The organism is Bacillus sp. PK3_68, assembly GCF_003600835.1.
GTDB lineage: Bacteria > Bacillota > Bacilli > Bacillales > Domibacillaceae > Pseudobacillus.
The window spans coordinates 1,685,752-1,742,156 of sequence record NZ_NQYC01000001.1 but is presented as its reverse complement, the minus strand read 5'-3'; the positions used below and the strand labels follow the sequence as shown (position 1 = coordinate 1,742,156).

Sequence of the window (56,405 nt, the reverse complement as noted above, 5' to 3'; positions counted from 1 at the left end):
AAAGCACTTGGCATTAGTCAGTCATCTGCTACAAGAAAAGTAAGAAAGTACATTGGAGAAATAAAAGATTAATAAAGTAAGAGGAGGAGAAATAAATGAAAAACTGGAAAATTTACATTAATGGCGAATGGATGGAAACAGAAAAAACAATCGAAGTCATTAACCCAGCGACTAAAGAAGTAATTGCAACAATTCCGGATGGAGGGACAGTAGAAGCAGAGCGTGCGGCTGATGCTGCATACGGGGCATTGAAAGAGTGGTCAAAACTGACAGCTAACGAGCGTGCGGACTACTTAATGAAGTGGTACTACTTAATTGACCAAAATAAAGAAGAAATTGGCAAACTAATGACACAAGAACAAGGAAAGCCATTGGCGGAAGCCATTGGTGAGGTAGGCTATGCGAATAGCTTTATTTCCTGGTATGCGGAAGAAGGAAAACGTATCTATGGAGAAACAATTCCTGCTTCTCATCCAAACAAGCGTTTATTCGTCCAAAAAGAGCCAGTAGGAGTCATTGCGGCTATTACACCATGGAACTTCCCAGCAGCCATGATTACTAGAAAAGTCGGTCCTGCTTTGGCAGCGGGATGTACAGCCATGATCAAGCCAGCTACACAAACACCTTTAACAGCGATTCGTCTTGTAGAGTTGGCAGAAGAAGCTGGAATTCCTAAAGGAGTTATTAATATTGTAACTGGAAGCGCACGTCAAATCAGTGAAGCATGGATGAAAGACGGTCGTGTGCGTAAAGTTTCTTTCACAGGTTCTACAGAAGTCGGCAAGTTATTGATGCGCGGTGCAGCTGATACGGTGAAGAAGCTTTCCCTTGAGCTTGGCGGGCATGCTCCATTTATCGTAACGGCTAATGCCGATATTGAAAAAGCAGCAAAGAACTTGATTGCTTCTAAGTATCGTAATGCTGGCCAAACATGTGTATGTGCCAACAGAGTATACGTGCATGAATCTATTGAAGCCGAATTCGCAGAAGCATTTAAACAAGAAGTTGCGAAGTTAAAAGTAGGAAATGGATTAGATGAAGGCGTAACAATCGGTCCTTTAATTGATGAGCAGGCAGTAGATAAAGTGATCAGCCAGATTGAAGACGCTAAGCAAAAAGGTGCAAAAGTGCTCGCTGGTGGCCAAACAGCTGAAGGGGTAAATGGTTACTTCCTTGAGCCAACAGTTATCACAAACGTTACAGACGACATGCTGTGCATGAATGAAGAAACATTTGGACCGCTTGCTCCGATTGCTACGTTTAAAACAACGGATGAAGTGATTGAGCGTGCTAATAATTCACCATATGGCTTAGCTGCTTATGTATTCAGCGAGAATATTACAGAGGCCATCACAATTGCTGAAGGGCTTGAATACGGTATTGTTGGCTTAAACGACGGGCTTCCATCTGTGGCGCAAGCACCATTCGGCGGTTATAAAGAAAGCGGACTTGGCCGTGAAGGCAGCCACTACGGAATTGACGAATATTTAGAAATTAAATACATTTCTTTAGGCCTTTAATGGCAAGTTGAGACATCCAGGTTCTTCTGGATGTCTCTTTTATTCAGTAATGCCTGTATTGGTGATTTCTGTCTCCACTTTAATGTAGATAGGAATATCAGGATAACGGTCTTCCCAGGAACTTTTATCGAAGTGACGAAAGTGACTCCGTACTCTCTCTCCAATGCCGAGGGAGTCTGTGTTTAATTCTTGCAGCTTTTTAACTACTTTTTCTGCTCTTTTCTTCGTTTCTCTTTTCCACTCTTCTTCCACATTCTGTACTTTCTTCGCCGTATGCAGAGAAAGCCCGGAGGCATCCTGTACTTTTCCCTTTAATGAGACAGAGATAGTGACTACAGGACTTTTCTTTGATCCTGATATACTGTACTTGACTTTAGAGCGGAGATTTTCAATAGTAATGTAGGTCTCTTTATATTTTATTTCATACACCCCATGTCGAAAGCTTTCATGAAGCATTTTGAAAATATAGCTGTCTTTAAAAGGAAGCTCACCGACATATTTGTCATCCTTGAAAAGTGCCACACCCATATAACGGATATGCTCGTGTTCTTTCTTAATAATAGGCAGAAAAGGGTCTTGACCAAATCCCGCAAGCTGGGCGAGAAACGTGTGTAATTCAGTGGTAGGAGCCATTTTGATGATACTGTCTTCCAGTAAATCAGAAAGATAGCGAGATAAACTTTGTGCATTTGGATAGTCAGCGGTCAAGAGTTTTTCTGTACTGCCGTCCACAACTGCAAGTTTCATATCCCTTCCAATAAAGGTAGAACGGGAAAGAGGATCAATAATTTTTTTCACTCCATGCTCGGCTAATTCTTTGCTCATTAAAAAACTGCGCAGGCGGCCGGCAGCCAATTTCTTCTGAGCCTCTCTTTGATATTCCTGTCTGATATTGTAGACAGTGTGGCCAGTTGCTGTAAAGGAAACATTAATTGGCTGGACATTTTGGCCTTGTGGATAAAAAGGGGTGGCTACTGTTCCTTTTATTGTATCTTTGTCTACATAATCGTAGCCAGTAACGGTCATAATTTGAACATCTTCAAGTACATAGCTCTCCAAGTTATAGCTAGCTACCAAGATAATAATAAGAACAAAGTAGAATAAAAATGTTTTCATTGCTTTCGCCTCATTTTTTTACAGATCAACTGGAAAAAGTAAATAAAAGGAATGTAAGCGAAAATAAAATAAAAGCTGATCCAATCTACAAAGGTATTAAAATGCCGGATTTGCACCCCTGTTTGAATCAAAGATGAAGCACAGATAGCGAGAAAAAGCAGCGGAATTACACTCTTTTTTTGCTGGATAGAAAACAATTGTTTGATTCCACGCGTAACGGCCCACATATATAGGCACAGGTTTGGCAGCATAACGAATAGCCATATGGCGATACCCGCGTATTCAAATCTCTCCACAAAAGGAAAATCAGCAATCTTCCATAAAGTAAGCGTCGGCCAAATCGTTCTTTCTAACTGCCCTTCACTAAAGTAAAGAAGAGAAACGAGGGCGGCTAATAAGTAAATAAATGTAGAAAAGGCAGAACCGAGTTGAGCCCATTTTTGTGAACGGGCCGCTTGTTTTATGAAAGGATAACAAAACAAAATGATTTCGAATCCTGTAAAGATAATTGCCATTTGTTTGGCTCCCGCTAAAAGTTCAGCAGGGGAATGTTCCATCACAGGAAGGATATAAGAGAGATGAGCATGTCTTAATGGAAAAATTTTTAGTAATAACAGAGGAATAGTCATAAAAAATCCTATCACACACAGACCGACCATAACCCGAAACCCACCCACGAAGTAAAGGTAAACAAGGACAGATAAAATTAGACCCATATACCAAGTTTGAAGATGAGGAAACATCCATACTTGAATGACTTCTATGTAAGAACGCATAATAACGACAAAAATAAGTATCATGTAGGCAAGTACCAGCAGGGTGAGCAACCCTCCAAGCCATTTTCCGAACAGATCTCTGTGAATAACCGTTATATCATTTTCCCCTTTTATTACTATTTGATAAGTCATCCATAAGATAATGCCAATGGCAAAACCTGCGATCACCACAGAAATCCAAGCATCATGACCAGCTTCTTTGGCGATAAAGCGCTCGAAGCTGAGCGCCACTACTCCGAGCTGCATACTATTGACAATATAAAAAGCCAGGTAGGGAGAGACTTTTTTATCTTCAGACGGTAACGGCAGCATGCGACCACCTCCATGAAAAGTTATTCATCAATATCACGGTTATTCTTCTGCGAGGATGACGACTCAAATTTTATGGTATTTTCCGAACGCATCTGCAGAGGACGGGTCACTTGTTTATCAAAGGGAAGACGAATGAGCGCATCTTTCATGTCTTTTAAACGCAGGGGATAAACAGGTTCCAAAAAAGGGCGACCGATGGATCTTAATTTAAGCAAATGGGCGACTAGAATAGCTGTACAAACTGCAACCCCTACCAGCCCGAGAAGCTGGGCGAAGAATAGGAAAGGGAAGCGGATAAGGCGGATAGCATTACTTACTTGATAGACAGGTGTGGTAAAGGACGCTAACGCACTTAAAGCTACAACGATGAGGAGTACGTTGCTTGTTAAGCCGGCTTGCACAGCAGCCGTTCCAATGACAATCCCGCCTACGATACCAATCGTCTGACCGACTTTTGTCGGCAGACGGGCCCCAGCTTCCCTTAGCAATTCGATGGTTAGTTCTAAAATGATCGCTTCAAGAATAGGGGGAAAGGGAATGCCTGCCCGCGAAGAGACCAGCGTAGTCAGCAAGTCTTGCGGAATCATCTCATAATGATAGGTAAGTATAGCCACATATAAAGGCGTCGATAGCACGGAAAGAGTAACTGCGAAAATCCGAATCAATCGAAAAATTGAACCCAAATTCCATACGATTAAATAATCTTCATACGCTGAGAAAAATTCCAGAAGGGTAGTAGGTCCCGTTAAAGCACTTGCCGATCCATCTGCCAGGATGGCTATCTTTCCTTCCATAAGCACACTTGCTGTGCGATCAGGTCGCTCCGTATCGATCAGCTGAGGAAAGGGAGAATTGACGTTATCTGAAATCATTTGATTAATAAAGGCAGTATCAATTATTTGATCATAATTAATATCTCTAATGCGCTGAATGATTGTATCAACATTCTTTTCATCTGCAATTCCTTTAATATAAATGACGGCTACCCGAGTTTTTGTCAGCGTACCAACAGTGAATTCCTTTATTTGAATATCAGTTATAGGAATCCTCTTTCTAATAAGGTTAATATTCGTATCCAGAGATTCGACAAAGGATTCCTTTGGGCCGATAACAGAGTATTCAGTTTCAGGAATAGAAATTTGTCTTTTCTCTGCCTTGAAAGCAGGGATAAGCAGACAGGTTGGCTTGGCTTCCTGCTTATAGACAAGAATGTTTCCGTGCATGAGCTGCTTTCGAATGGAGGAAATATCATCTGTAAGTGTCATATCTTCTACAGGTACAACACTTTTCATCTCTTCCAAAGTAGCAAAGTGATGTTTTTTCAGCGTGCTAAGAACATCCTGGTGAAACACTTTTTTATCTACTATAGTTTGGAAGCAAGATATGAAAAAAGGAGAATCATCTTGCAATTGAAAGGTTAGAAAATCTGCTGATTCTTGACACTGAGCAATCAATTGGCCGAATTGGCTGCTGTTAAATGCAGATAGATCACGTTTGCTTCTTCTCATATCTTAGCCTTCCCCCTTTGTAAGCAGCAGATAGAGTTAGTATGTTCAAAAGGGGCAGAATTATACTAACAGAGGAATAAAAAGGGGACACAAAAAATGGCTGTTTTAAGTGTGTATCATACACTTAAAACAGCCATACAGTATTATCCGTTATGATAGCGATACATCCAGAGAACGCCTGATTTTAAGAAGCGGGCTACCCGGCCAGTAATGGCCCGGTCAGCTACAAAGCCGAAGCCTTGTTTTTTGCCGAGTGAACCAAGAATTCCTTTAAGCTTTATTTCCGGTAATTCTTCTGGAAGAGCCTCCCCTTTCCAGCGTTTCAAGAGAACTTGAACAATCTGTTCCGCTTGTTCTTCGGCCAATTGGGCACTTGGAGCGTGCGGAAGGCTTGCACAGTCACCGACTACATACACATGCTCATCCGTTGGCAAGTTGTGGTATTGAGAAAGTTTAACGCGTCCGGAACGGTCTTTCTCGACTGGCATTTCACGGACAACTTCGTTTGGTTGAATGCCAGCTGTCCATACAACAGCATTCATCGGATAGGCATCATCATGGTTATAAAGTGTATGTGGCTCAACTTTTGTAATGTTGGCATTGTTGACTACTTCCACTCCATGATCAACAAACCATTTATGAATATATTTACTCAATCGTTCTGGGAAATCTTTTAAAATACGATGTCCGCGGTCAAATAATATAATCTCAAGGTCTGGCCGGCTTTCACGAAGCTCGCTCGCCAGCTCAATGCCGCTCAACCCTGCTCCAACAATTCCAACTTTTGATCCAGCTGGCATATTGGACAGCGTTTGGTAAGTCCGGCGCGACTTATCAATAGATTGAATACTATGTGTATATTCCTTGGCTCCCGGCACATTATGATAAGTATCTTCACAGCCAAGGCCAACCACAAGATCATCGTAAGCAACGGGCTCTTTATCTTTAATAAGAACTTGCTTATTTTCTAAATCAATGCTCGTTACTTCGCCAAATAGCAAGTTCAAACGGGGATGTTCAGGAAAATTAACCCGGACCTCCTGATCAGAGATCGTTCCAGCTGCAAGAGCATAGTATTCTGTTTTTAAAGAGTGATATGGAAACTTGTCTACTAATGTAATCGTCACATCTTCAGGCAATTGATTTGGAAGCAGCCTGAGTAACACACGCATGTTACCATAGCCGCCGCCAAGCAACACTAAATTCTTCATCGAGATTTTCCTTTCTATACAGTATGTATTGAAATTTTAGAGTTCTTAAAGTGATTGTGAAAAGACTCACATCTTTTTTGTCTGCCATCCTGAGTATATCTAAATACAGCGTTTTTCACAACAGAGATCATACATTTTCGCTTTAAAGTTTTCCGCTTTTCTCCGGACACAAAGGATAGTAAAATAAAAAGCAGAGGTGAACAAAAATGAAACCGATTATTGAATTTTGCATCAGCAATCTGGCGAACGGCGCGCAAGCAGCGCTTGAAATATTAGAGCGGGATTCTAATATTGATGTGATTGAATATGGCTGTCTCGGCTATTGTACAAGATGTGCGGAAGGCTTATATGCACTCGTAAATGGCGAGCCAGTTGACGGAGAAACACCGGAGGACCTAGTCAACAATATATACGAGTATTTAGAGGAAAATCCTATGTTTTAAATAAGAAAGGAAGAGGGACATGAGAGTGAGTTTCATTCCCCCTTCCTTTTTGTTGTCGCTGGAGGACAGCGAAATCTGTTTGTCAGCTTGCGCTTGCTTCATTCTTTTTCATCTCATCACGCAATTCATACCAGCGGTCCCGCGCCATTTCGATAAGCTGTTTTTCGTTTGATTCTCTTTGTTTCTCAATCACTTTGGAGAAGTACTTTACGGCCTCATTCCATTTCCCAATCCGTATATGCAACTCTCCTAACAGGTACATGACTTTTACGTCCGACATGGGGGTTAGCGTTAGGTCTTCATTTAAATAAGCTTCTTCATATTGTTCAGCCGCAAGTGCTAGAAACCGCTCTTCCTCTGATGAAGATAAATCTCTAGAAAGCCAGGCTATACGAAGGGCAAGACCGGCCATCGTTAAATGCTTTTCTTTTTTTAGAAAACCAGAATAGAAGGCGAGTTTATAGCTGTTAATAGCTTGGTAAACGGTTCTTTTGTTTCCGTAATCCTGAGAAACCCAGTTGCTCGAAATTTTATCCTTTAATATCTCCTTCGCACGGGGAGGAAAAGATTTTGAAAAATCATCTGTAAAGGAATAGCCGCAATGTGGACACACTTTCACGTTATAGAGCAGCGGATTCATTGCAGGGTCCTCATAAATGGGTTTTAAGTCTGTATCCTGTCCTGAGAGTTTGACAAATCGGTTTCTTAATTTCATAGATGAAAATGTACGCTCGCATAGATGACATGTTTCTTGTTTTTCGTAAAGAGGAGAAAGGTTTTCCATATCAACTGCCTCCTAATCCATTTTATAAGTCTATCTACTCATAATGTTGAATTAATTATAACTCTTTTATGCAAAAAGAACTACGTCTATTGATCTTTTTGATGAATTTTTAATGAATTTCGCGAGCTGATTGGTTGAGAAGGTTTTTTTTCGCGTATATACTAATAATAATGATGAAAGAATGGAGGGGTTCCATTGCAAGGTCAAGAAATAGTGAAGATCACAGAAGCTGCTGCTTTTCAGATAAAGGAAATGATGAAGCAAAATGAGGAAGAGGGAGCCACTTTGCGCGTAACCGTTCATGGCGGAGGGTGCAGCGGCTTATCCTATGGCATGGGATTTGACCGTGATATCAAAGACAAGGACATTAAGCTGCAACAACATGGAATTGATATAGCTGTTGATCCAGAAAGTGCACCCATTTTGAACGGAACAGTTATTGATTATAAACAATCTTTAATGGGTGGCGGGTTTACCATTGACAATCCGAACGCCATCGCGTCATGCGGGTGTGGCTCATCGTTCCGTACAGCGGCAAATGCCGGCAAGCCGGAGAACTGTTAATAGCAGTTTGAGGAAAAAGCTACTGGTTAAGCTCATACAAGATAGAAAATCACATAAATAGCCGCGATCCAGCGGTTTAGCGGTCTTTCTTAACAGTTGATAAAGAGAGTGTTAAGAGAGGCCGCTTTTTGTATATACAGGTATTCTTCAAGGGGACTATGGCGTGTCATATACTTAGTAGATTTAATGGCTAATAAAAGAAGGATATCCGTAGCTAATACAGAATTATTCCATGAAAGAGGTACATAAACGGAGGGAAGCGCTTTGGAGGCTCAGCTTAAAGAAAGTGCACAACAGGTTCAAGATAAACTAGAAGAAATCGGATATTCTAATAAAGTTGTGGAGCTGCCTGATAGCACGCGAACAGCACAGGAAGCTGCAGACGCGATAGGATGTGAAGTCGCTCATATTGCCAAGTCAATCATCTTCAGGCTGAAAGATTCAAATCGTCCATTGTTAGTTGTAGCTAGTGGAGTCAATCGCATTAATGAAAAATTGATTGGCGACTATTTAAATGAAGAATTAGGAAAAGCCGATGCGGATTATGTACGCAAACATACAGGTTTTGTTATCGGTGGGGTTCCGCCTCTCGGACATTCTGAGCCAGTTCTTACTCTTGTTGATGAGGATTTATTAAATTACAGAGAAATATGGGCAGCTGCAGGGCATCCTAAAGCAGTGTTCCGACTAACGCCAGCAGAGTTAGTGGAGATGACCAAAGGGCAGGTCACTTGTATAAAGTAAAACGGAGTTTCTTTTTTAATAAAGAAAGATCTAATCAATCGATCTTCCATGATGTGAGGTAAATGAATTTGAATAAATTCTTTATCGTCTTTTTTATGGTGTTATTGTTGAGTGCCCTGCTTTTTGCTTTTTTGTTTAGAAATGGGCTGATTTTCGATATGGCAGGTATCGATATCACTCATCCATTCATGAAGAAAGTAATCATAGAGGAGGAGTATGTAAGGATTGATCGAAATGCCAATGGTGTTGCCGATCCCATTGATATAGTCAATGCAGCTAGAAAAGAGGCAGAAGGACGGACACTGTACAAAAGTGCCTATTATGAAGGGGGATATCCACCGGATAGGGAAGGTGTATGTACCGATGTCATTTGGAGAGGATTAAAAGGAGTCAATATCAATCTAAAAGATCTGATGGACAAGGATATTCATGATCAACCTTATCTGTATCCACGAGTGAATGGAAAGCCAGATCCTAATATTGATTTTCGCAGAGTTCCTAATCAGCACGTTTTTTTCCAACGGTTTACGCAGCCTTTAACTACAAAATTGATGCCGGATAATCCGAAAAACTTAGCGGAATGGCAGCCAGGTGATATCGTGGTTTACTTAGAGGGAGTAGACCATATCGGTATCATTTCTGATAAGCGGGCAAAAGATGGGATTCCATATTTAATTCATAATACGCCGCCTTTTGCCTCAGAAATTAAATTATCTTCCTACACGTCGCCCATCGCTGGACACTTCCGCTGGAAATATGAAACAACCAGCTATTAAGCAAAAAAAAAGCGCCTGCTTTGTGGCGCTTTTTCTTGTTCATATTCTTGTCAACGCTGTTTTTATGGGGGTATAGCCGCTAATAATCTCAAATACTTTTCTTTCGGTTTCTTTAGTGGTCAATGCTTCCACTAATACTTGAGCTACATCTTCACGGGGAATGGTGCCGCCCAGCGGAGAAAAACGTGTAGACAGGTCGATCATTCCGGTTCCTGGGTCACTAGTTAACCCGCCAGGACGCACAATTGTAAAGTTTAATCCGCTTTTAATTAAATGTTCATCAGCCGCCTTTTTAGCTTTCAAGTAAGGTGTCAAGGAGGCAGGGGCTTCCTCGGGATCAGCTGTTCCCATAGAGCTAAGCATAATAAACCGCTCAATGCCTTTTTCTTTTGCAAAGTCTATCGTTTTCTTTGCCCCCTCCTGGTCGACGGCAATGGTTTTATCATAACCGGTTGATGAGCCGGAACCAGCTGCGAAGATAACTGCATTTACATCATTCAAAGCAAAGCTAAAGTCCTGTTCTAAATCAGCAAGAATGGCTTTTGCTCCTAGATTTTCCATTTCGTCTGTCTGTTCAGCTTTGCGGATCATCGCCCGGACAAGATGCTGGTTGCTTTGGGCTAGTTGCTTTACGATCTCTCTACCGGTTAGTCCTCCTGCACCAATAACGAGTACGTTCATGGAAATCACCCTTTTCTTAAGGAAATTTTATTAAATAGTTTACCCTTTTGATAGCAAAAAAAACGGGAGGAATAATAACGAAAAGCAATTCAATGAAATCAGTTAAATGTCTTGAAAAAGCAGTATAAAAAGCATATTATTGAACTAGATATAGCTTTGTTAAAACTTCATGACAATTTTTATTGTGTTTTTTTACAACTATTCGTGAAAAACATCACATTTTCAACGAATAAGTGGCAGACTATTAAATATTCAAGCGAGACATTCGCAAAATATGTGCAGAAGGTGGCAGGGAATATTATGAGAAAACCAAAAATTGTTGTTCTAGGTGCAGGTTATGGTGGATTGATGACGGTTACACGTCTTCAAAAAACTTTAGGACAAGAGGAAGCAGATATCGTTCTTGTAAATAAGAATGACTATCATTATGAAACAACTTGGCTGCATGAAGCATCTGCAGGCACGCTTCATCATGACCGTGTTCGTTATGATGTTGACAGTGTGATCAACCGCAGTAAAGTCGAATTTATTCGTGCAGAAGTAGAAGACATTAAAACAGATGAAAAGAAAGTCATCTTAAATACTGGTGAAGTGGATTATGATTACCTAGTATTTGCATTGGGTGGCGAGTCAGAAACATTTGGTATTCAAGGCTTGAAAGAATATGCTTTCACTATTTCTAATGTGAACGCAGCTCGTCAAATTCGTGAGCACATTGACTATCAATTTGCTACATATGCAACTGAAGTAGAGAAACAAGAAGAGCGCTTGGCAATCGTTGTTGGCGGCGCTGGATTCACTGGTATTGAGTTCCTTGGTGAGCTGGTAAACCGTGTACCAGAGCTTTGCCGTGAATATGACATTGACTATGCAAAAGTACGCATTTATTGTGTGGAAGCAGCGCCTATGGTTCTTCCTGGATTTGATCCTGAGCTTGTGCAATATGCCGTCGCTTTGCTTGAGAAAAAAGGTGTTGAATTTAAAATTGGTACAGCCATTAAAGAGGCTACACCGGATGGCATTAAAGTGGCTAAAGGCGAAAATGAGATGGAAGAGATCAAAGCTGGCACAGTTATCTGGGCGGCTGGTGTTCGTGGCAATAGCGTCATTGAAAAAGCAGGAATTGACAATATGCGTGCCCGCGTAAAAGTAAATCCTGACCTTCGTGCTCCAGGACATGAGAACATTTTTGTTCTGGGAGATTCTTCACTTATTATCAATGAAGAAACAAATCGTCCATACCCACCAACAGCTCAAATTGCGATGCAGCAAGGTGAAGTTTGTGCCCGCAACTTAGTGAAGCTTGTTAGAGGCGGAGAAGGCGAATTAGAAACGTTTAAACCAGATATTAAAGGAACAGTATGTTCTTTAGGTGATGACGATGCCATTGGTGTGGTGTTTGGTAAGAAATTAACAGGCACAAAAGCATCCTTTATGAAGAAAATGATCGACAACCGTGCTTTGCTCATGATTGGCGGCCCATCACTTGTACTGAAAAAAGGTAAATTTAACTTTATTTAATTGTGCTAAAAAAGGCCAGCTTCCAGCTGGCCTTTTTTTTATTTTGTTTTTGGCTGCTGCTTTCCTTTGCAACTTGGGCATGTTTCTGAACCGCCTAGCAGTAGTTGGAAATAGCCCTGGCCTCCACAGTAGCTGCATGTTTCTGTTTTTGTTTGGACTGACATATATCGTCCCCCTCTTCCGTTTAGAATTTTCTGATAATATATCATGTTCCTCAAAAACGATCAATCTCCTTTTTCGCTTAAACCCATATCAAAGAGAGATATCTATAGGGTCTGAAGACAGATCTCTGTTATTGCTAGTATAGTTGACGTTTTCAGTAGAATTGAGTACACTATTCAATAGTGATTTAGGGGGGAAACAGAATGCATGTAGCCGTTTTACTCGTTTCGGTTTTACTGTTTTTCGTGCTTTTTTTCGGTATTGGCTTTTTACTCAATATGCTCCTTCGAATGACTTGGATCATGGCGATTCTTTATCCGCTCGTAACGATTGCCATTGTGGATGGAATCAGTACATTTGACTATATCTTTAATGCGAGTGAAGCATTCAGTACTTTAGGAACAAGAGCAGTTTCTTTAAAACTGCCAGACATCATCATTTTAGGGAGCGGCTTTATCGGTGCACTGACATCGGGCGTAACAATGAGAGTTTTAAGGCAAAAAGGATATCAAATGTTTTAACGGCCCTATAACAGGCCGTTTTTTATTTGTCTATGTTTCTTTTTTATTATCTATCGTTCATATCTTCTCGGTTGTGCCCTTCATTTCTCATCTAATCGATGAACCAAACTGTCTTTTCCAAGAAATAAAGGATCTAATTCAATAGTTTGAAAGACTTCTGGATGAATCATTTTTGCTAATTTTTCGAGACCAATAATAAGGCGTGGCGATGGCCGGCAGAAAAAGCTTTCTTCCATAACAGCAATGCGCTGCTGCTTTACAGCGAAAAGTTCACTCCATCCTGGCCGTTTCAGCACAACGTCCGGGTTAATTTTTTCTGTGCGAACCCCTACCCAGGAAAGCAAAATAAAATCAGGATTCCGCTTTCTTACCTCTTCCCAGTCCGTTTGGAAATTAGCTGTATTTTTATCTGCAAATATATTCCGGGCGCCAGCCAGCTCGCTTATCTCTGTTAGCCAGTTCACATTTCCAGGGGTAAAAACTGGTTTTGGCCACCACTCCCAATATACAAAAGGGGGGCTTTAATGAGAGAGGCAGCATCACGAAACTGCTTCAGTTGCTCCCGATATCTTTTGGCGACCATCTTTCCCTCATCAGGAATGCCGCATGCTATTGCTATTTCTTCAATAGATTCTCCTATTTCAGAAAGTGACTGCGGGTTAGTCACAATATGTGGAATTCCTCGGGCTCTTAATCGTTCCACATTTTTCTCCATCCCCGGTACGCTCAGCGATGCTATAACTAAATCAGGTTGCAAGGCTTCTACTTTTTCCATATTAATATCAAGATCCGGGCCGAGCTGGGGAAGAGTATTTACTGCAGCAGGCCAGTCGGAATAATCATCCACACCGATAAGCTGGGACGTTAAACCGAGAAAGTCCATCACCTCTGTGTTGCTCGGACAAAGAGAAATAAGTCTCATTCAAACGCCTCCTTCCTTTAAATAGTAACAGATTCCCTTCGGTAAAGAAAAATCGCTATATAAAACTTTAAAAAAAGCCTGTTTGATGATACGTATCTTTTCGTTTATTCGGCAATCCTAGTGGAAAAGGAGAAAGGAAACCATTCAGCCATAAAAAAATAATTATCCTGTGGTGAAAACGGTAAATCGGATCTCTCTATCAACTGAATGAGAAAGGGTGTGGCAAATGAAAGTTGCTGAGTTATTTGTCAAATGTCTTGAAAATGAAGGGATAGAATATATTTTTGGAGTGCCAGGTGAAGAAAACCTTGATATTATGGATGCTTTGCTTGACTCACATATTGAATTTATCGTTACGAGGCATGAAACAAGTGCAGCATTTATGGCGGGGACGTATGGAAGGCTCACCGGCAAGCCTGGTGTCTGTTTATCCACATTAGGCCCGGGAGCAACCAATTTATTAACAGGTGTAGCTAATGCCAATATGGATCATTGTCCATTGGTTGCCATTACCGGCCAGGCAGATTTGAGTCGCCAGCATAAAGAGTCCCACCAATACTACGATTTAGTTTCTGTATTCAAGCCTGTTACCAAGTGGAACACTCAGGTCAAAGCAGGAGAAATTGTTCCGGAGGTAGTCAGGAAAGCATTCAGAGTTGCCACTCAAGAGAAATCAGGAGCTACACATATCGATCTTCCTGAAGATATTGCCGCTATGGAGGTCAGCGCATTCCCATTAAATTTAATGGATCATACTTTGTCAGAAGCCAGTGAACGGGTGATCCAGGATGCAGTTAGTTTAATAGAAAAATCAAAGCGTCCGCTTATTTTAGCCGGAAATGGAATTGCAAGAGGACATGCGGCAAACAGTCTGCGTTCATTTGTGAACAAAACATCTATTCCGGTCGTCCATACATTTATGGGAAAAGGGGCCTTGCCCTGGAACGATGATTTAAGCTTGCTGACAGCCGGATTAGTTGGGAAGGATTACATTACATGCGGCTTTACAAAAGCCGATCTAATCATTGCGATAGGCTTTGATATGGCTGAATATCCGCCGGAGAATTGGAATCCTAAAGGATCAGTGCCTATTTTGCATATTGATACCCAGGAGGCAGAAACAGATGCTCATTATCCTGTCAAATTGAATGTAATCGGAAACATTGATGAAAATTTAAAAGAACTAGGCACTGCTATCTCTTCTACAAGAAGAAACCATGAGTGGGTTGCAGATGTGCGCCAAAATGCATTGGCAGAGTTGGCAGAATATAAGGACAGCGAAAGCTTTCCAGTAAAGCCGCAAAAGATTATTTCAGATGTCCGTTCTGTTTTGGGAGAAGAGGACATTCTTGTTTCTGATGTTGGAGCACATAAAATGTGGATAGCGAGAATGTATCATACGTACCAGCCGAATACTTGCTTGATTTCAAATGGACTAGCCTCTATGGGCGTCTCTATTCCCGGGGCAATCGCTGCCAAAATGGTGCGTCCTGAGCGAAATGTTGTCGCTGTATGCGGAGACGGTTCCTTTCAGATGTCAAGCGCTGAATTAGAAACGGCAAAGAGATTAAATCTGCCTATTGTTATTTTGCTTTGGAGAGACGGAGGATACGGATTAATAGAGTGGAAGCAGCTTAGCAGATTTAACCGGTCATCCAATATTAAATTTGGCAATCCGGACTTTATTCAACTGGCTAAATCTTATGGGTTTGAAGCGATAGAAATAACGAGTGCAGGACAGCTTAAACCAGCTATCGAACAGGCGATTTCTCTTCATAAGCCAGTGCTGATCGATTGTCCAGTAGATTACAGTGAGAATATGAAGTTAACAGAAAAACTAGGAGATATTCTTTGCTAAGTGGTAACAGTAATTTAAGCCTTTCCTGTCTAGTTTTTTCAGGAAGGGCTTGGAAAGGGAAAAGCGGTGAGAAGAGGAACAAAAAGGAGGAGGCCAATGTCAACGTTGCATCGGTTGTTTTTTGAAATATCTGAATGTAATTGCCAGCTGCAAAGTGGGGTGGCGCCATTTGACCATTCGCTTTTAATTCTGTTAAAAAAGCTGCTAGACGAACAAAAAGAAACATTGGACAAGCTTTTGCCGCAATTAGGAAGTGAAGAAATTGAATTAGAAAAGGTAAAAGAATTCATCAGTATTGTTTATCATGACCATGAAGTAGCCTCTCCAATCTTTCATTCATGGAAGAGAGCGAATAAATGGATGAAGCTCCCTTCCGAAGAAGAAGCGGAAAGACTAACTCCAGTTATGGAGAAGATGAAACGTCATTTAGAAGAGGCGGCAATGGAGCTCGAAAAAATCTATGGATCTGAGAATATAAAGTATGTGATTCCATCTTTTTATATTCCCATAATTCGCTAGGGGGAACAAATATGCCTTGGGAAAAAGAACGGGTAGACATGAACATATACAGCCAGGGAGAAGTGGAGAAGTGGGTGTATAGCACCTGCAATATTTGCTCGGTAGGCTGCGGCTGTTATACAGCTGTAAAAGACGGAGAAATCGTTGGTATCAAAGGGAATAGTGAACATCCGATTAACAGAGGAAGACTTGGGCCAAAAGGAGAGAATCAATGGTATGCGAACAATAGCCCCGACCGGTTGCGGACTCCATTAATTCGCAACGAAACAGGAAATCTGGAGCCTGCTTCCTGGGATGAGGCAATGGATCTCTTTGTGAAGAAAGCGAAACAAACACTCAAAGAGAACGGCTCAAACAGCGTGGCTATTTATTCGACAGGACAGGGGTTTTTAGAAGATTACTATACAATCGCTAAGTTTGGCCGGACTGGATTACGGACCCACCTTCTTGATGCCAATACTCGCCTTTGTACAGCGACAACAGAATTTTGTTTGTTGCAGTCTTTCGGTGCAGATGGGACGCCGGCTTCCTTTGATGACATCGATGAAACAGATACGTTAATGCTGTTTGGTCATAATCTTGTGGAAACAGGTACGGTCTTATTTGAAAGGATTATGGAAAGAAAGCAAAAGACAGGGAAGCCTTATATAATTGTGGTGGATCCGAGAAAAACCTTAACAGCAAAAGAAGCAGATTTGCATCTGCAGCTATATCCTGGAACGAATGTGGCCCTATTAAATGGGGTCATTAACGAAATTGTCAAAAGAGGATATGTCGATCAAGCGTTTATTGATGCTTACACAATTGGCATTAATGGGATGACAGAATCTTTGAAGGAGTGGACACTCGAAAAAACAGCAGATACCACTGGAATATCGAAAGCAAAGTTAGAGAAAGCTATCGAGAAGTTAGGTACATCTGCATCACTTGTTACTACTACACTTCAGGGCACATACCAGAGCGCAGATGCTACTACGGCTTGTGTAGCTATTAATAATTTACATTTAATCCGCGGATTAATTGGCAAGCCGGGCTGCGGGCCACTACATATGGCCGGACAGCCAAGTTCATCGGCGAACCGAACAGCGGGAGGAGTAGGAACCTATCCAGCACACCGCAATCCTGCAAATCCTAAACATATAGAGGAAATGGCTCAATTATGGAATGTGGATAAAGCTACGCTCCCAGTTGGTCCAGAAAAAGGGATTGAAGAACAAATTTCCATGATTGAAAACGGAGAAATCGGCCTATTTTGGAATATAGGTACGAATTCACTTGTTTCCCTTCCAAACCGTCAGCGTGCGAAGAAAGCACTCGCGAGTACCTTTGTTGTCGTTCAGGATGCTTTCTTGACTGAAACAGCCACAGTCGCAGATGTTGTTTTGCCTGTGGCCTTGTGGGGAGAAAAGGAAGGAACGATGGAAAATGCGGACCGTACGATCAACCTTCTTCGGAAAGCAGTTGAACCGCCAGAAGGTGCAAAGTCAGACTTTGACATCTTTTTAGACTTTTCCAAGCGGATGGATTTTAAAGACAGAGACGGTCAGCCGTTGATTTCGTATACAACTCCTGAAGAGTGTTTTGAAGAGTTCAAGAAAATATCTAAAGGCAGACCATGTGATATGACAGGAATCACTTATGAAAGATTAGAGAAGGAAAACGGGCTGCGCTGGCCAGTGAAGGATGAAAACTCTCCTGGGACTGTGCGCCTTTATTCTGAATTTGTCTTCCATACGACTACAGATGACGCCCAAAGTTTTGGCAAGGATCAGCTCACCGGCCGGGTATTAACAAAAACAGAGTTTGAGAGAAAAGGAGCGGAAGGACGTGCCATCCTTCATCCGACTCACTATATACCGCCAGCCGAGCAGCCAACTTCAGACTATCCAACCTGGTTAACAACAGGACGGCTCGTCTGGCATTGGCATACAAGGACAAAAACAGCGCGCTCCCCGCACTTGCAAATGGCAGCCCAGCACGGGTATGTCGAAATTAATACAGAAGACGCGAAAAAGTGGGCAATTGTGCAAGGAGAAGTTGTTCGTGTTTCTTCTCCGCGAGGATGGATCGAAGTACCAGCACGGATAGGGGATGTTGTTCAGCAGGGATTAGTGTTTGTGCCTTTTCATTTTGGCAGCTGGGAGAAAAAAGAAGCTGCGAACGAATTAACAGCTGATTTTACAGATCCGCTCTCTAAGCAACCAACTTTCAAACAAGCTGCCTGTAGAGTAGAGAAAATTCGGAGAGAGCATCAAGTTGATTCAGGAGAGTCGCTTGAATACATTGCAGAACAATACGGTTTGTCAGTAGAAGATTTGAAAAGAGCCAATCAGCTAACTACTCCTTATGATATCCAAATGGGAGAGTCGCTTGAGATTCCACTATCCGTTATCAATACACCGCTTCCTCCATACATGCCTTACCGGAAAAAAGTATAATAGCTACATCATAAATACCAACAAGTGCAAAAAAAGGGAAGGCATTCGTTCCTTAAAAATCTTTCCTGTATAATGACAGTGGAGGTGGAAGAATGTTTAATGTGAAAACCGACTCATTTTATAGCCAAAAAGAAGAGCTCTTGCTTATCGGTCTGTATGACCGTCCCCTCAAGTTTGACGGCGAACTCGCTAGGCTTGATGAAGCGATGAATGGCGAATTAACAGAGCTTGTCAAAGAAGGGGACATTTCGGCGAAGCAAGGTGAAATCATCATCATTCCGACATTAGGAAGAATTTCTGCTAAAAGGCTGCTCTTCGTAGGGCTTGGCAAAGAAAAGCAAGCTGAGTTTCATACCATAAAAGAGACTATCGGTGCAGCTATACAAAAAATGAACAGAATCAAGTTAAGTTCTGCGGCTGTCGCTCTCGATAGCTTTGTATGTGAAACGATTGAACCAGATGAAGCGGCCCAAGCTTTTAGTGAAGCGTTCGGTCTGGCTTCCTATGAATTTAAAGGATACAAACAACCCTCTAATGAGCCTGAACAATTCATTGAACAAATGACCATCTATACAGGGGCGGACAGTGAAGAGGTAAAAGCTGCCCTGCATGTTGGCTATGTGCTCAGCCAGGGAACCAATTCTGCCCGCACACTTGTCAATACACCAGCCAATATGCTAACAGCTGCTGATTTAGCAGAACATGCTAAAAAACTGGCCGATAAATATGGATTTGAATTGGAAATTCTTGAAAAAGCAGATATGGAAAAGCTTGGAATGGGAGCGCTGCTTGCTGTGAACAAAGGATCGGTAGCGCCTCCAAAAATGATTACGCTAAAATATCAGCCCCAGGAAGAGTGGCAAAATGTATTGGGATTCGTTGGAAAAGGCATTACCTTTGATACCGGTGGCTATTCTTTGAAAACAAAGGACGGACTTGTTGGTATGAAAATGGATATGGGTGGTGCAGCTGCCGTATTAGGAGCGATGGAAATCATCGGTGAACTGAAGCCAGATCAAAATGTAGTAGCTGTCATTCCTTCAACAGACAATATGATCAATGGTGAGGCGCTGAAGCCTGATGATGTGATTACATCCATGAGCGGGAAGACGATTGAAGTGTTGAATACGGACGCAGAGGGACGGCTCGTGCTAGCAGATGCGATGACATATGCTAAGCATCACAAAGCTGATTATTTAGTCGACGTAGCCACTTTAACAGGAGGAGTCATTGTAGCACTTGGAACTGATAAGACAGGTGCGCTCACGAATAATAAGGATTTCCTGGAGGAAGTATTAGCTGCATCTAAGGAAGCAGGGGAGTTTATTTGGCAATTGCCGCTCACAGAAAACGATAAAAAGCGCATTCGCAGCAGTAAAATTGCCGATTTAAATAATTCACCAGGTCGCGAGGGCCATGCGATCATGGGAGGAGGTTTTATTGGAGAATTTGCTGAAGAGACGCCATGGGTCCATCTAGATATCGCTGGAACAGCTGATACAAATAAGGCAGGGGCTCTAGGTCCTGCTGGAGCTACAGGTGTCATGGCACGCACGCTTGCCTTATTGGCGGTAAGAAAAACAGAGGCATAATTAAATTAGAGAGGCGTGCTGAACGACGACATGTTCAGCTATGCCTCTCTTCTTTTTAATAAAGATAAAAAGCAATTTAATGTTTCCTGCCTTCCTTTAGAATATAATAGATTTTTGCTTTCGAAAGGGTAACGAACGCTATTATAAAAAAGCGCATAAAGAGATAATGGGTTTATCTGCGCCGGTTGCTCCGTTGCAGGACGACATTCTCTAATTGGACACTATGGTTGAAAAGCATCTATTTAGTGTCTACCATATTCTTAGTTTAAGGGGATTGCAGCGCAAGTTCGTTCGGATTCCGGCTGGAAGCCAGTGATCCTTGAATGAGGTCATTCTTCGATTCATACATATAAGAATGTTAAACAGGCAATGGAACAAATAAAGTAGTCAAGCTATCTGTCCCTATATAGTTACTTTAAAACCTTCAGCTGTTGAAGGTTTTTTCTTTTGAAAAGGCATTGACAATCATCTGTAAAGTTTGCTATCTTGTTTTTAGTTCTCTACCAATTTAGCAAACTAAAGCGAAAGGGGCATCTTAGATGAATGCTGTAGTAATAGCTGTTATCGCCATGCTCCTCCTCAGTCTACTTCGAGTGAACGTTGTGTTTTCATTAATTACGGGTGCACTGATCGGGGGAATAATTGGCGGTTTAGGAATAGAAGGAACGGTTGGTGCTTTTTCAGAGGGAGTTGGAGGCGGAGCAAACGTCGCTCTTAGTTATGCGGCACTTGGCGGCTTTGCAGTCGCTTTATCCAGCACAGGACTGCCGACAGCGCTTGTTGAATTTGTATTAAAGCGTATTGGAAATAAAGAAGAAGCACGCAAGAAAAAATTGCCTAAAGCTCTTATTGTCTTTTTTATTTTATTAGTCGCAATTTCTTCTCAAAATTTAATTCCTGTTCATATTGCTTTTATTCCGATATTAATTCCACCGCTTTTACAAATTTTAAACGAAATGCAAATAGACCGTCGCCTCATAGCGTCTGTACTGACATTCGGCCTTGTCACGCCTTACATGCTGCTTCCTGTCGGTTTTGGGCAAATTTTTCATGAAATTGTAGCTACAAACATCACGGAAAGTGGATTAAAGGTGGAAACAAATGAGATAGCAACGGCGATGATTTATCCGGCAATCGGAATGCTTTGCGGCCTGCTCATTGCTGTCTTCTTTTCTTACCGGAAGCCGAGAGTGTATGAACAAAAAGAAGTAATGGCTGCTGATGTAGAAACGGAAGGATATACAAAATCGGGAGTAATAATGGCTATTATTGCTATTGTAGCAGCGCTTGCCGCCCAGCTTTGGACAGATTCAATGGTGTTTGGAGCATTAGGAGGCATTATGGTCCTATACGTTACGGGAGCATTGCGATGGAATGAAGCCGACAGTGTGTTAACAGCTGGAATGCGAATGATGGCGTTCATTGGTTTTGTTATGATTGCCGCTTCCGGCTTTGCCAAAGTAATGAGTGCAACAGGGGATGTAGAGCGGCTTGTAGAACAGTCGGCCCACCTCATTGGAGGCAACCAGTCACTCGGGGCATTATTGATGCTGATCGTCGGCTTGCTCGTAACCATGGGAATTGGTTCATCGTTCTCGACTGTTCCAATTATTGCAACGATCTTCGTGCCGCTCGCACTTGAGCTTGGCTTTAGCCCTATGGCGACGATTGTACTTGTCGGAACAGCAGGAGCACTTGGAGACGCCGGATCTCCTGCTTCGGACAGCACGTTAGGACCGACAGCTGGCTTGAATGTAGACGGGCAGCATAACCATATTTGGGATACGTGTGTGCCAACTTTCTTGCACTATAATATCCCGGTTATCTTATTTGGCTGGCTGGCTGCTATGGTTTTATAACTGATGCATTGCAGGTATGGGAGGCTTGATTGTAAAGCCCGCCCATGCCTTTTTCTTTCTTTCTGCATAAAACATAGTAGGCAGAGAAAAAGGAGGCTTTTCATAATGTACAGAAACACTCGCTTTCCCCCTTTTTTTGGCGGCCCATTTGTCGGAGGGCTGCTCGGAGGGTTAATCGGCGGAGCGATTGCACGTCCGTTTTATGGTTATCGACCATACTATCCTCCATACCCTCCATATGCTCCTCCATTTGTAGGTCCCTTTGGCCCTTATGGATATTATTAGAAAAAAGAACCTCCGCGTATGTGTGGAGGTTCTTTTTATTCATAGAGATAAAAATAAAGCGTTTGCAGCCCTGCGAGTTTTTTAACTAACTTTGATAGCCTGTTCCTCTGCATCCAAGCGATCAATTTCTGCTTGGGAAAGTTTTTCTATTTTAAAACCGGTAAATCCATATAATATAGCAATGACTGGGCTAATAAGGCAAAGCAAAGCATACGGGGCATATTGGAAAGTAGAAACTCCCAGAGTAGCAGTCATGAAAGCTCCACATGTGTTCCAAGGGACAAGTGGAGAAGTCATTGTACCGGCATCTTCCAATGTTCTCGATAAATTCTTTGGATGAAGTCGGCGCTTTCTATATGCTTTAATGTACATACGCCCCGGAAGAAGGATGGATAAGTATTGATCACAAGCAATAACGTTTGCTGTAATACAAGTAACAACTGTAGTGGCGATCAGACTTCCGGTAGATTTAGCAAGCTTTAGCAAGCTGTTGACGAGTGTTTCAAGCACACCGCTCACTTCTAGAATTCCTCCGAAGCTCATAGCGATCATGACAAGCGATACCGTATACATCATGGCTTCTGTACCGCCATTATTTAGTAGATTATCAAGAACCTCATTGCCTGTTTCCATCTCAAATCCGTAGACCATGATACCCAAAATGTCCCCAATAGCTACGCCTTGTACAGTAATGGCTACGATTGCGCCTAAGATCGAGCCAATGACAAGTCCAGGAAGCGCTGGTGTTTTCATGGCGATCAGACCGAGTACAATAATAGGGACAAGTAAAAGCCATGGACTAATAATAAAAATGTCATTCAACTGATTTTGAAGAGCCGTAATCTCATCAATGCCGGCCCCTTTTCCTTTAAATGAGAGTCCCATAAAGAAATAGATAATAACAGAGAGAATTAAGGCAGGAATCGTTGTATATAGCATATGACGAATATGATCGAATAGCTCCACCCCGGTAATCCCTGGTGACATATTCGTTGTTTCGGAAAGCGGTGAAATTTTATCCCCAAAATAACAGCCGGAAATTACTGCTCCGGCCACCATCGCTAAGTTAACACCGAGACCTGCTCCGATTCCCATGATGGCGATGCCGATAGTACCGGCTGCTGTCCAAGCATTTCCTGAAGCAATGGCTACAATGCTGCAAATGACGGCAGCAGCCGGCAGGAAATAGGCAGGCGATAAAATATCAAGCCCATAATAAATCATCGTTGGAACGATTCCGCCGGCAAGCCATGTGCCGATGATCGTCCCGATAACCATTAAGATCAAAAGAGCCTGCATCGCTAGCGTCACTGCACTAATAATCCCTTTTTCTATTTCCTTCCACGTATGGCCGAGATAAATCGCTATGATAGCTGCTACGACTGCACTTAATAAAAGTGGAATATGAGCATCAGCTTCAAAAATAAAAATCCCGGCGAACAGGAATGTAACCATAGCAATAATAGGGATTAGCGCAATGGCGAGTGAAGGTGCTTTAGTTTTTTTCATTATCATCCCTCTTTCTTTCTAGTATTCTATCTAAATAGATTGCAAGAACCATGCCAATAGATCTAATTATCTGAAAAGTCGATCTTATGCTAAAAAGACTAAATCTATGCATAAAAACATAAGGATAAATGTCGGGTTTCATGTGATTTTGCATAAAATATACCATTTTGCATAAAAGGAGGGATTTTTCTAAAAAGACAGAATGTAATATAATGAAATGAATTATTGTTCATTTTATAGAGAGAAAGAGAGGAAATAAAAATGAAAGAAAATATCAACTTGTCTCATACGTTAGGAATGGAACTTGTAGAAATGAGTGAAGGAAAAGTTGTCATGACCATGCCGGTCGATGAGCGTACACGCCAACCGCTTGGGTACTTACACGGTGGCGCCTCCGTTGCTTTGGCTGAAACAGCTGCAAGCATTGGTACGGCTTATTTAATTGATCCAGACACACAAATATGCTTTGGTCTGGAGATCAATGCTAATCATATTAAAGCCAAAAGGGAAGGAATCGTTACCGCTACAGCGCAATCCGTACATCAGGGACGAACAACAATGGTCTGGCAGATTGATATTCGTGATGAGCAAGAGCAGCTTATTTGCCTCTCACGTTGTACAGTAGCGATAGTACCGAAGAAAGTGTAGAAGTTTTGAAGGGAAAAAATAGGGGAAGAAGAAGGGTAGTTGAATGACTAGGAGGAGAACCCATGCCCTGGAATGAAAATGATTATCCTGCTTCAATGAAAAACTTGCCCCAGCAGGTGCGTGAAAAAGCGATTGAAATTGCGAATGCACTGCTTGATGAGAATTATGATGAAGGAAGAGCCATTGCTATTGCTATTGATCGTGCCCGCAGCTCTGTTGGTAAAGGGCATGGAAACGATGAAGAACGCTCTGTCTATCATCTGCAGCCGAAAGAAGACGGTGAGGGCTGGCAGCTCGTCAAGAAAAAGGGAGAGCATAGTATCTTGTCAGACCACACGAAAGAAGGGTTATCAGATAAGGCAAAGGATTATGTAAAAGAGCATGATGGAATTCTGATTATTCACCGCGCTGATGGAAGCGAGGAAAAACGTCTCTATGAAAACTAAGCTTTCACAGAGCGCTATAATAAAAGAAAAGAGCATAATTTTAAGTGAAAAACCAGCCAACAAATCAAGCGTTGGCTGGTTTTAATTATTTTCTATCCTTTAAATCATCTCGGGAACTTTTATCCCACAATTTGACGCCTGAGTTGTAGGCAGCACGGCTAATTAAGTGACCGCCAACAGGAGCCGTTATAAAGATAAAGGCAATTCCGAGCAGGACACGCGAGCTAAAGTGTCCCTCGATTAAATAAAAATAGAGAAAACAAGCGAGCAGAATCAACATCACTCCAAGTGTGGCGCTTTTTGAAGCTGCATGGTTGCGCGTGTAGACATCAGGCAGCCGAATCACTCCAAAAGATGCAACAAGAGTAAGAAAGACACCAAGCAGTAAAAAGAGAATGATCATGATCTCAATGATTACGGTCATTTTCAATGATCTCTCCTTTCTCAAGGAACTTGGAGAAAGCAGTCGTACCGATGAAAGATAAAATGCCGAGCAACAAAATAACATCTAAAAACGCATAGGTCTTAAACAGCATAGAGAGAATGGCGATCATGGCGACCAAGTTAATGCCAATCGCATCTAAAGCGACAATCCGATCAGGGACGGTTGGACCTTTAACAAGCCGATAGATGAAGCCGAGCATTGCCAAGGTAATTAAAATGAGCGACAGCTTCATAACCATTACCAACATCAGCGGCTCACCTCCATAATCGCTTTTTCAAATGATTCTTTTATGCCGTTAATTGCATCTTGCACATCCGGTACGTCAATCGCATGGACGTATAATGTCTTTTGATCATCTGATACATCGATGACTAATGTGCCGGGAGTTAAGGTAATTAAATTAGCAAGCAAGGTAATTTCCCAGTCTGATTTCAGCTCAGTCGGCAAGGCGAAAATTCCTGGCTGGATATCAAGTTTAGGTTTTAAGATCACTTTCAATACGTCGATGTTCGCCATAATTAATTCCTTAAAGAATAGAAGGGTTAAGTAAACGATGGCAAACACACGGCGCACATACAGTTCTGTTTTAAAGAACCGGCGCATGCCATAAATTAAAATCAAGCCAATTAAGTATCCGATAATAAATGTTTTGCTGTTAAAGGATACTTGTAGAAACATCCACAGAAACGCTAAAAAGAAATTAAGTAAAATTTGAAAAGCCATAAGACATTACTCCTTTAACACTGCATCAATATAGATTGCCGGATGTACGAGTGCATCAGTGGCTTGAGAAATAATTGGATACATTATTTCCGCTCCTACCCCATAGAAAATTGAGGCAAGTACGAGAATCGCTCCTGGTGCCCATAGAGAGAGAACAGGCTGATTTTCTTCTCCTGGGTATTCTTTCGGAGCTCTCCAGAAACCGTTCATAAAAATTTTAATTACAGAGTAAAGCACGACAAGACTGGATAAAAGAACAATTAAGGAGCCTACATATTCTCCCTCCGCCAGCCCTCCGCGTACGATTAACAGCTTTCCGACAAATCCGCTGAGCGGTGGAATGCCGGCGAGTGCAAAAGAAGCAACAAGGAAGGTCCAGCCGAGCAATGGATATTTCTTCATCAAACCGCCCATCTTGCGTAAGTCGCTTGTCCCGGTAATCTTGATCATTACACCAATGAGCAAGAATAGAGCGGCTTTTATAATCATATCATGAATCGTGTAAAAGACCGTGCCTTTATAGGATTCTTCTGTAGCAACTGAGATTCCAAATACGAGCACACCTACTGCAATTACAATATTGTAAATGACAATTTTCTTTACATCCCAATAAGCAATCGCGCCAATGCAGCCGGCGATCACTGTAATAATAGCGAGAATGCCTAACAGTTCATGCGTGAAAGCCTGATCGTGGTAAAAGAATAGTGAGTAGCTTCGCAGGATAGAGTATACGCCTACTTTAGTCAACAGGGAACCAAACAGAGCAAGAATTGGTACAGGTGGTGCATAGTAAGAACCAGGAAGCCAGAAATACAGCGGAAAAATGGCTCCTTTTAAACCGAATACGATTAAAAATAATACAGCGATAACCGTTAGGATCGGCAGCTGGCCAATTTCTGCGATGCGCTGGGAAATATCCGCCATGTTCAGAGAGCCAACGACAGAATAAAGCATAGCCACGGCGATCACAAAAAGCGCCGATGAAATGACGTTCACAAGAATGTATTTAATTGATTCACGCAGTTGGACTTTTGTGCCGCCGATGACAATCAGGACATAAGAGGACATCAGCATCACTTCAAAAAACACAAACAGGTTAAAGATATCGCCCGTTGTGAAGGCGCCGTTTACACCAACAAGCAAAAATTGGACCACAGGATAGTAATAAAATCGTTCGCGTGCCGCACCAATCGAACGGAAAGAATAAAGAATGACACACAGCGTGATCAGTGACGATGTAGTGACAAGCAGCGCAGACAAGGTATCGGAAACAAGCGTAATGCCAAACGGGGCATCCCAGCTGCCGACATTGACCGTTTGAATCCCGTCTTTTTTAACGGTTATCAATAAAACAACAGCAGCGGTTAATGTACCAATGGCAGAGATGACTGAAATGGCTCGCTGGACTCCGACAGATTTAGACACAAAAATTAATAAAGCGGCAGTCAAGAGAGGAATAAGCAACGGCAAAACTAACAGGTTAATCATTTGCTTCATTACCTCTCATTTCATCCATATTATCTGTTCCCAGTTCCTGGTAAGCTCTGTAGGCGAGCACAAGAAACAAGGCGGTAACGCCAAAGCTAATAACGATGGCCGTTAAGATCAGTGCTTGCGGCAAGGGATCTACATAAGAGGCTGCCTTTTCACCGAGAAGAGGAGCCGCCCCTCTTTTTAAGCCGCCCATTGTAATAATTAACAAATGAGCTCCGTGACTTAATAGCCCGGTCCCGATAATAATACGGAGCAAGCTTTTTGAAAGCATTAAATAGATAGAACTTGCAAATAAAGCACCAATAATAATTGACATTAAAATCTCCATTATTCACTCTCTCCTATCGTTTGAATAATGGTCATGGTCACACCAATGACAACTAAATAAACACCTAAATCAAATAACATAGCAGTATGGAGAGACGTTTCTCCAAAGATCGGCAAATATACGTCGCCAAATACATGAGTAAAAAATGGAACATTGAAAATAAGTGAACCTGCCGCTGTTCCGATCGCGAACAGCAAGCCGATTCCGATCAAAATTTTATAATCGATAGGAAAACCTTTCGCTACAGTTTTAATATCAAAGGCAAGCAGAAGCAGTACGATCGCTCCCGATGTCATCAACCCGCCGACGAATCCACCGCCGGGATGATAATGCCCGGCAAAGAACAAATGGATGGCAAAGAGAATAATGATGAAAAACACAACCTTACTCGTTGTTTGCAAAATGACATCATTAGTTTTCATCTGCTTCTCCTCCTTTCTTTGCTAGCCGTAGTTTAATCAGGCCGAAAATGCCGAGACCGGCAATCGCCAGCACGCTGATTTCAAACAAGGTATCAAATCCACGGAAATCGACGAGGATGACATTGACCATATTTTTGCCCGCTGCTTCTTTATAAGTGTTCGCAACATAGTAGCTGGCGATTGATTCAAACATTTTGTTGCTGTGGGAGGAGATGGCCATTAAAGCGATAACGGTTCCAACTCCGAGAGAAATAATTAAGTTGCCAAGTTTAAAGCCCATTCGCTCTTCATGGCGATTAAGTTTTGGAAGATGGTAGAAACAAAGCAGAAATAAAGCAACCGACACGGTTTCAATAACCAATTGTGTAAGAGCTAGATCCGGTGCCCGAAAAATAACGAAAAAGAGGGAGACTGTATAGCCGACTGCTCCTAAAGCGATAATGGACGTCAGCCGGGACTTGGCGAATAAAATAGTGAAAATACCCGCTAAAATAATAATAACGAGGACAATTTCATATACACCGATCGGAGCTAAGTTGCTCTTATCAATCTTCAACGCGCCTTCTGTCCACATTGTGAAACCAAGAATACCGATAAAGAAAACAAAAATATAGACGAGATATGTACGGATAAATCCGTTCATATAAGCCTTTGTGAACGTGTAAGAACCGCGTTCAGCAGCATACAAGCTCGTATCATATAACGTATTAAGTGTTACTTTTCCAGGGAATAGCGTATATAGCTTGATCCATTTGCTTAAAGTCAAATACATTAGAATACCAACAGCTATCACACCAATCGTCATTAGCAACTCAGTCGTAACTCCATGCCAATGGACAATATGAACTGATAGCAGCTCACCAGGCTCAACTAGCGAAGGGACAATCGCAGCCGCTGCTGGCTGAATGAGGCTGTAAGACAGCAAATTTGGGAAAAGACCGAATAGGACGACAAGAACAGCAAGAATGATAGGTGAAATCAACATGCCAACAGGTGCTTCATGCGGTTTTTTGTCGAGCTTTTCGGGTTGATATTTCCCGGAAAATGTCTTAAATACAAACATCATGCTATAAATGAATGTGAAAATACTTCCAATCCAAGCGAGAATAGGGAATAACATGCCCCATGTTTGTAAGTTGAAAATGTTTAAGTCAACAAGCTGAATCATTCCAGTAAAGAACATTTCCTTACTTAAAAATCCGTTAAATGGAGGAAGACCAGCCATAGAGAAAGCTCCGATGACAGCTATCGAGAAAGTAATAGGCATAAAGCTGAGCAGTCCGCCAAGCTTGCGGATGTCTCTTGTGCCTGTTTCATGATCGACAATACCAACTACCATAAATAAGCTGCCTTTAAATGTTGCATGGTTGATTAAATGAAAGACAGCGGCAATAACAGCAGCAATGTAGATATTGTCATTTAATGCGTCAAAGTGAAGAGCGGCGGCTCCCGCTCCCAAAAGCGACATAATCAAACCGAGCTGGCTGACCGTTGAAAAAGCAAGAATCCCTTTTAAATCTGTTTGTTTGACTGCATTGAATGATCCCCAGAACATAGTGAAAATGCCAACTGCTCCAACAATCCAAAACCAATAGCTTGAGAAAGCAAAGATTGGACTGAGGCGGGCAACTAAATAAATTCCCGCTTTCACCATTGTAGCCGAGTGCAAGTATGCGCTCACAGGTGTAGGTGCTTCCATGGCATCAGGTAGCCAAATATAAAATGGAAATTGAGCTGATTTTGTAAAGGCTCCTAGTAGAATAAGGATCAGCGCAAACAGGAAGAGAGGATGACCATTTAGTTCACTGGCTTGAGAAATGAGCTCGCGTATGCTAAATGTATCGCCCATAATGGAAAGCAACAAGATGCCGCCCAGCATAGAAAGACCGCCAAATACCGTTAGAAGCATAGATTTGAGCGCTCCATAACGAGAGCGTTCACGGTCGTACCAGTAGGCGATCAACAGGAAAGAAGAAATGGATGTCAATTCCCAGAACATATACAAAGTGATCAAGTTGTCTGACAGCACAACGCCAAGCATGGCACCCATAAACAATAGTAAATAGACATAAAAGTTGTGCAGTCTTTCTTTTTCCTTTGATAAGTAAAAGATGGAATATAACACGACGAGTGAACCGATTCCAGTAATAAGCAGAGCGAATAACAGCCCTAATCCATCTACATAGGCAGTAAAGCGGATGCCAAGTGATGGGATCCAATCAAAAGATTTCTCGACTGTCCCGTTGTTCCGGGTAACCGGGAGAAATCCGATAAAATAAGTGAAAAGCAAAATCGGTAAAATTAGAACAAACCAGCCTGTATGTATACTCCGTAGCCCTTTATAAAAAAAAGGAACTAAAATAGCCATTAAAAAAGGAGAAAAGATGGCTAGATGTAGTAAAGACAAAAAAATCCCCCCTCATAAACTAAATCGATAATATGTACAAAAGAAAAAGGTGACTATTTGCATATAACGATCCCTTTTTCAACTATACTCATCGTTGATGATGCAAATTTTGATCTCCTAGAGCATTATAACGTAAAAAATTACTTCATGCATGGTCAAAAAGTGAAACTTGCTGAAAAGTCGGTCAATAATAATAAATATGTAGAAACATGGCATTATCACTCATTAAAAAATTTTTTTTCGTCCTTCTTGCCCGCAACTTTTTTGCCAAAAAATGTTTGGGACTTCCAAAAATTATTAAAAAAGAACTTGTCTTTGTTTGTCAGCTCTTGCATAATAAAATGGATTGAACGGAACAGGAGAGTATATTCTTTATGAAAAACACTTATTTAACAGGCTACTTGCCTCTCATAGCTATTCTATTATTTAGTTTGTCGTTTGCTTTGTTTGTCCAAGGAATTATTATCTCTTTATTTAAGAAAGTAGGCTTATACAACGAAATGCTTGAGCTATTTACAAAGACAGAGATCAATCTGGTGATTACCGTTTCATTAATGATTGCCTTCTTTTTTGTAATTGCCGGCTTAAAAGTGATCGCCAATACGGTGAATGAATTGTCTTTGTTGTTTTTCTCCAAAGATACAGAAGGAGAATTGTTAAAAGCTGTTCGTAACGGCTCGATTATCTTTTTTGTAGGTGGTCTGCTTTCCTTGATTAGTTTTTCCTCATTGATAGGGATTTTAGCAATCTTTCTATTAACAGCCGCTGGCTACTTGATCTTTTTTGTTTATAAAACTAGCTCTTCCCTTTCGATAGCTAATTTAATTGGAATAGTTACTTTCCAAATTGTTTCATGGTCAGCTTTAGGAGTTTCATTGGCTCTTCTAGGAATGAAAGTCTACAATGGCCTGCTTGGCAGTTTGCCGCTTTAAGAACCGCTTTGGCGGTTTTTTTGTAGTCAAGTATAAAGGGGAAAGGAAAAACCACGGGCTTGGCGGTTAACGAATGTTCGGATAGGTAGGACTATATAAAAAAGCTGCGGAATGATTCTCCGCAGCTTTTTTGCAGCTGTATTTACCGTTTTTATCGCACGATTCTGCGCCAGATCAATTGATTTGGTGCATAGCTTTCTAAATAGCGAATACTTTTCGGCGAGTCTTTTCCGACCCAGACACTTGCAGTATACTGATCTGTTAAACCAGCAAACCAGAGGTCCTTTGTACTGTTCGTTGTACCAGTCTTCCCACCTGCGTAGGCAGTGCCAGGATTCGCTTTTTTACCTGTTCCATTATGGATTACATCTGATAACAAGTACCGCATTTTATAGGTTGTTGATTTTGACCAAACTGTCTTCGTTTCCTCTTTCCATTCATAGAGCAGATTGCCTTGACGGTCTGTCACTTTTTCAATTGCATGAGGCTTTGTAAATGTCCCATCAATAAAAGAAGTGTAAGCTCCTGCAATTTCAAGAGTAGTCATTCCGTGTTGGAAACCTCCAAGAGCTTTCCCATCGGACGCTCGATCGGTCTCGGTCAATCGCTCAAAATCAAACTTTTCCAAGTAAGAATAGGCTTTTTCATTTCCCGTTTTCACAAATAAACGTAAAGCAGCTGTATTATACGACTTCGACAAAGCTGTTCTTAAGGTGACCATTCCGTATTCTTTACCACTATAGTTTTTTGGACACCAGCCGCGAATACAATATTTATCTGCGCTCACTAGGCTGTTAACATCGGCATGGGTCGTATCAATGTATGGTCCATAGTCGAGCAATGGTTTAATTGTCGATCCAGGCTGCCGGAACCCTTGGAAGCTCCGATTGAATTGTGTCCGGTCATAGTTTCTTCCGCCGACAAGCGCAACGATATTACGCGAATCATTTTTGATAACTGCGGCCGATGATTGCACCGATGATCCGCTAAGTACCGAGTTAACAGCGTTTTCTGCTCGCTGCTGCATGGAAGGATCTAAAGAGGTATGAACAACAATGCCCGAAGATTTTACTTTTTCAACACGGTCGTTCAATTTGTGTTCAATAGTGATTTTTTCGTCCCCTTTGGCATTTTGCAATTGCTGATCGAAGCCTTCTGTTTTGGCAATTAATTGCTTCAGCTCATCTTCCACATAAGTAGAGTAGCTAGCATATTTGTCTATACGGTCTCTCATTTGAAGCTTAATAGGTTCTTTTTTTATTTCCTCAGCTTCAGATGCCGTAATAAACTTTTCTCGCTGCATCATATCAATGAGCCGTTCTTGGCGTTTTTTCGTATTTTCGAAATGCCGGACGGGGTCATATAATGACGGATTGTTTGGAATAGCAGCGATAAAAGCCAGCTGTGCTTTCGTTAATTCATTGACGTGTTTCTGAAAATAAAATTGCGAAGCTGCTTCTACACCGTATACTTGATGATTGAAATAAATGGCATTTAAGTAAAGATTTAAAATTTCATCTTTCGACAGCCTTTTCTCAAGTTCGTATGCATATAATACTTCTGACACTTTTCGTACCAATGTCCGGTCGTGATTCAAATAAATGTTACGTGCAAGCTGCTGTGTGATTGTGCTTGCTCCCTGTTCGATCCCATCAGCTTTAGCATTAATGAGCACGGCGCGCATAACAGCCGCCGCATTAATACCGGCATGATCATAAAAGTGCTTGTCTTCAGACTGTAAAAACAATTCCTTTAAAAATGGGGGAATATTTTTTCCATCTGCTACAATCCGGTAAGGCTGATGAATCTCCAAATAGGGGTTCCCATCTTTATCGACAAATTTACTTGCCTGAGAAAGGTGGACATCTTTAATGACGATCTTTTCATCGACAACCTCATCAAAGCTCCTGACTTTATGTGCTTCTGCGTTTGCGAAGTAAAATAAAAACACAGCTACAGGGAGGAGCAAAACTATTAACATATAACCAAAAACTGTCCTCATTCCCTAAACCGCCTTCTTCTTTCTAGTTTGTTATACTTGTGGAAAAACAAGTAAAAAATAATCCTTTCATCATCATAATCGAAAGAGGGCAATTTAGAAAGAGGATATCATGAGAAAAATAGGAAAATCTGAGAGGCCCGGATGAACTGGTATAAATCTACTAACTTAAGAAATAAAAAGCAGCAAAGATTTTTTTTAAAAGGTAAGGGAAAAGCATGATAAGCGCATTTCTGTTCGTCTATTGGCGTTGCAAATTGTCAAAAGGAGCCGTATGATTCATTTTTATTTGTTTGCCGGGGCTTTTATAAAGAGTGGAAAGTAAGTACAATAGTCTTGTAGGCCTCCTGTCTAGCAGGAGAAACTTTAAGAATACGGAATCAAGCCATTATATACATCATGATTGGCTAGAGATTATAATAAAATAAATTAAGGTAAAATAAATAGCTATTTTGGTTGAAGGAGGAGGTTTTTGTGAGTAAGAAGTTCTTTTTCATTGATTTTGAATTTTCGATGCCGGATGCCGGGTTAACAGCAAAAGGGTTTTATCCAGAAATTATTGAAGCCGGCATAGTGATTGCTGAAGGAGAGAGAATTATTTATACCTTTTCTTCTTATATAAAACCCTCTGCTTTTCCTAAGTTAACTGAAAGATGCAAGCGTTTTCTCCATATTGAACAAAAGCAGGTGGACGAGGGGATGTCTCTTCAGGAGCTAGTTTGTTTACTCGCAGAATTAAGCGGAACCGACAGCCATTCCGTTATTACGTGGGGCAATATGGATATGAAGGTATTGAGAAGAAACTGTGAGGAAGCAGGACTTGTTTTTCCGCTAAGAGGACAATTTATTGACCTATCAATGGAGTACAAAACCTTTTTCGGTGACCGCAATCAGACTGGGCTATGGAAGGCGGTACAAGAATACGGCAAGGAAGGGACAGGCAAGCATCATCGAGCACTAGACGATGCTCTTACTACTTATCATATTTACAATCTCGTTGAAAAAGACAAGGCTTATATGAAAAAGTCAAAGCCGCCGACAATCGGCGACCTCGTTGACTTCTCACAATTGCTTAACCGCATGGCTTAAGTCCAAGCAATGTTATACATCAGCTCATACTCTCTCTGAACTGCTTGTAGCGACATAAGGCTCTTTTTGGAAAACTCGCTGTCTTCTTGTTCTAGCCTGCTTTTGAGCGCAGTGACGGCCTCCTTCAGTGATTCATTGTAATCGGGAATGCTTCCTTCATAATGCTTAACGGTTGATGCTGGAATGTTGGCTCGTTCTGTATAGGCAAGCGCCTTTCTTTCATGGAAAAAAGGCACATCTACTTGCTTGGGGTGATGAAGGTCTCCTTGGGCAGGATGACGCAGCACAGCCAGTATTTTAACTGTATAGCTGTCTGGGTGAGAATCGCTGACTTCCCCAATATATTTTCCTGTTTTATAAAAAGCAGTTACAATATCTCCTGTTTTTATCATAGTTTTTTACCCTCCTCTGCTCTCTTCACTCTATCAGAATCTTTGGATGAAAGAAATACGGGGGATAGCAGGTGATTTTTTTTTAGCAATCAGTTAAAGTAGAAAAGGCAGAGGTGAGAGGATGTATCGTTTGATTTTCATCACATTCGCAGCATTCCTTCTCTTGCTTGCTGGCTGTAACAAAGAATCGGAAAAGGCCTCTTCAGAACCTTTAAAGCCAGCAGCGAAGATTGGGAAAGAACAGGAAGGAGATAAGAAAATGAGTTATCCACAATTCACAGCAGAAGTAGCAGAGAATGAAAAGCTTGTTGAAATGAAAACAAATAAAGGAACAATTAAAATTAAATTGTTTCCTGAACAAGCTCCCAAAACGGTTGAAAACTTCGTTACTCATAGCCAAAATGGTTATTATGACGGACTGATCTTTCACCGTGTCATTCCTGATTTCATGATCCAGGGGGAGACCCGCAAGGAACAGGAACAGGGGGCGAAAGCATCTACGGTCAGGCCTTCGAAGATGAGTTCTCTCAGCAATTGTTCAATTTCAGGGGAGCTCTCTCAATGGCTAATGCTGGTCCCAATACGAATGGCAGCCAGTTCTTTATCGTGCAAAACAGCAAGATGGACCCAGGCTTTAAAGAGCAAATGGAAAAAGCAGGATATCCTCAGGAAGTGACAGACTTCTACATGCAAAATGGAGGAACACCATGGCTTGACTTCCGTCACACTGTGTTTGGACAAGTGGTGGAGGGCATGGATGTTGTCGATACAATTGCTAGCATACCAACTGGCGCACAGGACAAGCCGAAGGAAGATGTAGTGATTGAAAAGGTTACAGTAATTAACTAAATCAACACACAGAGTTTAGAGAGAGAAGGCGAATTGATGGCAATCAGTTCGTCTTATTTTGTGGGAGCGGTTGGTTTGGAAAAGAGAAATTGCTATAATGAAAGAAGGCACTGGATTGAAGAATTTGCTGTTTTTACAGTGAAAGGAGACGGAATCGTGCTGCAATCATTTATATTGGGAATGTTCTTTTTATATTTCCCGGAGGATAAGACGGAATATATTCCCGCAGTTATTTCAATGGCAATTTTTACGGCAGCCGCTGTAGCTGTCTTTCTGTATTTTCGGAGGATCTCCAAAAAAGAGGAAGAGAAAGTTAACAAAAAATATAGTGAAATGAAAAAATAACGAGGCACTTGCTGTATGTTTTTCATTTTGGCCAATGTGTGTTATAGTGTATCAGAATAAAAGGAAGAATTCTGCTTTAGGCAGGAGAGGTTCGCGAACTCCCTCTATAAAAAACTAAGAGAAAAGCCTGTCTATGTCTAGAAGGTTTTTTTCTATTGCCTGAAAAAAGGTTATTTAGAGTCACAGTTCTTGAATCTCTTTCTTCTTTCAAAGGAAAAGAAGAAAGGAAGAGGAAAGATGGGGAAAGAAAAAGCAGTAGTTGTATTCAGTGGCGGTCAGGACAGTACGACTTGTTTATTTTGGGCGAAAGAACGTTTTGACGAAGTCATTGCCGTTACATTTGATTATGGACAGCGTCACCGCCTGGAATTAGAATGTGCCGCTGACATTGCCAAGGATTTAAATATACCGCATCACATTTTAGATATGTCTTTATTAAACCAGCTTGCCCCTAATGCGTTGACCCGGGGGATATAGACATTACAGAAAAAGAGGGAGAGCCGCCTTCCACCTTCGTCGAAGGTCGCAACCTGTTGTTTTTATCCTTTGCTGCAGTACTTGCTAAGCAATACGATGCCCGTCATATTATCACAGGTGTGTGTGAAACGGATTTCAGCGGTTATCCAGACTGCCGGGATGTATTCATTAAGTCATTGAATGTGACATTAAACTTATCCATGGATTATTCATTCGTTATCCATACGCCGCTCATGTGGCTGGACAAAGCGGAAACATGGGAATTAGCTGATGAGCTTGGCGCGTTTGAGTATGTAAGAGAACGTACGCTCACTTGCTATAACGGGATAAAAGGGAGCGGTTGCGGCGAATGTCCGGCATGTAAACTCCGCCAAAATGGTTTAAATAAGTATTTGGCGAAAAAGGAGGCAGGGTCCAGATGATGCAGCAAATTTATCCGGCGCCTATGCACGCTTATCGTTATGAACTAAATAAAGACTTCCAATTTGCCGCGGCGCATTACGTGCCTCATGAAGAAGCAGGAGCATGCCGCCGTCTGCATGGCCATACGTATTTTGCCAATGTAACTGTTGTCGGCAATGATTTAAATGAATCCGGTTTTTTAGTCAATTTTCAGGCTATCAAGAATTTAATTCATAAACGCTTTGACCATACAGTTTTAAATGAAGATGCCTTATTCAACGAAATGGACCCGAACGATTTTCCAACGACCGAAGTAGTCGCAAGAAAGTTCTGGGAGGTTATTCAGGAATCGTTGAATAAATTGCCGAATAAACCGCGTTGTATCCAAGTATTTCTGAGAGAAACACCGACAAGTTACGTGGTATTCCGGCCGCAAAAAGAGGATTTCCAATGAGAAAGATTCCTGTATTAGAAATATTCGGGCCGACTGTGCAAGGCGAAGGAGCGGTAGTAGGCCGCAAGACGATGTTTGTGAGGACAGCTGGCTGCGACTATCGTTGTGCCTGGTGTGATTCTGCATTTACATGGGATGGTTCCGCCAAAGAACAAATTCAGCTATTAACCGCTGAGGAAGTTTGGGAAGAGCTTGTCAGAATAGGAGGAGATACGTTTGATCACGTCACGATCTCCGGTGGCAATCCAGCGCTGTTGCCACAAATAGATGATTTGCTGGCTAAATTGAATGAGAAGGGTATTCAAACAGCTCTTGAAACACAGGGGAGTCGTTGGCAGGACTGGTTTTATAAGATCGATGATTTAACGATTTCTCCCAAGCCGCCCAGCTCAGGGATGGAAACAGATTTTGAGAAATTATCCTTCATTATTGAACGTTTAATAGAGAAAGAAAAAGCTGTCAGCTTAAAGCTTGTTATTTTTGATGAGAAAGACTTAGCATTTGCGAAAAGTGTCCACCGGCTCTATCCGAATTTACCATTCTTTTTGCAAGTCGGAAATGATCGTTTGCAAGAACAGAATCCGGGTAACCTTTTGCCTTATTTAGTGAGCCGGTATGAGTGGCTTATTAACAAAGTAATGCCGGATCCAGAATGGAAAAATGTGCGCGTTTTGCCGCAGCTTCATACGTTTGTGTGGGGGAATAAGCAAGGTGTATAATAGAAAAAGAGATGCCAACTTAGGCATCTCTTTTTATCTTTTGATTAAGAAAGGGCTGCTTTTAATCGTTGCAATCCGTCCTCCACAATTGAACGCGGGCAGGCTACATTCATACGCATGAACCCTTCTCCACCGCTTCGGTATTTAGAGCCTTGTCCGAGAGCGAGTTTTCCTTTTAAAAGGATTTTTTTCATTAACTCGTCATCGCTCAGCCCTAGCTTGCGACAGTCGATCCAGACTAAATAGCTTCCTTCCGGTTCGATAACTGTTAATTCTGGCAGCTCTCGATCGATAAATTCCTTCACAAGCCGAACATTGCTGCGAATGTATTCAATCGCTTCGTCAAGCCATGGGCCGCCTTCGCGGTAGGCAGCTTCTGTAGCAGCGATGCCTATCATATTGAGTGAGAAAAAGCCTTGCTTAGCAAGAACCTTCTGCAGCTTAGCCCGCAGCTCGCGATTAGGTACGATCATGGAAGAAGTCTGAAGGCCGGCTAAATTAAATGTTTTGCTTGGTGCAATACACGTAACGATTATGGATTCATATTCTTTGCGAATAGAAGCAATCGGTATATGCTTATACGGCTGAGCTGTTAAATCGCTATGTATTTCATCGGAAACGATGAGCACCTTGTGTTTTTGACAAAGCTCAGCGATCGTTGTAAGCTCTTCTTTTGTCCAGACACGGCCGCCGGGGTTATGGGGACTGCACAGTAAGAACATCTTTACCTCTGCGCGCGATAGCTTCTCTTCTAAATCCGCAAAGTCTATTTCATAGCGATTATCACGCAAGATGAGTTCACTGTTAACGACAAGCCGGCCGTTGCGTTCGATCATATCGAAGAACGGTGTATAAACCGGTGATTGCAGTAAGACCGAATCTCCCAGATCGGTAAATGCTTGTATAGCTGTGCCGAGTGATGGAACGACACCTTGATTGAATAACAGCCAGTCTGTATCAATTTCCCAAGAGTGCCGATTAGCCATCCAGTTTTTTATGGCTTCTTTCATAGAATTCGGAATAGCTGTATAACCGTATATGCCATGCTCGGCTTGCTCAACAACGGCTTTTTTGACGGCATCGGGTGCCTCAAAGTCCATATCGGCTACCCACATGGGAAGTGCGTCCTCTACACCAAAGACAGCTTTTATATTGTCCCATTTTACAGCGTTTGTACCTGTACGGTTAATAACTCGATCAAATCTACTCATAATCTTCACCATCCTGACAAGTAATATATAATCATGTTAAATTATTTTTAGAAAAAAGGGCAATGATTTGTCTTTTTATTTAAGGAGGCATCAGAAAATATGAATAAGGACATTGAAGCAAATAGAAAGTTTGACCGCATTCTCCGTGAATGGGATCCATTTAAAGAAGGCGGCGATTTTTACGATACAGAAGTGGCTGATGCGATTCAAGCTGTGCATCAATTGGACGATAAGGAAGCGTTAACGCAAAGAATTAAAGAAATTTATGAATTTTCATTTGAAAAGCCACTTTCGGTGGAAAGTTGTCAAAAGGTAGCAGAACAATTGCTGCAAATAAAAAATGAAGATTCTTGTGAGTTGTAATATAAAAATATATAATGTTTTGTCGATAATACCAAAGAAATAAAATTATCTTTTCTTCTCGAAAGACGTTTATAGAAGGGGAAATGAATGGAAAAATAATTATTTCATATTTTGGAAAAGTAATTCCAAGGAGGTGGAGAGTCTATAACTCTAAAAAATAATGCTTTTCAGAAATATAAAAGTTTATTACAATATCTTTAAAGGTTTTGTGAAAAAATAGCAATTTTTTTGAAGTCAGCCAACAATGAGAAAGGATTGGAACATATGGCTATACAACAAGAGCGCAGCATCCCAGAGCCTGGGCAAGAAGAACAAAAGTTAAAGAGAGGCTTAAAGTCCCGCCATCTAACGATGATCTCTATCGGTGGGGCAATCGGTACCGGGCTGTTTCTTGGAAGCGGTGCCGCGATTCATACGGCAGGTCCTGGAGGAGCCCTACTTGCTTATGCGTTAGTCGGGGCCATGGTATTCTTCGTTATGACCAGTCTAGGAGAAATGTCTGCTTTTATGCCGGTTAGCGGTGCGTTTAGCACGTACGGGACAAAGTTTGTTGACCCTGCGTTTGGATTTGCGTTAGGTTGGACGTACTGGTTTAACTGGGCCATGACTATTGCCGCTGAGTTAACCGCTTCCACAATGATTATGAAGTTCTGGTTTCCGGACAGTCCTTCCTTGTTATGGAGCATGTCATTCTTAGCTCTTATCTTCCTCTTGAATTATTTATCTGTTAAAGGATACGGAGAAGGAGAGTATTGGTTTTCTTTCATTAAGGTATCCGCTGTTATTATTTTCATTATCGTAGGCCTATTAATGATTTTTGGTATTATGGGTGGCGAAGTGATCGGGTTTAAAAACTTCACCGTAGATGAAGCACCTTTCTCCGGTGGCTTTCTCGGGGTGTTTATTGTTTTCGTTGCTGCCGGTTTCTCGTTTCAAGGAACAGAAATCGTCGGTGTGGCTGCTGGTGAAAGTGAAGACCCAGCGAAAAATGTACCTAAAGCGATTAAAAGTGTATTCTGGAGAATTCTTCTTTTCTACGTGTTGGCGATCTTTGTTATCGGGCTTATCATCCCGTATACAAACCCAAATTTACAAAGTGAAAACGTTATGGTCAGCCCGTTTACAATGGTGTTTGAAAAAGCCGGACTTGCCTTTGCTGCTTCATTGATGAATGCTGTTGTTTTGACAGCGGTTTTATCTGCCGGAAATTCAAGTCTATATGCATCGACTCGTATGTTATATTCAATGGCTAAAGAGGGACAAGCCCCACAACTTTTTGCCAAGCTGAACAAACGCGGTGTGCCTGTTGCAGCGATCATCTTAACATGTGTGGTCGGTATGCTTGCCTTTTTCTCATCCATTTTTGGCGATGGTATCGTATACGTATGGCTGATGAACTCTATTGGTATTACAGGTTTTATTTTCTGGCTCGGGATCTCTATCAGTCATTATCGCTTCCGGAAAGCATTTTTAGCGCAAGGACATTCTTTAGACGAACTTCCATATAAGGCAAAATGGTATCCATTCGGACCAATTTTTGCTATCGTGGTAGGCTTAATTGTCATTCTTGCTCAAAACTTCCAGGCGTTCCTTGCTGATAAAATTGACTGGGGCAGTGTAGTAGCCGCTTATATGGGAATTCCACTCTTCCTTCTCTTGTGGTTTGGATATAAATTTATTAAGAAAACAAAAGTAGTTCCGCTTCAAGAATGTGAGTTTGATTTTGCGGATGAAGAAAAGCATAACTAAATAATATGCCGGACAGCGCGAAATAGCGCTGTCCGGTTTTTTTATATAAAAATACATAAAAGGGGTCGTGTTATTAGGTACATATTTGCTATAATTGTGATAATTGATGAAAATTTGGAGGAATAGTTGTGAAAATAGACAATAGCGAACGAGAGATACTAGAAATCCTCGAAAAAGATGCTCGTCTGAATGCATCTGATATTAGTAAGATGATAGGGAAAAAAGAAGAAGAAGTAAGAACTATGATCAAAAGATTAGAAGAAGCCAGGGTGCTTGTTCATTATACAGCTCTTGTAGATTGGTCTAAAGATGAAGATGATCAGCGGGTAACAGCAATGATTGATGTGAAAGTAACACCGAAACGAGGGGTGGGCTTTCATGATACAGCGGAAAGGATTTACCGGTTTAAAGAAGTAAGTTCCGTATATTTAATGTCAGGAGCTTACGATTTATCGGTAACGGTAGAAGGAAAGTCAATGAACGAAGTAGCCCGATTTGTTTCTGAAAAATTATCAGTTCTGGAAGAGGTCGTTTCTACCACTACGCATTTCCAGCTGAAGAAATATAAGCATGACGGCAGAGTCTTCGAAGAAAAGCAAACTGATAATAGAATCGTGGTGTCTCCATAATGTTAGGAACAAAAAGCTATATTGCTAAGTCGGTAGAATCAATGAGACCCTCAGGAATTCGCAAATTTTTTGATTTAGCTGCAGGAATGGAAGGCGTAATCTCTCTTGGAGTAGGAGAACCTGATTTCGTTACTTCGTGGTCAGCACGGGAAGCAGCTATTTTATCACTAGAGCGTGGCTTGACTTCCTATACAGCGAACGCCGGCCTTCTGGAACTACGGGAAGAAATAGCGAAGTATGTGAGCAGTCGTTTTTATGTTCCTTACGATGCTGAAGAGGAAATTATCCTCACGGTCGGTGCCAGCCAGGCGCTTGACTTAGCATTGCGTGCTATTCTTGACCCAGGCGATGAGGTGGTCATCGTAGAGCCTTGCTTCGTTTCTTATTCCCCGCTTGTTGAACTGGCAGGTGGAAAAACAGTGACAGTTGAAACAACCAGCGAGCAGCAGTTTAAATTGCAGGCAGCAGCACTTGAGGAGGCAATTACCCCGAGAACAAAAGCGTTGCTGCTTTGTTCGCCTAATAATCCAACGGGAGCCCAGCTTGACAAGGAGGACTTAGAGGCGATTGCAACGATTGTTAAGAAACACGACTTACTAGTTATCGCTGATGAAATCTATGCAGAACTTGCTTATGATGTCCCCCATACCTCCATTGCCAGCTTGGAAGGCATGAGAGAACGGACGATTTTGATTAATGGTTTTTCAAAAGGCTTTGCAATGACGGGATGGAGGCTTGGGTTTATTTGTGCTCCGGCTGAACTTGCAGCAGCTATGCTCAAGATTCATCAATATGCCATGATGTGTGCCTCTACGCCTGCCCAATATGCAGCGCTGGAAGCATTAAAAGCGGGAATGAATGATGTGGAAGAGATGAAAAAAGACTACCGGCGTCGACGTAATTATATTGTCCAGTCTTTTAATGAGATGGGATTAGATTGTCATACACCGGGAGGAGCCTTTTATGTGTTTCCATCTATTCAAAGCACCGGTTTAACGTCAGAGGAATTCGCAGAAGAATTGTTAAAGAAAGAAAAAGTAGCCGTCGTACCTGGCTCCGTCTTTGGAAACAGCGGTGAAGGTTTTATTCGCTGTTCCTATGCTTCTTCAATGGAGCAGCTGCAGGAAGCGGTAAGACGGATCAATCATTTTATTAATAGATAAGAAGAGAAGACAGCTTAGGCTGTCTTCTTTTTTCGTTTCATTTAGTCAGGTTTTAAAGAAAGAAAGGAGTGGAAAAGAAAGGATAATGCAAAAGGAGGGATCTAGATGGAAGTTATCGTAATCGGTGCAGACAGTCAGGTTGGCCAATTTGTTATTAAACACTTAAGGGAGAGAGGCCATCGAGCGATTGCTGTAATCAACGAGGAAAACAAAGTGCCCGATATGAAAAAGCTTGGCGCCTCCAGGGTAGAAACGAATGGCCGGGGAGATTTCACCTCTGCTTTTTTAGGGTGCGATGCTGTTATTTTCATTTCTGATTCCAGTCCGAAAACAGGAGCGGGCAAGACTGTTTTGGTGGACCATCGTGCTGTCATTGATGCTGTTCAGGCTGCAAAGAAAAATGGAGTTAAACGTTTTATTATGATGAGCGCTGTACGGGCAGGAGAGAATGCAACAGACAGCGGCGAAATGATTGGGGCAAAGGATATGCCGGATGAATTAGTTAAGGAAGAATCGATTGTGCATACAGTCATCCGACCGGCACAAATGACAGATGAGCCTGGCAGGGGAACCGTAACGATCGCAAGTTCAGTTGCGAAGAAGGATAAGATTCCCCGCGAAGACATGGCCGCTGTATTGGTAGCTGCACTTGAAAGTGAAGCAGCCTTTAACCAGGTATTTGAAGTAGCTAGCGGTGATACTACAATTAGCGAGGCCATACATACTCTCGCATAAAAGAAGAGTTTTTATTGGAAAAGTAAAGGATAGAGGAGGGGTTTTATGAGTTTAACATCAGGATTAATTATTGCTCTTATTATTTTTCTCGCATTAGTTATTGTGGTGCCTGTCGGTCTCTTTATCTATATTTATATTAAAGATGATCGACAGAAGCAGCATGCTATTTTGCGTAACTTCCCAGTTATCGGTAAAGTGAGGTACTTTACCGAGCATATTGGCCCCGAGCTGCGGCAATATTTATTCGAAGGCGATAATGAAGCAAAGCCTTTTTCGAGAAAAGAATACCAGGATATTGTGAAAGCCGGGAAGTATAAAGAGCGGCTCGTTGGATTCGGCTCAAAGCGTGATTTTAATGAGGAAGGTTTTTTTATACGCAATACCTTATTTCCGAAGCAGCGTGAAGAAATGAAAGTGGATAATACTGAAAAGATAAAAACACATGTATATAAAGTGGACTCTGACAATTTATTTACCCGCAAGGAACACAGTGAGGAACGTTTGGTCGATCCCTATTATTTGAGAGAGGAAGACGCGATCATCCTTGGCGAGAAAACATGCCGTCATCCATTTAAATTGCGAGGCCAGGTTGGCCAATCGGGGATGAGTTTTGGAGCGCTTGGCGAAAGAGCGATCACGGCTCTCTCCAAAGGTCTAGGTCTTGCCGGCGGCACTTGGATGAATACAGGGGAAGGTGGCTTGTCCGAATATCATCTTGAAGGCGGTCCGGATATCATTATGCAGATTGGCCCTGATCTATTCGGTGTGCGGAAACCAAGTGGTGAATTTTCGTGGGAAGAGTTTAAAAAGAAAAGTGAGATAGAGAATGTGAAAGCGTTCGAATTAAAATTAGCCCAAGGAGCCAAAACACGAGGCGGTCATGTGGAAGGTGAGAAAGTTACAGAAAAGATTGCTGCTATCCGCCTTGTAGAACCAGGAAAAACGATTAACAGTCCAAACCGTTTCTATGAGTTTGATGATGTGCCGTCAATGTTCGATTTTGTTGAGCAGCTGCGTTCCGTGGGAGGTAAGCCGGTTGGTATCAAAATTGTTGTTGGAGACCTTGATGCACTGGAAAATATGATTTCCTATATGAAAGAAAGCGGCAAAGGGCCTGACTTTATTACAGTAGATGGCGGTGAGGGTGGAACAGGTGCTACTTTCCAGGAACTAGCTGATACAGTTGGCTTGCCGATTATGTCTGCTCTGCCGGTTCTTGATGAAATGTTAAAAAGATACGAGATTCGTGACAGAGTAAAGATTATCGCTTCGGGAAAACTCATTACTCCTGACAAGATAGCCATTGCGCTCGCTATGGGAGCGGATCTTGTTAACATCGCCCGCGGATTTATGATTAGTGTTGGTTGCATTATGGCTCAAGTATGCCACAATAATACATGCCCAGTTGGCGTAGCTACAACTGATGAAAAGCTGCAGGACGGATTAGTCGTTGAGGAGAAGTATTATCGTGTGTGTAACTATGTGATATCGCTCCGAGAAGGACTATATAATCTGGCAGCAGCTGCAGGGATTGATTCTCCAACGAAATTTGAACGCAAACATATTGTTTACAAAGATGAACTTGGGCGGCTTATGCCGCTCGAGGATATTATTATAGCGGCAGAACGGGCGCAACGAAAAAAAGAAGCATAATAATAAGTTTTCCTTTTAGAAGTAAAACAATAAACTCAAACAAAAAAACTACACCCGAAGTGTAGTTTTTTTGTTTGAGTTTATATAAGATGAACAATTGCTATGCTTTGAATATAAAATATAAAAAGAAGACAGCTGCAACGGCTGCCTTCTCAAGTTAAGGGGAAAATAGGGAATGTTGCATATACTAACTCTTCCCTGTTTATAGAGGAGTTATTCCTCTTTTCTCCAAATAGTTAAAAATAATTTCCTACTTATATGAAGAGCTGGAGAAAGGTGGCTATGTTTAGAAATATATAAGGAGATGTGATATAATTTTGTGATGCGTAGATAATGAATTTAACATTTAGGAGTGTTTGGATGGGAAATCAGATTGAACAAGGACAAATTATTACAGGAAAGGTAACAGGAATCCAGCCTTATGGGGCGTTTATTGCGCTGGATAACGGTACACAGGGGCTCGTCCATATTTCAGAAATTACTCATGGATTTGTCAAGGACATTCATGATTACCTTCAGGTCGGGGAAGAAGTAAAGGTAAAGGTGATGTCCGTTAACAAAGATGAGGGGAAAATTAGCTTATCTATCCGGGCAACCGAAGAAGCAAAGCCAGCTGCTGTTCAGCCGGTCCGTCGCTTGAAAATTGCTGAAGACAGTGAAGGCTTTAATACGTTAAAAGATAAGCTGCAAGAATGGATCGATCAGTCGGGAGAAGGAAAATAAGTAGCAGAGAAAGCATGAGCGCTTTAAGCACTCATGCTCTTTTTTATTTATAGAAATAAAGTGGTTTAAAGGGACCTATCTGCGTGCAGTAAATTTAAAGTATTTAGAAAGCCAGAGGATGACATGATTAAAAAACAAGACTTATTTTTTAGCGTCGGATTGAAAGGAAATAGTGTAAAAGGGGGAGCTCCTAACAGATCTTAAAGTGAAAGAAGACGAACAAACAGAAACCGCTTAGTAGAAAGTAGATTTAGTTCTTTATCCGCTTATTTGGCGCAAAATAAATTTGCACTACGTGATTGTTAGTTTTTTAACTGTTTGTTACCTGAGACAATTTGTTAGTTAGTTTTTACACCTAAGTGGTTGTTAAGGGAATAGCCATCAATTGGAAGCAGTTTGAAAAGATCGGTGCAATAGGGAGGCAAAAAAGAGCAGCTGAAATTTTCAGTGCTCCTTTTTATCAGCATTACTGGTTGGCAATGTTTTTTACAATATTATATTTACGAATGCGATATTGTAAATTTTGACGGCTCATACCGAGAGCTTTCGCTGTTTTCGTCACATTGAAATCGTGATGCTGCAATGCTTTTGTAATATAGTATGTTTCCGCTTCTTGGATATAATCATCAAGCGGCAAAATCGCTTTATCAGGTTGATAAAGAAAGCTCTCTACTTTCTCTAAGTCACTTGATAGGCCGTGACTGCCGGATTTGTTGCGAAATTGGATAGGGAGGTGTTCAAAAGAAATGGCATCTTCATGATCCATTAAGTTCATGGCACCTTCAATAACATGTTCTAATTCTCGGATGTTTCCTGGCCAGTCATATTCCAGGAAGTAGTTTCTTACTTCCTCGTCAATAGAGGCTACGTTCATGCCGAATAAGTGATTGTATTTGTCGATAAAAGCTGAAGCGAGCAAATCAATGTCTTCTTTCCGTTCTCTTAAAGGCGGAATGAAAACTGAGACAACGCTTAAACGGTAATACAGATCTTTTCTTAAGCTTCCGGCTGCAATGGCATCAATGGGGTCTTCGCTAATAGTGGCAAGAATGCGGACATCGATAGGAATATCTTCTTTTCCGCCTTCCCGGCGTATTTTCTTTTCCTGGATAACTTTTAAAAGCTTTGTTTGTAGGGCGGGACTCAGGCAATCAATTTCATCAAGTAAAATTGTCCCTCCATGTGCTTGTTCCAATAACCCTGGACGCTTCTCTGCTCCTGCCTGTTCTTCCACGCCGAATAGCAAAGTTTCCATTAGTGTATCCGGAAGTGCGGCGCAATTTTGTGAAAGGAAGGTTTGGTCAGCCCGTGGGCTGCCATTATGAATGCTATGGGCAAATAGTTCTTTTCCAGTCCCAATCTCGCCGACGATTAGAACTGAAGAGGCAGTGCGGGCGGCCCGCTTGCCTGTTTCAATCGCTTCCTTGAGCAGGGGGCTTTGCCCAAGGATCTGATCAAATGTATAGCGGATGTCCTCTTTTTTATTCATATTTTCTTGTATCATCTTTTCGAGCTTCGTCACATCTTTTGCGATCTCTACTGCGCCGATAACAGTTCCGTTCTCTTCAATAGGAAAAGTGTGGTTAATGGTGGTGATTTCTTGTCCTCTATTATTAAAATAAGTTTGTTTAACGTTTTGGATGCTTTCTCCTGATTTCAAAACCTGAAGTAATGTACTTTCCTCGGCAGCCCCAAAGTTAAAAACATCCATTAGATTTTTATCGAGAACATCCTCAATATCCATTCCCTCGATTTCCCGCATTTTTTTATTGTAAATAACTGTTCTTTCATTGGGATCGATTACATGAATACCAAGGTCGATCTTTTCTAAGATTTCTTTATACATGGTTACTAGCGATTCTAAACTTTTTGCATTCATAGAATCCCCCTCTTTAAAATATATTTCTATTTTAAGAAAAAACACTTGAAAAAAGCAATAATATTTTGCATTATAATAAGTGTAAGAGATTTATTAGTGCAAAAAAAATTTGCGCATAAAACTTTATCAGTCACATAAAAATTATAGTTTTGATCATCTTAAAGGAGGAAGGATGCTGATTCCATATAAGCATGAACCATTTACTGACTTTTCAAAACCAGAAAGCAAGAAGGCTTTTCAGCTTATAGAAAGCTATCTTGGCTAGGATTATCCGCTGGTGATCTGTGGAAATAAAGTAACAGTTGAGGATAAAGTTGTTGCTTATCATCCAACTGATAAAGAAGAAGTAAGGGGACGTGCGCCAAAAGCGAGTCGCTGTTGAAGACGTTTGGTATTTGGAAAAAGTAAAGTCAGAAATCCGTGCAGGTATCTTGTTCAAAGCGGCAGCGATTATCCATTGCCGTGAACATGAGTTCTCTGCTCTCCTTGTACTTGTAAAAGAAGCCGGAAAACCTTGGAATAAGGCAGATGCTGATACAGCTGAACAGATCGACTTCTTTGAATGCTACGGCCGTCAGATGCTAAGAATGAAAGACGGTATGCCAGTGGGGAGACTCTTAAGGCAAAAATATAAATAAACGGAGGGAAAAAGATGGCTAATACAGTTCAGTCACAAGAAATTATCAAGCAAACAGAAAAGTACGGAGCAAACAACTATCATCCACTACCAATCGTTATTTCTGAAGCGGAAGGTGTTTGGGTACAAGATCCAGAAGGTAATAAATATATGGACATGCTTAGTGCTTACTCTGCTGTGAACCAAGGGCATCGTCATCCAAAAATTATTCAAGCTCTAAAAGAGCAAGCAGATCGAGTAACTTTAACATCCCGTGCATTTCATAATGACCAGCTTGGACCATGGTATGAAAAAGTTTCCAAACTAACAAACAAAGAAATGGTATTACCGATGAACACTGGTGCAGAAGCGGTAGAAACAGCTTTGAAAGCAGCTCGTCGTTGGGGATACGATGTAAAAGGTATTTCAGACAATCAAGCTGAAATTATTGCTTGCGAAGGTAACTTCCATGGTCGTACAATGGGGGCAGTATCGTTGTCATCAGATGAAGAATACAAACGCGGCTTCGGTCCGATGCTTCCAGGAATTAAATTGGTGCCGTACGGTGATCTTGATGCGCTTAAAGCAGCTATCACTCCAAACACAGCAGCTTTTATCATTGAACCTATCCAAGGAGAAGCGGGAATTAATATTCCGCCAGCTGGATTCTTGAAAGCAGCTTACGAGCTTTGTAAAGAAAACAAGGTAATGTTTATCGCTGATGAAATTCAGGCTGGGCTTGCGCGTTCAGGTAAAATGTTTGCTTGCGAATGGGATGATTTTGAGCCGGACATGTACATTCTTGGTAAAGCGCTTGGAGGCGGCGTGTTCCCTATTTCCTGTGTAGCAGCAAATAAAGATATTCTTGGTGTATTCAACCCAGGCTCTCACGGTTCTACTTTCGGAGGCAACCCGATGGCTTGTGCCGTTTCAATCGCTGCTCTTGAAGTTCTTGAAGATGAAAAATTGGCTGATCGCTCTCTCGAATTGGGAGAATATTTTGTGGGTAAACTGAAAGAAATTGATAACCCAATGATTCAAGATGTACGCGGCAGAGGTTTATTTATTGGTGTAGAATTGAATGAGCCGGCACGTAAGTATTGTGAAGCATTGAAAGAAGAGGGACTACTTTGTAAAGAAACTCATGACACGGTCATTCGTTTCGCTCCTCCACTCATTATTTCGAAAGAAGAATTGGATTGGGCGATCGAGCGTATTCAAAAAGTGCTAGCTGTTTCTGGCACAAACTAACGATTAAATAACAAAAGAGGCGAATTTCAAAATGTCGGAAAATCTAAATTTATTCACATCAACTCAGGATGTCATTAAAGAAGCTTTGGCAAAATTGGGTTACTCGGAAGAAATGTATGAGCTTTTGAAGGAACCGTTACGTATGTTGACAGTTCGTATACCTGTACGTATGGATGATGGTTCAACAAAAATATTTACCGGTTACCGTTCACAACACAGTGACGCAGCTGGCCCTTCTAAAGGCGGCGTCCGCTTTCATCCGGATGTGAATGAAGAAGAGGTAAAAGCATTATCAATGTGGATGACGCTCAAGGCAGGAATTGTTAACTTGCCATATGGCGGCGGAAAAGGCGGAGTTGTTTGTGACCCTCGCCAAATGTCAATGGGTGAATTAGAACGTTTAAGCCGCGGCTACGTTCGTGCAATTAGCCAGATCGTTGGTCCTACAAAGGATATCCCGGCTCCAGACGTTTATACAAACTCACAAATCATGGCATGGATGATGGACGAGTACAGCCATATTCGTGAATTTGATTCTCCAGGATTTATCACTGGTAAACCTCTTGTATTAGGTGGCTCTCACGGTCGTGACAAAGCAACTGCTGAAGGTGTAACGATTTGTATTAAAGAAGCAGCGAAAAAACGCGGTATCGATATTGAAGGAGCTCGTGTGGTTATCCAAGGTTTCGGTAATGCGGGAAGCTTCCTAGCTAAATTTATGCACGATGCCGGGGCAAAAGTTATCGGAATTTCTGATGCTTATGGCGCTCTTCATGATCCAAATGGTTTAGATATCGACTATTTAATTGATCGTCGTGATAGTTTTGGTACGATTACTACATTGTTTGAAAACACAATCACAAACCAAGAATTATTAGAAGTAGATTGTGATATTTTAGTACCAGCTGCTATTTCTAACCAAATTACAGAAAAGAATGCTGATAAGATTAAAGCGTCTATCGTTGTGGAAGCTGCTAACGGTCCAACAACAATGGAAGCAACAAAAATATTGACAGAAAGAGGCATTCTTCTTGTTCCTGACGTATTGGCAAGTTCCGGAGGGGTAACTGTATCTTACTTTGAGTGGGTACAGAATAACCAAGGTTACTACTGGACAGAGGAAGAAGTACACGAAAAGCTTCATGAAACTTTGATCAGTGCTTTTAATAATATTTATGAAACTTCTCAAACACGCGGAGTGAATATGCGTCTGGCTGCTTATATGGTCGGAGTTCGTAGAACAGCAGAAGCTTCTAAGTTCAGAGGATGGGTTTAATTAGATAAAAACAAAAAGAACAGCCTCCATAGTCTAAGGCCGGTGATAATTCACCGGCCTTGTCTTTTTGTATAAAAAGGCAAAACTAAGAATTAGGCGCAGTCATGCGGCGGTTTTCTGTTGCATCCCATGTTTTAAATAACAAGCCAAGGTTAATCAGTCCTGCCACTCCCACGATAATATAAATGATTCTTGAAAGTACAGAGTCCTGACCGCCAAAGATAGCTGCCACTAAATCAAATTGAAACAGTCCGATTAATCCCCAGTTAAGAGCCCCAATAATCGTAAATACAAGCGCAAGACGCTGAAGTGTATGCATATTTCTTATTCCTCCTTTCATCTCTGACGATGTTTAGTATGCGCAAATTGTTTGCTTCCATACATAGAGAGAAAAAGTATGTTCTTTTGAAAAAATATAGTCGCTCTATAATAATAAGGTAAAGGGGGAGAAACGATGAATCGATTTATTCAATATAATCCGGTTAAATGGATTTTTGGGAAAGGATCGATCAGCAGGCTGCAGGCAGAGCTGCTGCGATTTGGCAAAAACATTCTTCTAATTTACGGTGGCGGGAGCATCAAGCAGAATGGTTTATATGATGAAGTAATAAAAGAATTAAAGGCTATTCAAGCGAATATTTATGAGCTGCCCGGTGTTGAGCCGAATCCTAGGCTTTCTACGGTACAAAAAGGCATAGACATTTGTAAAAGAGAGCAAATTGACTTTATTTTGGCTGTTGGCGGAGGAAGTGTGATTGACTCTGCAAAAGCCATTGCTGCTGGAGCCAAATATGAAGGCGGTATTTGGGAACTCATTTCAAAAGGGAAAACGACAGAAGCCGCTCTCCCTTTAGGTACCATTTTAACACTGGCGGCTACTGGTTCTGAAATGAATGCAGGTCTTGTTATTACTAACTTGGAGACAAAGGAAAAAATTGATTGGCATAGCCAGCATGTGTTTCCGCAATTTTCAATTTGTGATCCATTGTACACGATGACAGTGCCACATGATCAAACTGTTTTTGGTATTATTGATATTATGTGTCATATTCTTGAGAACTATTTTCAGAATGGTGAGGGTGCGGATTTGCAAGACAGCTTCAGTGAGATAACTTTAAAAACTCTTATTGAGACAGCTCCCCGGCTTTTAAAGCAGCCCGATAGCTACGAGTGCCGTGCAAAAGTAATGTATGCTGGGACCATCGCTTTAAATGGCACTCTACAATCAGGGTATCGTGGTGACTGGACAGCCCATATTATTGAACATGCTGTATCAGGGCTATATGATATTCCTCATGCAGGTGGTTTGGCCATTTTATTTCCGGCGTGGATGGAGTATGCCATTCATTCTCAACCGGCTCGTTTTAGTCAATTGGCAAACCGTGTATTTAATGTCAATGAGGTAGGAAAATCAGAAAAGGAAAGAGGTCTTCGAGGCATCGAGGCTCTCCGGGGTTTTTGGTTAAGCCTCGGTGCACCTGCACGTCTCTCTGATTATGGAATTACTAGCGCTGATTTGGAGGAAATAGCGGACCATTCAATGAGGAGAGGAGAATTTGGTCGCTTTTGTCCAATGAATAAAGAAGGCGTGTTAGCTATTTTGCGTACTGCCTTGTAATAAATAGAATGTGAAAATTCCGCAGAAAGCTGCGGAATTTTTTTATTATTGGAGACACTATAAAAAAAGAGAGGGGATGAGCAGATGATTCAGTTACCTTCCGCATTAGAAGGAAAAAGTTTTAATTTATATGATTTAGAACAAAAGCTAAAGCCGCTCGGTTATTCGATTGGAGGCAATTGGGATTATGACCATGGTTCCTTTGACTACAAAATAAACGATGAAGAAGGATATCAATTTTTAAGAATTCCTTTTATTGCGACGAATGGCCAGCTAGATTCGCCGGGTGTCATAGTTAAAATCGGCTCTCCATTCATTCTTGCCCATGTTTATGAGCGAGGAATCGATGAGCTCGCTACACCTGGGAATGTAGGAGGGGCTTTTAACCAGTTTGCTGAACCCGAAGATGCTGATGCGAAAGTAAAAGAAAAATATGTGATATCCGGGCAACGGATACTAGAAGAGACCGAAAAGACGCTCAATGTTTAATCACGAGCAATTGATCAGAAGAACCGATTTGAAAAGAGAGCGGGGGATTGATCAGTATCTCGCCCGCTCTTTGAATACCGATTAAAAGAATACGCTCTTTCAAAAGAATAATGGCTAACTCTCCAAAGCGGAGATTGTTCCATTCCAGATCGGGTGACATGGATTGTAGAAAACTTCCATTGGTTGGGTCGATTAAATGCATGATGGAGGCAGAGGCGCCTTCATGCTGAATACTGCTTAGCATAATAGAGCTTGCATGCTTATTTGTTTGGATCACTTCGTCTGCACCTGCCCGTTTAGCATTAATTACTTGGTCATTGGTCAAGATTTCTACGATACAATGGAGAGAAGGGTTGCTGCCTCTCACTGCTACCAAAGTCAGAATTGAATTCATATCTGCATGCATCTCATTTTTATTTTGGTCAGATGTAATTAAAGCGCTTGCTGCTTCTTTTATATTCGCCTTTTTTAAGATTTCGTCTTTATAAGGGGCACCTTGAATGAAGTGAACAATCTTTTCTGAATAAGGGTTTGTCCGCAAAGATTCATCAATAAGAACGACGTGACGAGAGAAAGGCAATGTATGTAAATGATCAATAATTTCTTTTGTACGTTCATTCCAGCCAATGATGACTAGATGGTTTTTATGGGTGTAAACGGCTCTTCCCTCGCGTAAAGAGTTTTGCAAAGTTACAGCAGACGCTGCCAAATTAATAAAATAAGCGGATAAAAAACCGGCTCCGGCAAATATTAACCCGATGCCAATAAGCCTTCCAGCGGTTGTTTTAGGGGCATAATCCCCGAAACCGACTGTTGAAGCAGTAACGACCGCCCACCAGATTCCTTCAAAAACAGTTGGGAACGTATGTGGCTCGATGAGGTGGACAGCTGTCCCGAAAAGCGTAATAAAAAAGACAGCAATGATGAGAATCCGAAATAAAATAGGAGATTCAACGAATTTATAATAGATAGTTTGGAACACAAAGCCATCCTCCTTTTAAATTTTAAATATTCTTTCTTTTTGAAAAGGTATTGCTATTTGGGATGAAATTAATATAATAGTCAATAGAGCAATGAACGGGGCATTAGCTCAGCTGGGAGAGCGCTACACTGGCAGTGTAGAGGTCAGCGGTTCGAGCCCGCTATGCTCCATTACTTAAACCCTTGCGCAGCAAGGGTTTTTCTTATGCCCAAGATTAAGCAATTAAAAATAAATAAGCAAATGGGTCCCGATTGGGGACCGATTTTTTTAACCTTGCTTTTTTTCACTCAAAAATAGCTCATCCAATTTGTCTGCAGCTTCTTGATCTGCTTTTTTTAATGCATGGCCATAAGTGTCCATTGTGATCCGAATATCAGCATGACCAAGACGTTCTGAAATAATTTTTGCATGGACACCCTGATTGATTAATAAGGTAGCTGATGTGTGACGTAGATCATGCAGCCTTATGTAACGTACGCCAGCCCGTTTGGTAAATCGTCGCCACCAGGTAGAAGGGGTGGTTGGATAAAAGTGAGTTCCGTCAATATTACAGAATAACCATTCATGTTCTTTTTCTACCCAATCATCACCAGATTTCAACCTTTCTTTTTTAAGTTGGTGAATGTATTGTTTTAGTTCCAATGTGACAGAAGAAGGCAAAGAGATTAACCGTTCAGAAGCATCACTTTTTGTATTCTTAATAACAGGCTTTCCGTTTTTGCCGCGAACAATAGCCTGATCGATGAAAATTTCTTGTTTTTCTATATTAATTTTAGACAATTCAATTCCTAATAATTCACTTCTTCTTAATCCAGCAGCTAGAGCGAGAGAAAGAAATACACGCCAATGCATCGGTTCACTTTGCGCTGCAGCAAAGAGAGCCCGAACTTCATCTTCATCATAGACTTCAGCTCGTTTCTTTTTTTCTCCTTTTTTTGCTTTAGGCTTCTTTACGGCAGCTACTGGATTCTCTTTAATCTTTTTCCAATCAACAGCACGCTGAAATATATCACGAAGAATACGATACAGATATTGTTTACTGCCAACAGAAAGTTCGCCCTGTCCGTCAGTCCGTTGCGCTTCTGAAAGAAACTTAATTACATGGATGGGTTTTACTTCATTTAGTCTCATAGAGCCAAAGAAAGGTAAGATATGATTTTTTAAATACATTCTATAACTTTCCATTGTTTGCTCTCCAAGCTCGTTATTTCCGTGGTTTTCTTGCCATTCATCTACAAAGGCCGAAAATAACATTTTTTCCGGTGTAATGTATTCTCCGCTTTCTACTTCGGTAACAAATTTAGCAAGTTCCTTTCTAGCCTCTGTAATGCCCTTGCATTTCACTGTTTTTCGTCTTTTAATCCTGTTACCCTCATGATCGTATCCGAGCTCTACAGTGAGCCGATAGGAGCCTTTCCCGCGCTTTTCGATACTAGCCATTTGATTACCTCCCTTTATTTCTATCATTTAAGCTAAAAATGTATTATTCAACATAGCTCAGACTACAAAAAAGCTCTTTGAGCTTCCGAATTCATCTCAAAGAAATACAGAACAATCTCCTATTTCATAATTTAAGGTTTAATTAGGAATGTACGTTCTGTTTGAAGGTAAAAAAATTAATCTCCCTTAGATAGTCGAGATTCAACAGTACATTCACTTACTTTTCGTGGTGTTTTATCACCAACTAATTCTCCATAAAGTTCACCATCTTTTATGTATACTCTCTCGAAAACAGGAATTCTAATTAATTCACGTTTAACAGGATTCTTTAACGCTTTTTGTCTCAACTTTTTAGCTCTTTTGATTTCAAATTCAGAAAGCATAGTATCAGTCCTCTATAAAGTTATTTGGTTCTTCAGTTTCTGTATTGTCGAGA

Annotated in this window: 56 protein-coding genes, 1 tRNA gene, 4 pseudogenes and 1 riboswitch (2 of these 62 only partly in view); of the genes and pseudogenes, 36 read left to right on the top strand and 25 right to left on the bottom strand. The window is 41.4% G+C overall.

Annotated elements, in window-relative coordinates:
* Both CJ483_RS09140 and CJ483_RS09135 read left to right on the top strand, forming a co-directional pair.
* Positions 1-72, top strand: partial view of a sigma-54 interaction domain-containing protein gene (locus CJ483_RS09140; RefSeq protein WP_120034211.1) — the 3' portion only. Its footprint begins 1,290 nt before the window's first position; the window shows 72 of its 1,362 coding nt (coding positions 1,291-1,362); its start codon lies off the left edge, out of view; its stop codon occupies positions 70-72.
* 23 nt (positions 73-95) lie between these two features.
* Positions 96-1,520 carry an NAD-dependent succinate-semialdehyde dehydrogenase gene (locus tag CJ483_RS09135; protein ID WP_120034209.1) on the top strand — a complete coding sequence of 475 codons (1,425 nt, stop codon included), beginning with the start codon at positions 96-98 and terminating at the stop codon, positions 1,518-1,520.
* A gap of 39 nt (positions 1,521-1,559) precedes the next feature.
* Here the strand turns inward: CJ483_RS09135 and CJ483_RS09130 are convergent, their stop codons facing one another.
* The 4 genes from CJ483_RS09130 to CJ483_RS09115 all read right to left on the bottom strand — a co-directional run bounded on the left by CJ483_RS09130 (position 1,560) and on the right by CJ483_RS09115 (position 6,443).
* Positions 1,560-2,636, bottom strand: coding sequence for a Ger(x)C family spore germination protein (locus tag CJ483_RS09130; protein ID WP_120034207.1), 1,077 nt, complete (start codon positions 2,634-2,636; stop codon positions 1,560-1,562).
* Complete coding sequence (locus CJ483_RS09125; RefSeq protein WP_120034205.1) at positions 2,633-3,724, bottom strand: GerAB/ArcD/ProY family transporter; 1,092 nt, start codon at positions 3,722-3,724, stop codon at positions 2,633-2,635. Before CJ483_RS09125 ends, CJ483_RS09130 begins: the two co-directional genes overlap by 4 nt.
* A 20-nt stretch (positions 3,725-3,744) precedes the next feature.
* The gene (locus tag CJ483_RS09120; RefSeq protein WP_120034203.1) at positions 3,745-5,232 is read right to left on the bottom strand and encodes a spore germination protein; all 1,488 of its coding nucleotides are present in this window, start codon (positions 5,230-5,232) and stop codon (positions 3,745-3,747) included.
* A gap of 143 nt (positions 5,233-5,375) precedes the next feature.
* Positions 5,376-6,443 (bottom strand): NAD(P)/FAD-dependent oxidoreductase, encoded by a 1,068-nt coding sequence (locus CJ483_RS09115; protein WP_120034201.1) that lies wholly within the window; start codon positions 6,441-6,443, stop codon positions 5,376-5,378.
* A gap of 206 nt (positions 6,444-6,649) precedes the next feature.
* On the opposite strand from CJ483_RS09115, the gene CJ483_RS09110 reads away from it, so the two are divergent.
* Positions 6,650-6,886 carry a YuzB family protein gene (locus CJ483_RS09110; RefSeq protein ID WP_120034199.1) on the top strand — a complete coding sequence of 79 codons (237 nt, stop codon included), beginning with the start codon at positions 6,650-6,652 and terminating at the stop codon, positions 6,884-6,886.
* An 82-nt stretch (positions 6,887-6,968) separates the two neighbouring features.
* Here CJ483_RS09110 and CJ483_RS09105 read toward each other — a convergent pair whose 3' ends face one another.
* Positions 6,969-7,670 carry a DUF2225 domain-containing protein gene (locus tag CJ483_RS09105; RefSeq protein ID WP_120034197.1) on the bottom strand — a complete coding sequence of 234 codons (702 nt, stop codon included), beginning with the start codon at positions 7,668-7,670 and terminating at the stop codon, positions 6,969-6,971.
* A gap of 195 nt (positions 7,671-7,865) precedes the next feature.
* Between CJ483_RS09105 and CJ483_RS09100 the strand changes: the two genes are divergently transcribed.
* The 3 genes from CJ483_RS09100 (at position 7,866) to CJ483_RS09090 (ending at position 9,754) form a co-directional block, all read left to right on the top strand.
* Complete coding sequence (locus CJ483_RS09100) at positions 7,866-8,234, top strand: HesB/IscA family protein (protein WP_120034195.1); 369 nt, start codon at positions 7,866-7,868, stop codon at positions 8,232-8,234.
* 264 nt (positions 8,235-8,498) lie between these two features.
* Positions 8,499-8,978, top strand: a complete 480-nt coding sequence (locus CJ483_RS09095) for a YbaK/EbsC family protein (RefSeq protein WP_120034193.1) — start codon at positions 8,499-8,501, stop codon at positions 8,976-8,978.
* Between the two features lie 62 nt (positions 8,979-9,040).
* A complete protein-coding gene (locus tag CJ483_RS09090; RefSeq protein ID WP_120034191.1) occupies positions 9,041-9,754 on the top strand; it encodes a DUF1287 domain-containing protein in 714 nt (237 codons plus the stop codon).
* Positions 9,755-9,793: 39 nt separating this feature from the next.
* Here CJ483_RS09090 and CJ483_RS09085 read toward each other — a convergent pair whose 3' ends face one another.
* Entirely contained in the window at positions 9,794-10,435 is a 642-nt protein-coding gene (locus tag CJ483_RS09085; protein ID WP_120034189.1) for an SDR family oxidoreductase, read from the bottom strand.
* Between the two features lie 300 nt (positions 10,436-10,735).
* On the opposite strand from CJ483_RS09085, the gene CJ483_RS09080 reads away from it, so the two are divergent.
* Positions 10,736-11,956 (top strand): NAD(P)/FAD-dependent oxidoreductase, encoded by a 1,221-nt coding sequence (locus CJ483_RS09080; RefSeq protein ID WP_120037887.1) that lies wholly within the window; start codon positions 10,736-10,738, stop codon positions 11,954-11,956.
* Positions 11,957-11,994: 38 nt separating this feature from the next.
* Here the strand turns inward: CJ483_RS09080 and CJ483_RS24480 are convergent, their stop codons facing one another.
* Positions 11,995-12,120: a YuiA family protein gene (locus CJ483_RS24480; RefSeq protein WP_182917008.1), complete on the bottom strand. Its 126-nt coding sequence runs from the start codon at positions 12,118-12,120 to the stop codon at positions 11,995-11,997.
* Positions 12,121-12,321: 201 nt separating this feature from the next.
* On the opposite strand from CJ483_RS24480, the gene CJ483_RS09075 reads away from it, so the two are divergent.
* Positions 12,322-12,639, top strand: coding sequence for a YuiB family protein (locus CJ483_RS09075; RefSeq protein ID WP_120034187.1), 318 nt, complete (start codon positions 12,322-12,324; stop codon positions 12,637-12,639).
* An 80-nt stretch (positions 12,640-12,719) separates the two neighbouring features.
* Here CJ483_RS09075 and CJ483_RS09070 read toward each other — a convergent pair.
* A pseudogene (locus CJ483_RS09070) lies at positions 12,720-13,561 on the bottom strand (cobalamin-binding protein).
* A gap of 226 nt (positions 13,562-13,787) precedes the next feature.
* Here CJ483_RS09070 and CJ483_RS09065 point away from each other — a divergent pair.
* From CJ483_RS09065 to CJ483_RS09040, 6 genes are all read left to right on the top strand, one after another.
* Entirely contained in the window at positions 13,788-15,419 is a 1,632-nt protein-coding gene (locus CJ483_RS09065; RefSeq protein WP_182917007.1) for an acetolactate synthase large subunit, read from the top strand.
* A gap of 96 nt (positions 15,420-15,515) precedes the next feature.
* Entirely contained in the window at positions 15,516-15,938 is a 423-nt protein-coding gene (locus CJ483_RS09060; protein WP_142927222.1) for a hypothetical protein, read from the top strand.
* A gap of 11 nt (positions 15,939-15,949) precedes the next feature.
* Complete coding sequence (locus CJ483_RS09055; RefSeq protein ID WP_120034181.1) at positions 15,950-18,376, top strand: molybdopterin-dependent oxidoreductase; 2,427 nt, start codon at positions 15,950-15,952, stop codon at positions 18,374-18,376.
* 92 nt (positions 18,377-18,468) lie between these two features.
* Positions 18,469-19,968, top strand: a complete 1,500-nt coding sequence (locus CJ483_RS09050) for a leucyl aminopeptidase (RefSeq protein ID WP_120034179.1) — start codon at positions 18,469-18,471, stop codon at positions 19,966-19,968.
* A 539-nt stretch (positions 19,969-20,507) separates the two neighbouring features.
* Positions 20,508-21,827 carry a Na+/H+ antiporter family protein gene (locus tag CJ483_RS09045; protein WP_120034177.1) on the top strand — a complete coding sequence of 440 codons (1,320 nt, stop codon included), beginning with the start codon at positions 20,508-20,510 and terminating at the stop codon, positions 21,825-21,827.
* A 105-nt stretch (positions 21,828-21,932) separates the two neighbouring features.
* Positions 21,933-22,112 (top strand): hypothetical protein, encoded by a 180-nt coding sequence (locus CJ483_RS09040; RefSeq protein ID WP_120034175.1) that lies wholly within the window; start codon positions 21,933-21,935, stop codon positions 22,110-22,112.
* 81 nt (positions 22,113-22,193) lie between these two features.
* Here CJ483_RS09040 and nhaC read toward each other — a convergent pair whose 3' ends face one another.
* A complete protein-coding gene (nhaC, locus tag CJ483_RS09035; RefSeq protein ID WP_120034173.1) occupies positions 22,194-23,621 on the bottom strand; it encodes a Na+/H+ antiporter NhaC in 1,428 nt (475 codons plus the stop codon).
* Positions 23,622-23,882: 261 nt separating this feature from the next.
* On the opposite strand from nhaC, the gene CJ483_RS09030 reads away from it, so the two are divergent.
* Together CJ483_RS09030 and CJ483_RS09025 are read left to right on the top strand one after the other, a co-directional pair.
* Positions 23,883-24,269 (top strand): hotdog fold thioesterase, encoded by a 387-nt coding sequence (locus CJ483_RS09030; protein WP_120034171.1) that lies wholly within the window; start codon positions 23,883-23,885, stop codon positions 24,267-24,269.
* 62 nt (positions 24,270-24,331) lie between these two features.
* Complete coding sequence (locus CJ483_RS09025) at positions 24,332-24,715, top strand: DUF2188 domain-containing protein (protein ID WP_120034169.1); 384 nt, start codon at positions 24,332-24,334, stop codon at positions 24,713-24,715.
* An 85-nt stretch (positions 24,716-24,800) separates the two neighbouring features.
* Here the strand turns inward: CJ483_RS09025 and mnhG are convergent, their stop codons facing one another.
* From mnhG to CJ483_RS08990, 7 genes are read right to left on the bottom strand one after another with little or no spacing between them, the layout of a single operon-like run.
* Complete coding sequence (mnhG, locus tag CJ483_RS09020) at positions 24,801-25,139, bottom strand: monovalent cation/H(+) antiporter subunit G (RefSeq protein ID WP_120034167.1); 339 nt, start codon at positions 25,137-25,139, stop codon at positions 24,801-24,803.
* Positions 25,123-25,398, bottom strand: coding sequence for a Na(+)/H(+) antiporter subunit F1 (locus tag CJ483_RS09015; RefSeq protein ID WP_406910024.1), 276 nt, complete (start codon positions 25,396-25,398; stop codon positions 25,123-25,125). Before CJ483_RS09015 ends, mnhG begins: the two co-directional genes overlap by 17 nt.
* Positions 25,399-25,406: 8 nt before the next feature.
* A complete protein-coding gene (locus tag CJ483_RS09010) occupies positions 25,407-25,883 on the bottom strand; it encodes a Na+/H+ antiporter subunit E (RefSeq protein WP_120034163.1) in 477 nt (158 codons plus the stop codon).
* Between the two features lie 6 nt (positions 25,884-25,889).
* A complete protein-coding gene (locus CJ483_RS09005; protein WP_120034161.1) occupies positions 25,890-27,371 on the bottom strand; it encodes a Na+/H+ antiporter subunit D in 1,482 nt (493 codons plus the stop codon).
* Entirely contained in the window at positions 27,364-27,705 is a 342-nt protein-coding gene (locus CJ483_RS09000) for a Na(+)/H(+) antiporter subunit C (RefSeq protein WP_120034159.1), read from the bottom strand. The genes CJ483_RS09005 and CJ483_RS09000 overlap by 8 nt, the downstream gene beginning before the upstream one ends.
* Positions 27,705-28,127: a Na(+)/H(+) antiporter subunit B gene (locus CJ483_RS08995; RefSeq protein ID WP_120034157.1), complete on the bottom strand. Its 423-nt coding sequence runs from the start codon at positions 28,125-28,127 to the stop codon at positions 27,705-27,707. Before CJ483_RS08995 ends, CJ483_RS09000 begins: the two co-directional genes overlap by 1 nt.
* Positions 28,117-30,534 carry a Na+/H+ antiporter subunit A gene (locus CJ483_RS08990; RefSeq protein ID WP_120034155.1) on the bottom strand — a complete coding sequence of 806 codons (2,418 nt, stop codon included), beginning with the start codon at positions 30,532-30,534 and terminating at the stop codon, positions 28,117-28,119. Before CJ483_RS08990 ends, CJ483_RS08995 begins: the two co-directional genes overlap by 11 nt.
* A 374-nt stretch (positions 30,535-30,908) precedes the next feature.
* Between CJ483_RS08990 and CJ483_RS08980 the strand changes: the two genes are divergently transcribed.
* Positions 30,909-31,466, top strand: coding sequence for a DUF5366 family protein (locus CJ483_RS08980; protein WP_120034151.1), 558 nt, complete (start codon positions 30,909-30,911; stop codon positions 31,464-31,466).
* Positions 31,467-31,617: 151 nt separating this feature from the next.
* On the opposite strand, the gene CJ483_RS08975 is transcribed toward CJ483_RS08980, so the two are convergent.
* Positions 31,618-33,468, bottom strand: a complete 1,851-nt coding sequence (locus CJ483_RS08975; protein ID WP_120034149.1) for a transglycosylase domain-containing protein — start codon at positions 33,466-33,468, stop codon at positions 31,618-31,620.
* 471 nt (positions 33,469-33,939) lie between these two features.
* Between CJ483_RS08975 and kapD the strand changes: the two genes are divergently transcribed.
* Positions 33,940-34,554 (top strand): 3'-5' exonuclease KapD, encoded by a 615-nt coding sequence (kapD, locus tag CJ483_RS08970; RefSeq protein ID WP_259455597.1) that lies wholly within the window; start codon positions 33,940-33,942, stop codon positions 34,552-34,554.
* Here the strand turns inward: kapD and kapB are convergent.
* Positions 34,551-34,946, bottom strand: coding sequence for a kinase-associated lipoprotein KapB (kapB, locus tag CJ483_RS08965; RefSeq protein ID WP_120034147.1), 396 nt, complete (start codon positions 34,944-34,946; stop codon positions 34,551-34,553). The two genes, kapD and kapB, sit on opposite strands and share 4 nt — an antisense overlap.
* Before the next feature lie 259 nt (positions 34,947-35,205).
* Here kapB and CJ483_RS25415 point away from each other — a divergent pair.
* The 5 genes and pseudogenes from CJ483_RS25415 to queE all read left to right on the top strand — a co-directional run bounded on the left by CJ483_RS25415 (position 35,206) and on the right by queE (position 38,192).
* Positions 35,206-35,795: pseudogene (locus CJ483_RS25415) on the top strand (peptidylprolyl isomerase).
* A 36-nt stretch (positions 35,796-35,831) separates the two neighbouring features.
* Positions 35,832-36,140, top strand: a complete 309-nt coding sequence (locus CJ483_RS08955; RefSeq protein ID WP_120034145.1) for a hypothetical protein — start codon at positions 35,832-35,834, stop codon at positions 36,138-36,140.
* Between the two features lie 80 nt (positions 36,141-36,220).
* Positions 36,221-36,264, top strand: a riboswitch (PreQ1 riboswitch).
* Between the two features lie 113 nt (positions 36,265-36,377).
* Positions 36,378-37,039: pseudogene (gene queC / locus CJ483_RS08950) on the top strand (7-cyano-7-deazaguanine synthase QueC).
* A complete protein-coding gene (locus tag CJ483_RS08945) occupies positions 37,036-37,473 on the top strand; it encodes a 6-carboxytetrahydropterin synthase (RefSeq protein ID WP_120034143.1) in 438 nt (145 codons plus the stop codon). Before queC ends, CJ483_RS08945 begins: the two are co-directional and overlap by 4 nt.
* Complete coding sequence (queE, locus tag CJ483_RS08940; RefSeq protein ID WP_120034141.1) at positions 37,470-38,192, top strand: 7-carboxy-7-deazaguanine synthase QueE; 723 nt, start codon at positions 37,470-37,472, stop codon at positions 38,190-38,192. Before CJ483_RS08945 ends, queE begins: the two co-directional genes overlap by 4 nt.
* A 44-nt stretch (positions 38,193-38,236) precedes the next feature.
* On the opposite strand, the gene CJ483_RS08935 is transcribed toward queE, so the two are convergent.
* Positions 38,237-39,403, bottom strand: a complete 1,167-nt coding sequence (locus CJ483_RS08935; protein WP_120034139.1) for a MalY/PatB family protein — start codon at positions 39,401-39,403, stop codon at positions 38,237-38,239.
* 99 nt (positions 39,404-39,502) lie between these two features.
* On the opposite strand from CJ483_RS08935, the gene CJ483_RS08930 reads away from it, so the two are divergent.
* From CJ483_RS08930 to yugI, 7 genes are all read left to right on the top strand, one after another.
* Positions 39,503-39,766 carry a DUF1871 family protein gene (locus tag CJ483_RS08930; RefSeq protein WP_120034137.1) on the top strand — a complete coding sequence of 88 codons (264 nt, stop codon included), beginning with the start codon at positions 39,503-39,505 and terminating at the stop codon, positions 39,764-39,766.
* A 264-nt stretch (positions 39,767-40,030) separates the two neighbouring features.
* Positions 40,031-41,515: an amino acid permease gene (locus tag CJ483_RS08925; RefSeq protein ID WP_120034135.1), complete on the top strand. Its 1,485-nt coding sequence runs from the start codon at positions 40,031-40,033 to the stop codon at positions 41,513-41,515.
* A gap of 128 nt (positions 41,516-41,643) precedes the next feature.
* Positions 41,644-42,144, top strand: a complete 501-nt coding sequence (locus CJ483_RS08920; RefSeq protein WP_120034133.1) for an Lrp/AsnC family transcriptional regulator — start codon at positions 41,644-41,646, stop codon at positions 42,142-42,144.
* A complete protein-coding gene (locus CJ483_RS08915; protein ID WP_120034130.1) occupies positions 42,144-43,307 on the top strand; it encodes an aminotransferase in 1,164 nt (387 codons plus the stop codon). Before CJ483_RS08920 ends, CJ483_RS08915 begins: the two co-directional genes overlap by 1 nt.
* 105 nt (positions 43,308-43,412) lie before the next feature.
* A complete protein-coding gene (locus tag CJ483_RS08910) occupies positions 43,413-44,042 on the top strand; it encodes an NAD(P)H-binding protein (protein ID WP_120034128.1) in 630 nt (209 codons plus the stop codon).
* Between the two features lie 45 nt (positions 44,043-44,087).
* Positions 44,088-45,695, top strand: a complete 1,608-nt coding sequence (locus tag CJ483_RS08905; protein WP_120034126.1) for an FMN-binding glutamate synthase family protein — start codon at positions 44,088-44,090, stop codon at positions 45,693-45,695.
* A gap of 360 nt (positions 45,696-46,055) precedes the next feature.
* A complete protein-coding gene (gene yugI / locus CJ483_RS08900; protein WP_120034124.1) occupies positions 46,056-46,418 on the top strand; it encodes a S1 domain-containing post-transcriptional regulator GSP13 in 363 nt (120 codons plus the stop codon).
* A gap of 466 nt (positions 46,419-46,884) precedes the next feature.
* Here the strand turns inward: yugI and CJ483_RS08895 are convergent, their stop codons facing one another.
* A complete protein-coding gene (locus CJ483_RS08895) occupies positions 46,885-48,297 on the bottom strand; it encodes a sigma-54 interaction domain-containing protein (RefSeq protein WP_120034122.1) in 1,413 nt (470 codons plus the stop codon).
* Between the two features lie 172 nt (positions 48,298-48,469).
* Between CJ483_RS08895 and CJ483_RS08890 the strand changes: the two are divergent.
* The 3 genes and pseudogenes from CJ483_RS08890 to CJ483_RS08880 form a co-directional block, all read left to right on the top strand.
* Positions 48,470-48,905, top strand: a pseudogene (locus CJ483_RS08890) (aldehyde dehydrogenase family protein); the annotation flags it as partial.
* 44 nt (positions 48,906-48,949) lie between these two features.
* Positions 48,950-50,164, top strand: coding sequence for an ornithine--oxo-acid transaminase (locus CJ483_RS08885; protein WP_120034119.1), 1,215 nt, complete (start codon positions 48,950-48,952; stop codon positions 50,162-50,164).
* A 31-nt stretch (positions 50,165-50,195) separates the two neighbouring features.
* The gene (locus CJ483_RS08880) at positions 50,196-51,440 is read left to right on the top strand and encodes a Glu/Leu/Phe/Val family dehydrogenase (protein ID WP_120034117.1); all 1,245 of its coding nucleotides are present in this window, start codon (positions 50,196-50,198) and stop codon (positions 51,438-51,440) included.
* Between the two features lie 85 nt (positions 51,441-51,525).
* On the opposite strand, the gene CJ483_RS08875 is transcribed toward CJ483_RS08880, so the two are convergent.
* Positions 51,526-51,759, bottom strand: a complete 234-nt coding sequence (locus tag CJ483_RS08875; RefSeq protein WP_120034115.1) for a DUF378 domain-containing protein — start codon at positions 51,757-51,759, stop codon at positions 51,526-51,528.
* A gap of 135 nt (positions 51,760-51,894) precedes the next feature.
* On the opposite strand from CJ483_RS08875, the gene CJ483_RS08870 reads away from it, so the two are divergent.
* A complete protein-coding gene (locus CJ483_RS08870) occupies positions 51,895-53,058 on the top strand; it encodes an iron-containing alcohol dehydrogenase (RefSeq protein WP_120034113.1) in 1,164 nt (387 codons plus the stop codon).
* Between the two features lie 84 nt (positions 53,059-53,142).
* On the top strand, positions 53,143-53,547 hold the full coding sequence (locus CJ483_RS08865; RefSeq protein WP_120034111.1) for a YugN-like family protein: 405 nt from the start codon (positions 53,143-53,145) through the stop codon (positions 53,545-53,547).
* Here CJ483_RS08865 and CJ483_RS08860 read toward each other — a convergent pair.
* Positions 53,537-54,529 (bottom strand): potassium channel family protein, encoded by a 993-nt coding sequence (locus tag CJ483_RS08860; RefSeq protein ID WP_120034109.1) that lies wholly within the window; start codon positions 54,527-54,529, stop codon positions 53,537-53,539. The genes CJ483_RS08865 and CJ483_RS08860 overlap by 11 nt on opposite strands.
* A gap of 97 nt (positions 54,530-54,626) precedes the next feature.
* On the opposite strand from CJ483_RS08860, the gene CJ483_RS08855 reads away from it, so the two are divergent.
* Positions 54,627-54,699: transfer RNA gene (locus CJ483_RS08855), tRNA-Ala, on the top strand.
* A 97-nt stretch (positions 54,700-54,796) separates the two neighbouring features.
* Here the strand turns inward: CJ483_RS08855 and CJ483_RS08850 are convergent.
* From CJ483_RS08850 to CJ483_RS08840, 3 genes are all read right to left on the bottom strand, one after another.
* Positions 54,797-55,969 (bottom strand): tyrosine-type recombinase/integrase, encoded by a 1,173-nt coding sequence (locus CJ483_RS08850; RefSeq protein WP_120034107.1) that lies wholly within the window; start codon positions 55,967-55,969, stop codon positions 54,797-54,799.
* 176 nt (positions 55,970-56,145) lie between these two features.
* Entirely contained in the window at positions 56,146-56,352 is a 207-nt protein-coding gene (locus CJ483_RS08845) for a hypothetical protein (protein WP_120034105.1), read from the bottom strand.
* Between the two features lie 4 nt (positions 56,353-56,356).
* Positions 56,357-56,405, bottom strand: partial view of a helix-turn-helix domain-containing protein gene (locus tag CJ483_RS08840; RefSeq protein WP_120034103.1) — the 3' end only. The gene runs 335 nt beyond the window's last position; 49 of the gene's 384 nt are visible here — the last part of the coding sequence; the start codon falls outside the window, past its right edge — the gene reads right to left on this strand; its stop codon occupies positions 56,357-56,359.

What these genes read in the sequence shown, in the direction of transcription:
- CJ483_RS09135 (WP_120034209.1), top strand. Translation starts at nt 96, where the DNA reads ATGAAAAACTGGAAAATTTACATTAATGGCGAATGGATGGAAACAGAA.
- CJ483_RS09130 (WP_120034207.1), bottom strand. Translation starts at nt 2,636, where the DNA reads ATGAAAACATTTTTATTCTACTTTGTTCTTATTATTATCTTGGTAGCT.
- CJ483_RS09125 (WP_120034205.1), bottom strand. Translation starts at nt 3,724, where the DNA reads ATGCTGCCGTTACCGTCTGAAGATAAAAAAGTCTCTCCCTACCTGGCT.
- CJ483_RS09120 (WP_120034203.1), bottom strand. Translation starts at nt 5,232, where the DNA reads ATGAGAAGAAGCAAACGTGATCTATCTGCATTTAACAGCAGCCAATTC.
- CJ483_RS09115 (WP_120034201.1), bottom strand. Translation starts at nt 6,443, where the DNA reads ATGAAGAATTTAGTGTTGCTTGGCGGCGGCTATGGTAACATGCGTGTG.
- CJ483_RS09110 (WP_120034199.1), top strand. Translation starts at nt 6,650, where the DNA reads ATGAAACCGATTATTGAATTTTGCATCAGCAATCTGGCGAACGGCGCG.
- CJ483_RS09105 (WP_120034197.1), bottom strand. Translation starts at nt 7,670, where the DNA reads ATGGAAAACCTTTCTCCTCTTTACGAAAAACAAGAAACATGTCATCTA.
- CJ483_RS09090 (WP_120034191.1), top strand. Translation starts at nt 9,041, where the DNA reads ATGAATTTGAATAAATTCTTTATCGTCTTTTTTATGGTGTTATTGTTG.
- CJ483_RS09085 (WP_120034189.1), bottom strand. Translation starts at nt 10,435, where the DNA reads ATGAACGTACTCGTTATTGGTGCAGGAGGACTAACCGGTAGAGAGATC.
- CJ483_RS09080 (WP_120037887.1), top strand. Translation starts at nt 10,736, where the DNA reads ATGAGAAAACCAAAAATTGTTGTTCTAGGTGCAGGTTATGGTGGATTG.
- CJ483_RS24480 (WP_182917008.1), bottom strand. Translation starts at nt 12,120, where the DNA reads ATGTCAGTCCAAACAAAAACAGAAACATGCAGCTACTGTGGAGGCCAG.
- CJ483_RS09075 (WP_120034187.1), top strand. Translation starts at nt 12,322, where the DNA reads ATGCATGTAGCCGTTTTACTCGTTTCGGTTTTACTGTTTTTCGTGCTT.
- CJ483_RS09065 (WP_182917007.1), top strand. Translation starts at nt 13,788, where the DNA reads ATGAAAGTTGCTGAGTTATTTGTCAAATGTCTTGAAAATGAAGGGATA.
- CJ483_RS09060 (WP_142927222.1), top strand. Translation starts at nt 15,516, where the DNA reads ATGTCAACGTTGCATCGGTTGTTTTTTGAAATATCTGAATGTAATTGC.
- CJ483_RS09055 (WP_120034181.1), top strand. Translation starts at nt 15,950, where the DNA reads ATGCCTTGGGAAAAAGAACGGGTAGACATGAACATATACAGCCAGGGA.
- CJ483_RS09050 (WP_120034179.1), top strand. Translation starts at nt 18,469, where the DNA reads ATGTTTAATGTGAAAACCGACTCATTTTATAGCCAAAAAGAAGAGCTC.
- CJ483_RS09045 (WP_120034177.1), top strand. Translation starts at nt 20,508, where the DNA reads ATGAATGCTGTAGTAATAGCTGTTATCGCCATGCTCCTCCTCAGTCTA.
- CJ483_RS09040 (WP_120034175.1), top strand. Translation starts at nt 21,933, where the DNA reads ATGTACAGAAACACTCGCTTTCCCCCTTTTTTTGGCGGCCCATTTGTC.
- nhaC (WP_120034173.1), bottom strand. Translation starts at nt 23,621, where the DNA reads ATGAAAAAAACTAAAGCACCTTCACTCGCCATTGCGCTAATCCCTATT.
- CJ483_RS09030 (WP_120034171.1), top strand. Translation starts at nt 23,883, where the DNA reads ATGAAAGAAAATATCAACTTGTCTCATACGTTAGGAATGGAACTTGTA.
- CJ483_RS09025 (WP_120034169.1), top strand. Translation starts at nt 24,332, where the DNA reads ATGCCCTGGAATGAAAATGATTATCCTGCTTCAATGAAAAACTTGCCC.
- mnhG (WP_120034167.1), bottom strand. Translation starts at nt 25,139, where the DNA reads ATGACCGTAATCATTGAGATCATGATCATTCTCTTTTTACTGCTTGGT.
- CJ483_RS09015 (WP_406910024.1), bottom strand. Translation starts at nt 25,398, where the DNA reads ATGGTTATGAAGCTGTCGCTCATTTTAATTACCTTGGCAATGCTCGGC.
- CJ483_RS09010 (WP_120034163.1), bottom strand. Translation starts at nt 25,883, where the DNA reads ATGGCTTTTCAAATTTTACTTAATTTCTTTTTAGCGTTTCTGTGGATG.
- CJ483_RS09005 (WP_120034161.1), bottom strand. Translation starts at nt 27,371, where the DNA reads ATGATTAACCTGTTAGTTTTGCCGTTGCTTATTCCTCTCTTGACTGCC.
- CJ483_RS09000 (WP_120034159.1), bottom strand. Translation starts at nt 27,705, where the DNA reads ATGGAGATTTTAATGTCAATTATTATTGGTGCTTTATTTGCAAGTTCT.
- CJ483_RS08995 (WP_120034157.1), bottom strand. Translation starts at nt 28,127, where the DNA reads ATGAAAACTAATGATGTCATTTTGCAAACAACGAGTAAGGTTGTGTTT.
- CJ483_RS08980 (WP_120034151.1), top strand. Translation starts at nt 30,909, where the DNA reads ATGAAAAACACTTATTTAACAGGCTACTTGCCTCTCATAGCTATTCTA.
- CJ483_RS08975 (WP_120034149.1), bottom strand. Translation starts at nt 33,468, where the DNA reads ATGAGGACAGTTTTTGGTTATATGTTAATAGTTTTGCTCCTCCCTGTA.
- kapB (WP_120034147.1), bottom strand. Translation starts at nt 34,946, where the DNA reads ATGATAAAAACAGGAGATATTGTAACTGCTTTTTATAAAACAGGAAAA.
- CJ483_RS08955 (WP_120034145.1), top strand. Translation starts at nt 35,832, where the DNA reads ATGGCAATCAGTTCGTCTTATTTTGTGGGAGCGGTTGGTTTGGAAAAG.
- CJ483_RS08945 (WP_120034143.1), top strand. Translation starts at nt 37,036, where the DNA reads ATGATGCAGCAAATTTATCCGGCGCCTATGCACGCTTATCGTTATGAA.
- queE (WP_120034141.1), top strand. Translation starts at nt 37,470, where the DNA reads ATGAGAAAGATTCCTGTATTAGAAATATTCGGGCCGACTGTGCAAGGC.
- CJ483_RS08935 (WP_120034139.1), bottom strand. Translation starts at nt 39,403, where the DNA reads ATGAGTAGATTTGATCGAGTTATTAACCGTACAGGTACAAACGCTGTA.
- CJ483_RS08930 (WP_120034137.1), top strand. Translation starts at nt 39,503, where the DNA reads ATGAATAAGGACATTGAAGCAAATAGAAAGTTTGACCGCATTCTCCGT.
- CJ483_RS08925 (WP_120034135.1), top strand. Translation starts at nt 40,031, where the DNA reads ATGGCTATACAACAAGAGCGCAGCATCCCAGAGCCTGGGCAAGAAGAA.
- CJ483_RS08915 (WP_120034130.1), top strand. Translation starts at nt 42,144, where the DNA reads ATGTTAGGAACAAAAAGCTATATTGCTAAGTCGGTAGAATCAATGAGA.
- CJ483_RS08910 (WP_120034128.1), top strand. Translation starts at nt 43,413, where the DNA reads ATGGAAGTTATCGTAATCGGTGCAGACAGTCAGGTTGGCCAATTTGTT.
- CJ483_RS08905 (WP_120034126.1), top strand. Translation starts at nt 44,088, where the DNA reads ATGAGTTTAACATCAGGATTAATTATTGCTCTTATTATTTTTCTCGCA.
- yugI (WP_120034124.1), top strand. Translation starts at nt 46,056, where the DNA reads ATGGGAAATCAGATTGAACAAGGACAAATTATTACAGGAAAGGTAACA.
- CJ483_RS08895 (WP_120034122.1), bottom strand. Translation starts at nt 48,297, where the DNA reads ATGAATGCAAAAAGTTTAGAATCGCTAGTAACCATGTATAAAGAAATC.
- CJ483_RS08885 (WP_120034119.1), top strand. Translation starts at nt 48,950, where the DNA reads ATGGCTAATACAGTTCAGTCACAAGAAATTATCAAGCAAACAGAAAAG.
- CJ483_RS08880 (WP_120034117.1), top strand. Translation starts at nt 50,196, where the DNA reads ATGTCGGAAAATCTAAATTTATTCACATCAACTCAGGATGTCATTAAA.
- CJ483_RS08875 (WP_120034115.1), bottom strand. Translation starts at nt 51,759, where the DNA reads ATGCATACACTTCAGCGTCTTGCGCTTGTATTTACGATTATTGGGGCT.
- CJ483_RS08870 (WP_120034113.1), top strand. Translation starts at nt 51,895, where the DNA reads ATGAATCGATTTATTCAATATAATCCGGTTAAATGGATTTTTGGGAAA.
- CJ483_RS08865 (WP_120034111.1), top strand. Translation starts at nt 53,143, where the DNA reads ATGATTCAGTTACCTTCCGCATTAGAAGGAAAAAGTTTTAATTTATAT.
- CJ483_RS08850 (WP_120034107.1), bottom strand. Translation starts at nt 55,969, where the DNA reads ATGGCTAGTATCGAAAAGCGCGGGAAAGGCTCCTATCGGCTCACTGTA.
- CJ483_RS08845 (WP_120034105.1), bottom strand. Translation starts at nt 56,352, where the DNA reads ATGCTTTCTGAATTTGAAATCAAAAGAGCTAAAAAGTTGAGACAAAAA.